General features: G+C 70.2%; 52 protein-coding genes (1 of these 52 running past the window's edge). 31 read left to right on the plus strand and 21 right to left on the minus strand.

Features of this window, described 5'->3' with window-relative positions; translation table 11 throughout:
- The 3 genes from K7W41_RS14695 to K7W41_RS14705 form a co-directional block, all read right to left on the minus strand.
- Positions 1-879: DMT family transporter (locus K7W41_RS14695; protein WP_224609998.1), on the minus strand; the 879-nt coding region annotated here is incomplete at its 3' end.
- Positions 876-1,496: a pyridoxamine 5'-phosphate oxidase family protein gene (locus K7W41_RS14700; protein WP_224610000.1), complete on the minus strand. Its 621-nt coding sequence runs from the start codon at positions 1,494-1,496 to the stop codon at positions 876-878. The genes K7W41_RS14700 and K7W41_RS14695, both read right to left, overlap by 4 nt.
- Positions 1,493-1,945 (minus strand): GNAT family N-acetyltransferase, encoded by a 453-nt coding sequence (locus tag K7W41_RS14705; RefSeq protein WP_224610002.1) that lies wholly within the window; start codon positions 1,943-1,945, stop codon positions 1,493-1,495. The genes K7W41_RS14700 and K7W41_RS14705 overlap by 4 nt, the downstream gene beginning before the upstream one ends.
- Positions 1,946-1,963: 18 nt before the next feature.
- Here K7W41_RS14705 and pdxR point away from each other — a divergent pair, with 18 nt between their 5' ends.
- From pdxR to K7W41_RS14730, 5 genes are all read left to right on the plus strand, one after another.
- On the plus strand, positions 1,964-3,466 hold the full coding sequence (gene pdxR, locus K7W41_RS14710; protein ID WP_224610004.1) for a MocR-like pyridoxine biosynthesis transcription factor PdxR: 1,503 nt from the start codon (positions 1,964-1,966) through the stop codon (positions 3,464-3,466).
- 294 nt (positions 3,467-3,760) lie between these two features.
- Positions 3,761-4,141: a hypothetical protein gene (locus K7W41_RS14715; RefSeq protein ID WP_224610006.1), complete on the plus strand. Its 381-nt coding sequence runs from the start codon at positions 3,761-3,763 to the stop codon at positions 4,139-4,141.
- 127 nt (positions 4,142-4,268) lie between these two features.
- Complete coding sequence (locus K7W41_RS14720; protein ID WP_224610008.1) at positions 4,269-4,655, plus strand: hypothetical protein; 387 nt, start codon at positions 4,269-4,271, stop codon at positions 4,653-4,655.
- Positions 4,652-5,809, plus strand: a complete 1,158-nt coding sequence (locus K7W41_RS14725) for a glutathionylspermidine synthase family protein (protein ID WP_224610010.1) — start codon at positions 4,652-4,654, stop codon at positions 5,807-5,809. Before K7W41_RS14720 ends, K7W41_RS14725 begins: the two co-directional genes overlap by 4 nt.
- A gap of 71 nt (positions 5,810-5,880) precedes the next feature.
- Positions 5,881-6,708 (plus strand): ion transporter, encoded by an 828-nt coding sequence (locus K7W41_RS14730; protein ID WP_224610012.1) that lies wholly within the window; start codon positions 5,881-5,883, stop codon positions 6,706-6,708.
- 214 nt (positions 6,709-6,922) lie between these two features.
- On the opposite strand, the gene K7W41_RS14735 is transcribed toward K7W41_RS14730, so the two are convergent.
- The 3 genes from K7W41_RS14735 to K7W41_RS14745 form a co-directional block, all read right to left on the minus strand.
- Positions 6,923-7,510 (minus strand): cob(I)yrinic acid a,c-diamide adenosyltransferase, encoded by a 588-nt coding sequence (locus tag K7W41_RS14735; protein WP_224610014.1) that lies wholly within the window; start codon positions 7,508-7,510, stop codon positions 6,923-6,925.
- A gap of 116 nt (positions 7,511-7,626) precedes the next feature.
- Positions 7,627-9,132: a 4-alpha-glucanotransferase gene (gene malQ, locus K7W41_RS14740; protein WP_224610016.1), complete on the minus strand. Its 1,506-nt coding sequence runs from the start codon at positions 9,130-9,132 to the stop codon at positions 7,627-7,629.
- Between the two features lie 295 nt (positions 9,133-9,427).
- Positions 9,428-10,555 (minus strand): N-acetylmuramoyl-L-alanine amidase family protein, encoded by a 1,128-nt coding sequence (locus tag K7W41_RS14745; RefSeq protein ID WP_318010912.1) that lies wholly within the window; start codon positions 10,553-10,555, stop codon positions 9,428-9,430.
- A gap of 111 nt (positions 10,556-10,666) precedes the next feature.
- On the opposite strand from K7W41_RS14745, the gene K7W41_RS14750 reads away from it, so the two are divergent.
- On the plus strand, positions 10,667-11,296 hold the full coding sequence (locus tag K7W41_RS14750; RefSeq protein WP_224610019.1) for a hypothetical protein: 630 nt from the start codon (positions 10,667-10,669) through the stop codon (positions 11,294-11,296).
- Positions 11,297-11,732: 436 nt separating this feature from the next.
- Here K7W41_RS14750 and K7W41_RS14755 read toward each other — a convergent pair whose 3' ends face one another.
- From K7W41_RS14755 to K7W41_RS14765, 3 genes are all read right to left on the minus strand, one after another.
- Positions 11,733-13,847, minus strand: a complete 2,115-nt coding sequence (locus tag K7W41_RS14755; RefSeq protein ID WP_224610021.1) for an MDR family MFS transporter — start codon at positions 13,845-13,847, stop codon at positions 11,733-11,735.
- Positions 13,844-14,359: a MarR family winged helix-turn-helix transcriptional regulator gene (locus K7W41_RS14760; RefSeq protein ID WP_224610023.1), complete on the minus strand. Its 516-nt coding sequence runs from the start codon at positions 14,357-14,359 to the stop codon at positions 13,844-13,846. Before K7W41_RS14760 ends, K7W41_RS14755 begins: the two co-directional genes overlap by 4 nt.
- Positions 14,360-14,748: 389 nt before the next feature.
- Positions 14,749-15,822, minus strand: a complete 1,074-nt coding sequence (locus tag K7W41_RS14765; RefSeq protein WP_224610224.1) for an aminotransferase class V-fold PLP-dependent enzyme — start codon at positions 15,820-15,822, stop codon at positions 14,749-14,751.
- A gap of 203 nt (positions 15,823-16,025) precedes the next feature.
- Between K7W41_RS14765 and K7W41_RS14770 the strand changes: the two genes are divergently transcribed.
- From K7W41_RS14770 to K7W41_RS14795, 6 genes are all read left to right on the plus strand, one after another.
- Complete coding sequence (locus tag K7W41_RS14770) at positions 16,026-16,481, plus strand: GbsR/MarR family transcriptional regulator (protein WP_224610025.1); 456 nt, start codon at positions 16,026-16,028, stop codon at positions 16,479-16,481.
- Positions 16,478-17,377 carry an ABC transporter ATP-binding protein gene (locus K7W41_RS14775; RefSeq protein WP_224610026.1) on the plus strand — a complete coding sequence of 300 codons (900 nt, stop codon included), beginning with the start codon at positions 16,478-16,480 and terminating at the stop codon, positions 17,375-17,377. Before K7W41_RS14770 ends, K7W41_RS14775 begins: the two co-directional genes overlap by 4 nt.
- Entirely contained in the window at positions 17,367-18,155 is a 789-nt protein-coding gene (locus K7W41_RS14780) for an ABC transporter permease subunit (RefSeq protein ID WP_224610028.1), read from the plus strand. Before K7W41_RS14775 ends, K7W41_RS14780 begins: the two co-directional genes overlap by 11 nt.
- 89 nt (positions 18,156-18,244) lie before the next feature.
- Positions 18,245-19,123 carry a CAP domain-containing protein gene (locus K7W41_RS14785; RefSeq protein WP_224610030.1) on the plus strand — a complete coding sequence of 293 codons (879 nt, stop codon included), beginning with the start codon at positions 18,245-18,247 and terminating at the stop codon, positions 19,121-19,123.
- A 104-nt stretch (positions 19,124-19,227) separates the two neighbouring features.
- Positions 19,228-19,893 carry a hypothetical protein gene (locus K7W41_RS14790; RefSeq protein ID WP_224610032.1) on the plus strand — a complete coding sequence of 222 codons (666 nt, stop codon included), beginning with the start codon at positions 19,228-19,230 and terminating at the stop codon, positions 19,891-19,893.
- A gap of 161 nt (positions 19,894-20,054) precedes the next feature.
- A complete protein-coding gene (locus K7W41_RS14795) occupies positions 20,055-21,395 on the plus strand; it encodes an FAD-dependent oxidoreductase (RefSeq protein WP_224610034.1) in 1,341 nt (446 codons plus the stop codon).
- Positions 21,396-21,609: 214 nt separating this feature from the next.
- Here the strand turns inward: K7W41_RS14795 and serA are convergent, their stop codons facing one another.
- A complete protein-coding gene (gene serA, locus K7W41_RS14800; protein ID WP_224610036.1) occupies positions 21,610-23,238 on the minus strand; it encodes a phosphoglycerate dehydrogenase in 1,629 nt (542 codons plus the stop codon).
- Positions 23,239-23,454: 216 nt separating this feature from the next.
- On the opposite strand from serA, the gene K7W41_RS14805 reads away from it, so the two are divergent.
- The 4 genes from K7W41_RS14805 (at position 23,455) to K7W41_RS14820 (ending at position 29,117) form a co-directional block, all read left to right on the plus strand.
- Positions 23,455-24,708, plus strand: coding sequence for an Nramp family divalent metal transporter (locus K7W41_RS14805; RefSeq protein ID WP_224610226.1), 1,254 nt, complete (start codon positions 23,455-23,457; stop codon positions 24,706-24,708).
- The gene (locus tag K7W41_RS14810) at positions 24,705-25,040 is read left to right on the plus strand and encodes a hypothetical protein (RefSeq protein WP_224610038.1); all 336 of its coding nucleotides are present in this window, start codon (positions 24,705-24,707) and stop codon (positions 25,038-25,040) included. Before K7W41_RS14805 ends, K7W41_RS14810 begins: the two co-directional genes overlap by 4 nt.
- Before the next feature lie 303 nt (positions 25,041-25,343).
- Entirely contained in the window at positions 25,344-26,765 is a 1,422-nt protein-coding gene (locus tag K7W41_RS14815; RefSeq protein ID WP_224610039.1) for a GGDEF domain-containing response regulator, read from the plus strand.
- Positions 26,766-26,777: 12 nt separating this feature from the next.
- On the plus strand, positions 26,778-29,117 hold the full coding sequence (locus K7W41_RS14820; protein ID WP_224610042.1) for a PAS domain S-box protein: 2,340 nt from the start codon (positions 26,778-26,780) through the stop codon (positions 29,115-29,117).
- Between the two features lie 606 nt (positions 29,118-29,723).
- Here the strand turns inward: K7W41_RS14820 and aat are convergent.
- A complete protein-coding gene (aat, locus tag K7W41_RS14825; RefSeq protein ID WP_224610044.1) occupies positions 29,724-30,365 on the minus strand; it encodes a leucyl/phenylalanyl-tRNA--protein transferase in 642 nt (213 codons plus the stop codon).
- Between the two features lie 3 nt (positions 30,366-30,368).
- The gene (locus tag K7W41_RS14830) at positions 30,369-30,794 is read right to left on the minus strand and encodes a PaaI family thioesterase (protein ID WP_224610046.1); all 426 of its coding nucleotides are present in this window, start codon (positions 30,792-30,794) and stop codon (positions 30,369-30,371) included.
- 86 nt (positions 30,795-30,880) lie between these two features.
- Here K7W41_RS14830 and recF point away from each other — a divergent pair, with 86 nt between their 5' ends.
- The 11 genes from recF (at position 30,881) to K7W41_RS14885 (ending at position 42,327) form a co-directional block, all read left to right on the plus strand.
- Positions 30,881-31,993 carry a DNA replication/repair protein RecF gene (gene recF / locus K7W41_RS14835; protein ID WP_224610048.1) on the plus strand — a complete coding sequence of 371 codons (1,113 nt, stop codon included), beginning with the start codon at positions 30,881-30,883 and terminating at the stop codon, positions 31,991-31,993.
- Positions 31,990-32,856, plus strand: coding sequence for a DUF721 domain-containing protein (locus tag K7W41_RS14840; protein ID WP_224610050.1), 867 nt, complete (start codon positions 31,990-31,992; stop codon positions 32,854-32,856). The genes recF and K7W41_RS14840 overlap by 4 nt, the downstream gene beginning before the upstream one ends.
- A gap of 174 nt (positions 32,857-33,030) precedes the next feature.
- The gene (locus K7W41_RS14845; RefSeq protein ID WP_224610052.1) at positions 33,031-33,693 is read left to right on the plus strand and encodes a MogA/MoaB family molybdenum cofactor biosynthesis protein; all 663 of its coding nucleotides are present in this window, start codon (positions 33,031-33,033) and stop codon (positions 33,691-33,693) included.
- Positions 33,683-34,483, plus strand: a complete 801-nt coding sequence (locus K7W41_RS14850) for a hypothetical protein (protein ID WP_224610054.1) — start codon at positions 33,683-33,685, stop codon at positions 34,481-34,483. The genes K7W41_RS14845 and K7W41_RS14850 overlap by 11 nt, the downstream gene beginning before the upstream one ends.
- A gap of 164 nt (positions 34,484-34,647) precedes the next feature.
- A complete protein-coding gene (gene truD / locus K7W41_RS14855; RefSeq protein WP_224610057.1) occupies positions 34,648-35,739 on the plus strand; it encodes a tRNA pseudouridine(13) synthase TruD in 1,092 nt (363 codons plus the stop codon).
- The gene (locus K7W41_RS14860; protein ID WP_224610059.1) at positions 35,736-36,119 is read left to right on the plus strand and encodes a hypothetical protein; all 384 of its coding nucleotides are present in this window, start codon (positions 35,736-35,738) and stop codon (positions 36,117-36,119) included. The genes truD and K7W41_RS14860 overlap by 4 nt, the downstream gene beginning before the upstream one ends.
- Before the next feature lie 5 nt (positions 36,120-36,124).
- Positions 36,125-36,559, plus strand: coding sequence for a DUF3293 domain-containing protein (locus tag K7W41_RS14865; protein ID WP_224610060.1), 435 nt, complete (start codon positions 36,125-36,127; stop codon positions 36,557-36,559).
- A 372-nt stretch (positions 36,560-36,931) separates the two neighbouring features.
- Positions 36,932-38,689: an ATP-binding protein gene (locus tag K7W41_RS14870; RefSeq protein ID WP_224610063.1), complete on the plus strand. Its 1,758-nt coding sequence runs from the start codon at positions 36,932-36,934 to the stop codon at positions 38,687-38,689.
- A 376-nt stretch (positions 38,690-39,065) separates the two neighbouring features.
- Positions 39,066-40,325, plus strand: a complete 1,260-nt coding sequence (locus tag K7W41_RS14875; protein ID WP_224610065.1) for an ABC transporter substrate-binding protein — start codon at positions 39,066-39,068, stop codon at positions 40,323-40,325.
- A 138-nt stretch (positions 40,326-40,463) separates the two neighbouring features.
- Positions 40,464-41,393 carry a carbohydrate ABC transporter permease gene (locus tag K7W41_RS14880; RefSeq protein WP_224610067.1) on the plus strand — a complete coding sequence of 310 codons (930 nt, stop codon included), beginning with the start codon at positions 40,464-40,466 and terminating at the stop codon, positions 41,391-41,393.
- A 13-nt stretch (positions 41,394-41,406) separates the two neighbouring features.
- On the plus strand, positions 41,407-42,327 hold the full coding sequence (locus K7W41_RS14885) for a carbohydrate ABC transporter permease (RefSeq protein WP_224610069.1): 921 nt from the start codon (positions 41,407-41,409) through the stop codon (positions 42,325-42,327).
- A 63-nt stretch (positions 42,328-42,390) separates the two neighbouring features.
- Here the strand turns inward: K7W41_RS14885 and K7W41_RS14890 are convergent, their stop codons facing one another.
- The 7 genes from K7W41_RS14890 to K7W41_RS14920 all read right to left on the minus strand — a co-directional run bounded on the left by K7W41_RS14890 (position 42,391) and on the right by K7W41_RS14920 (position 50,182).
- Positions 42,391-42,807 carry a hypothetical protein gene (locus tag K7W41_RS14890; RefSeq protein WP_224610071.1) on the minus strand — a complete coding sequence of 139 codons (417 nt, stop codon included), beginning with the start codon at positions 42,805-42,807 and terminating at the stop codon, positions 42,391-42,393.
- A gap of 191 nt (positions 42,808-42,998) precedes the next feature.
- Complete coding sequence (locus K7W41_RS14895; protein ID WP_224610073.1) at positions 42,999-43,280, minus strand: M-like protein; 282 nt, start codon at positions 43,278-43,280, stop codon at positions 42,999-43,001.
- 89 nt (positions 43,281-43,369) lie between these two features.
- Positions 43,370-44,494, minus strand: coding sequence for a DUF58 domain-containing protein (locus K7W41_RS14900; RefSeq protein WP_224610074.1), 1,125 nt, complete (start codon positions 44,492-44,494; stop codon positions 43,370-43,372).
- Positions 44,495-44,537: 43 nt separating this feature from the next.
- Positions 44,538-45,539, minus strand: coding sequence for an AAA family ATPase (locus tag K7W41_RS14905; RefSeq protein ID WP_224610076.1), 1,002 nt, complete (start codon positions 45,537-45,539; stop codon positions 44,538-44,540).
- Positions 45,536-46,927 (minus strand): DUF4129 domain-containing protein, encoded by a 1,392-nt coding sequence (locus K7W41_RS23720; protein WP_224610079.1) that lies wholly within the window; start codon positions 46,925-46,927, stop codon positions 45,536-45,538. The genes K7W41_RS14905 and K7W41_RS23720 overlap by 4 nt, the downstream gene beginning before the upstream one ends.
- Before the next feature lie 168 nt (positions 46,928-47,095).
- Positions 47,096-48,739: an RNA polymerase sigma factor RpoD gene (rpoD, locus tag K7W41_RS14915; RefSeq protein WP_224610081.1), complete on the minus strand. Its 1,644-nt coding sequence runs from the start codon at positions 48,737-48,739 to the stop codon at positions 47,096-47,098.
- A gap of 228 nt (positions 48,740-48,967) precedes the next feature.
- Entirely contained in the window at positions 48,968-50,182 is a 1,215-nt protein-coding gene (locus tag K7W41_RS14920) for a methyltransferase (protein ID WP_224610083.1), read from the minus strand.
- Positions 50,183-50,287: 105 nt separating this feature from the next.
- Here K7W41_RS14920 and K7W41_RS14925 point away from each other — a divergent pair, with 105 nt between their 5' ends.
- The 4 genes from K7W41_RS14925 (at position 50,288) to K7W41_RS14940 (ending at position 54,640) form a co-directional block, all read left to right on the plus strand.
- Positions 50,288-52,093, plus strand: coding sequence for an HSP90 family protein (locus tag K7W41_RS14925; protein WP_224610084.1), 1,806 nt, complete (start codon positions 50,288-50,290; stop codon positions 52,091-52,093).
- A gap of 63 nt (positions 52,094-52,156) precedes the next feature.
- Positions 52,157-53,230, plus strand: coding sequence for a hypothetical protein (locus K7W41_RS14930; RefSeq protein ID WP_224610086.1), 1,074 nt, complete (start codon positions 52,157-52,159; stop codon positions 53,228-53,230).
- A 209-nt stretch (positions 53,231-53,439) separates the two neighbouring features.
- Complete coding sequence (locus tag K7W41_RS14935) at positions 53,440-54,090, plus strand: ribonuclease HII (protein ID WP_224610088.1); 651 nt, start codon at positions 53,440-53,442, stop codon at positions 54,088-54,090.
- A gap of 7 nt (positions 54,091-54,097) precedes the next feature.
- Positions 54,098-54,640: an MOSC domain-containing protein gene (locus tag K7W41_RS14940; RefSeq protein ID WP_224610089.1), complete on the plus strand. Its 543-nt coding sequence runs from the start codon at positions 54,098-54,100 to the stop codon at positions 54,638-54,640.
- Positions 54,641-54,881: 241 nt separating this feature from the next.
- Here the strand turns inward: K7W41_RS14940 and K7W41_RS14945 are convergent, their stop codons facing one another.
- Both K7W41_RS14945 and K7W41_RS14950 read right to left on the minus strand, forming a co-directional pair.
- Positions 54,882-55,700 carry a GNAT family N-acetyltransferase gene (locus K7W41_RS14945; protein ID WP_224610092.1) on the minus strand — a complete coding sequence of 273 codons (819 nt, stop codon included), beginning with the start codon at positions 55,698-55,700 and terminating at the stop codon, positions 54,882-54,884.
- Between the two features lie 263 nt (positions 55,701-55,963).
- Positions 55,964-56,210, minus strand: partial view of a hypothetical protein gene (locus K7W41_RS14950; RefSeq protein WP_224610094.1) — the final stretch only. Its footprint extends 428 nt past the window's final position; only the last 247 of its 675 coding nucleotides appear in the window; its start codon lies beyond the right edge, outside the window; its stop codon occupies positions 55,964-55,966.

Raw genomic sequence — 56,210 nt, forward strand, 5'->3', positions numbered from 1 at the left:
GGCACCGGCGGGCGCCGGTTTGGGCGCCCGGCGTGGGCTGTTCAGCAGCAGCAGCCCGGCCAGCACCACCGCCACGCCCAGCAGCGAGGTCACGCCCACCGCCTCACCCGCCAGCGCGCCCCAGAACAGACCCCAGACCGGCAGCAGGTACGTAACGGCCGTGAGCTGCGTGGCCGACAGGCGCGAAAGCAGGCCGTAGTACAGCAGGTACGCCAGCCCGCTGCCCACCACACCCAGCACCGCCAGCGCGCCTACCGCCGTCCAGGTCAGGGGCCCCGGCTGCGCGCCGCTCAGGGCCACGGGGGTCAGCATCAGCGCCGAGAGCCCCAGCTGCGACAGCGCCAGCCCCACCGGATTCAGGCCCGACAGGGTGCGTTTGGCCACCGCCGTGGCGCAGGCGTAGCCCAGGCTGGCCGCCAGCAGCAGCCCTACCCCGAACAGCGTGGCGTGCCCGCCCTGCACGCCGCCGCCCACCGTGAGCACCACGCCCCCCAGCCCCAGCAGCACGCCCAGCGCCACGCGGCCAGAGAGCTGGGCGTCGCGCAGGCCCAGGCCAATGAGCAGGCTGAACAGCGGCGTGGTGGCGTTCAGGATGGCGGCGATGTTAGAGCTGACCGTCTGCTCGCCCCAGGCGAAGAACGACCAGGGAATGACGTTGTTCAGCAGCGCCACCAGCAGCAGCGGTTTCCACAGCCGCAGCGGCGGCAGGCTGTGGCGGCCCAGCAGAAGCGCCGCGAGCAGCACCAGCGCCCCGAACACCGAGCGGCCCAGCGCCACCCAGGCGGGCGGAAAGACCTCCACACTCAGGCGGATCAGCAGAAACGAGATGCCCCAGAAGGCCGAGAGCAGCCCCATCTGCAGGGCGTCGGCGCGGGTCACAGCGCCCCTGCCAGCGGGCGGGGCGCGGCCAGTTCGGGCGGCAGGGGCGGCCAGCCGCCCTCCTGTACCGCCGCCTCGGCCCAGTTCTCCTTGCCGCTCCAGCGCTCAATGGCCAGCGAATAGACCGCTGTGCGCGCCAGGTCGCTGTCCAGAATGGGGCGGGTGTGCTGCCCAATGCGCAGCCCCGGAAACACCCGCTCGCTGAGCACGGTCAGGGCCTCGCGGGCTTCGGCAGGGTCGGTGAGCACGCGGGCGGTGCCGAACACGATCACCGAGCGGTACTGCACCCCCAGTTCCAGCGGCGAGGTGCTGGGCAGCAGACGCCCGATTTCCGAGGCCTCGAAGGCAGCCGGGTGGCCCTGCGCGGTGTTGGCGCGCAGGCGGCCCACAACATTGGTGTGGTACACGAGGTCGTGCCGCTCTGGGCGGTAGGCGAAGGCCAGCGGCGTCACGAATGGCCATGCGGGGCCGCCATCCTCTTGCCATAGGGTGGCCACCCGGCCCAGCGGCACGCGGGAGAGCAGCGCGGCGATCCAGGCGTCGTCGCGCCGGTTCTGTGGGCGGCGGCTGAGGCTGGGATCGCGCGCGGCCGGGTCGTAGAAAGCAGGGGTGGTCATGGCAGCTCCTTGGCAAAGTGGTGCGCGGTGAGGTTCAGGCCCGCGTTCAGGTACAGGCGGTGGGCGGCAAAGCGCGCTGGCCCCACGCCAGAATCCAGGTGCAGTTCGGTGCAGTTGAGGTTCCGGGCTTCACCTTCCAGCCACGCCAGCAGGGCGCCCGCATGGCCCCGGCCGCGCGCTTCGGGGCGGGTGACCAGATCGTCCACGTATAGCGTCCGGCCCGCGTGCAGCAGGTGCATCACGCGGGAGCCGGCCACAGCCACGGCGGCGGGCTGGTCCGCCTCAAAGGCCTCAACAAGGCGGTAGCCCTCGGGCTGGGTGAGGGCCAGGACGGCCTGCAGGGCTTCGGGGGACGCCGTGTGCGGCGACCCCGGCCGCAGTTCGCGCAGGGCGGGCAGGGCCAGGGCCGCCGCCTCTAGAGACAAAGAACGCAGGGTGCGGGCGGTCATGGGGGTACACTAGCGGGCATGGTGGCCCCCAGCACAGCTCCACTTTTGACGCAGACCGGGGGGCCACCTGCGGCCCGGACCGACGACCTGCCCTTTGCCCTGAGCCTGGACCGGCACAGCCCAGAGCCCCTGCACGCCCAGGTGGCGCGGCAGGTGCGCGCGGCGGTGCTGGGGGGCGTGCTGCCCGCAGGCGCGCCGCTGCCCGGCACCCGCACCCTGGCGCGGGCGCTGGGGGTCACGCGCGGGGTGGCCGAGGACGCCTACGCCGAACTGCTGGCCGACGGCACCGTGCAGGCCGAGGTGGGCCGGGGCACCCGCGTGCGCCCCGCCACCCCGGCCCTGCCCGCCCCGGTGGCCCCCGCCGCCCCGGTGCCCGCGTGGCTGCCCCCCACAGGCCCCCTGCCCGTGGACGCCAACCCACCCGCAACAGGCCTGCACTTCCGGCTGGGCGTGACCGGCACCCGCACGCTGGACACCCGCGCGTGGCGCCAGGCCTGGGCGGCGGCGGCGCGCGCCCCGGTGGGCGGCGACTACGGCGACCCCGCTGGCGAGCGCGACCTGCGCGCGGCCCTGGCGGCCTTTGTGGGGCGCCAGCGTGGCCTGGCTGCTACCGAACAGGAGGTGCTGGTGACCAGCGGCACCCTGCACGCCCTGAACCTGATCGTGCGGGCGCTGCTGCCACCGGGCTCGGCGGTGCTGATGGAGAACCCCGGTTACCGCGCCGCGCGGCAGGTGTTTCTGGACGCCGGGCACACCCTGATCCCGGGTCCCGTGGACGAGGACGGCCTGATCGTGGGCCCGCAGACGCCCCCGGCGCGGCTGGCGTACGTGACCCCCAGCCACCAGTTCCCGCTGGGCGGGCGCATGTGCCTGCCCCGGCGCCTCGCCCTGCTGGAATGGGCCAGAACCCACGACGCCCTGATTGTGGAAGACGACTTTGACGGCGAATTCCGCTACGACGCCCCGCCGCTGCCCACCCTGGCCAGTCTGGCGGCCCAGACGGGCGCGGCCGGGCGCGTGCTGTACCTGGGCACCCTGAGCAAGGTGCTGACCCCGGCGGTGCGCACCGGCTTTGTGGTGGCGCCCCCGGCGCTGCGCCCGGCCCTGGTGCGGGCGCGCACCCTGCTGGATTTCGGGCACCCCTTGCCGGTGCAGCAGGCCCTGTGCTGGCTGCTGGCCGGCGGACATGCCGACCGCCACATTCGCCGCGCCCGGCGCTGGCACGCCCAGGTGCGCGCTGCGCTGACCGGCGAACTGCAGGGGCTGGCCCCCCACGCCACCCTGGGCGGCATTGAGGCCGGGCTGCACCTGTGCCTGCACCTGCACGGTGGCCTGCAGGCCAGGGCCCTCGCCGCAGCCCTGGCAGCACGGGGCATCCACGTCAGCACCCTGGAGAGCTACACCTTCGCGGGCCCAGTCCCCGAGGCGCTGCTGCTGGGCTACGGCGGCCTGAGCGCCGCACAGGCGCAGGCCGGGGGGCGGGAACTGGCACGCCTGATTCGGGAACAGGTACAGGGCTAGAGAGGCAGGGCAAAACTGGACCACCCCGGGGGGCATCCAGCCTGGGCCTGCTTGGAGTGTCGGCGTCTGGACACGCCCAGGCACGGCCATTTTCTGAGCCGGATCAGGGCCAGCCGGTGAGGATGGCGCTCTCCCCCTTCCAGAGCCCCAAAAAGTCGCAAAATGCGCGCTGCCCACGAGCTCTTTTAAGCACCCTGACTTGCCTGGCAACCCGACCGAGCCGGGCCGCGACCCGCCAGTCACCGTCCTCTGTTCACCTGCAACTTTTGGATGATCGCCTTCGTACTGAGGAACATGAGAAAGCGCTTCACCCTCCCCCTTCTCGCCGCGCTGCCTGCGGTACTGGCGGCCTGCAATGACGATCTGGACCTCGACCGGTACAGCCGCGTGCGGTACAACTCCTACGCCGACTGCCTTGCGGCCAACCGCACCATGATCAACCGGGGCCTGTCGAATCCCTGCCAGAAAAGCAGCGGTGGATATTACGGCCCCTACGCGCGCATTGTGGGCAGCACCACACGCTATATCGGCTACAGCAGCAGCGGCGGCCTGTCGAGCTCGGGGCTGACCTACGACAGCAAAAAGGGCACCTACGGCAGTTTCAAGGCGCCCGTCAGCCGGGGCGGCTTCACCAGCAGTGCACGCGCGGGCAGCTCCAGCAGCGGCAGCAGCTAACACCGCCTTTCCGTCAAACGGACCGAGCACAAGAGCCGCATCTCGCCTCGGTTCCGCCAGGACGGCGCCGGGGGGCCGCCTTCCGCAGCCGGCCTCAAGCCCTCCCTTTTTTTCCCAGGACCCGATCATGACCAAACGATTTCACCTGACCCTGATGACCACTGTGCTGCCCGGCCTGCTGGCCTCGTGCATGGACAGCCCCGCGCAGACCTACCAGACGCAGCCGGCCCAGCTGGCCACCATCCCCGAAGGCTGCGAACTGGAGGCCGACGGCGAACTCGACTGCGACAACGACCACTCGGTCAAGCTGAAGTCCGGCAAGACCAGCAAGGCGGCCAAAGCTGTGGTGGGCGCTGTCGTGGCGGGGGCCGCCGTCCAGGCCAGCCGCCGCAGCGCTCCCCCGGCGGCCAGCACCCCCACGGGCAGCTCCGTCAACAGCGCCTCGACGGTCTCGCGCGGCGGCCTGACGAGCACCGCCCGCGCCAGCAGTACCAGCAGCGGGTACGGCGGATGAAGCGCCTGACCCTTCCCCCCCGCCCGGACTGGGAAGCGCGGCTGCGCGAGGTGGGCTTTACGTGGTACGCCGCCACCCCCGAACACCCGGTGCCCTACTGGAGCGAGGACGGCTTTTACGCCTTCAGCCCGGCAGAAATCGAGACGCTGAAGGCCACAACCCAGGACCTGACCGACATGGTGCTGGCCGTGACCGGGCACGCGATTGAGGGCGGGCGGCTGGCCGAACTGGGCATTCCCGCCTTTCTGCACTCGGCGGTGCGCGACTCCTGGGAGCGCGACGACCCCACGGTGTACATGCGCCTGGACGTGGCCTACGACGGCCAGGGGGGCGTGAAGCTGCTGGAGGTGAATGCCCAGACGCCCACCAGCCTGCTGGAAGCGGCGGTCAGCCAGTGGCAGTGGCTCGAAGACCGCCAGCGCCGAGGCGAACTGCCCGCCGGGGCCGCGCAGTGGAACACCATCCACGAGGGCCTGGGCGAGCAGTGGGCGCACCTGAACGCGGCGCGGGGACTGCATGAGGTGACCTTCAGTTCGGCGCGGGTGGACGAGGACATTGCCACCGTGACCTACCTGCGCGAACTGGCCGAGGCGGCGGGCATCCGGGGGGCCTTTCTGTTTGCCGACGAACTGGGCACCAGCCCCCAGGAAGGCTACCTGCTGGACACCTGGAGCCTGCCCATCCGGCAGCTGATGTGGCTGTGGCCCTACGAGTACGCCTGGGAATCGCGCGACGCCGCCTTCCTGGCCAGCACCGGCACCCGCTTTCTGGAGCCGCTGTGGAAGACAGCCACCGGCAGCAAGGGCCTGCTGGCGCTGCTGCACGAACACTATCCCGGCCACCCCGCGCTGCTGCCCGCCACCCTGACCCCCGGGGCGCTGGGCGAGAACGTGGTGAAAAAGCCGCTGTTTTCCCGCGAAGGGCAAAATGTGCAGCTGCCGGGGCAGGCCAGCACGCCGGGCGTGTACGGCGACCTGGCGGCCGTGGAACAGGCCTACACCGAACTGCCCACCTTTGAGGCCGAGGACGGCCCGCGTTACCCGGTGCTGGGCGTGTGGGTGGCCGGCGCCGAGGTCTGCGGCCTGGGCATCCGCGAGGGCCGCAGCCGCGTGACCGACAACCGCGCCACCTTCGCCCCCCACGTGGTGCTCTGAGCATGGGCCGGGCGAGCGATGAAAGCGAGGATCAGGGGCTAGCCCAGCCCCCTGGCCCCGGCGGCTCCCCCATGCCCCGCTCTGCCCACCCGGACCTGATGCACCGCCTGAGCGACTTTCTGGACCCCACCGACGGCGCGGGGCTGGCCGAGCGCCTCTTTAACGCGCTGCTGGTGGTGCTGATCCTACTGACCGTGACCCTGACCATCGTGGGCACGGTGCCCAGCGTGGAGCGGGAATATGGCGCGGCCATCCGGGCCTTTGACTACGTGTGCGCGGCGGTGTTCGGCGCCGAATATCTGGCGCGGCTGTACGTGACGCCGCTGCGGCCCGGCTACGGTTCACGCCCGGCCGATTACTGGCGCTACGCCACCGCGCCCCTGCCCCTCATTGACCTCGTGGTGCTGCTTTCGCTGCTGATTCCGGGCAGCGCGGCCCTGGCCAGCCTGCGTGGGCTGCGGCTCCTGAAACTGCTGTCGCTGCTGAAACTGGGCCGCTATTCGGATTCGCTGCTGCTGATCGGCCGGGTGATCGCCCAGCGCGCCGGCGAACTGCTGACCACCGTGCTGATCGTGATTGTGCTGGTGTTTATCGCTGCCAGTGTGCTGTATCAGGTGGAAGCGGAGGCCGGCACCAAGGGCTTTGAGAGCATTCCCCAGGCGCTGTGGTGGGCGGTGGTGACCCTGACCACCACCGGGTACGGCGACGTGTACCCGGCCACGCCGCTGGGCAAGGCAGCGGCCGGCTTGATCATGCTGTTCGGCGTGGGCATGGTGGCGCTGCCGGCCGGGATGGTGGCCAGCGGCTTTGCCGAGGAGTTGGCCCGGCTCCGTCAGGAAGAACAGGCCGCCGCCCGCTCCATGCGCTACTGCCCCCACTGCGGCGAACCGCTGGAATAGGACAGGGGCAGGAGGGGCGCATCCAGATGGCCATGCGCAACTTGGTGCCTTCTGGGCCGCAGTGCAGGTCCGCGCGACTTGAACGGTTGTGGCCGAGCCCGGCGCGCAGAAAGTGGCCCAGGACGAACCCACCCTGTCTGACCCACACCACCCACAAAAACGGCCCGGGGCTGATGCAGCCACCGGGCCGTTCTTGCGCCTCCTTCTGACCTGCTTATTCCAGCGTATGGGGACGGCGGCCCTTGACCAGCCACGCCTCTTCCGTCAGGCCCGCCCCCTGGTTGGCGGCGCGGGCCATGATGAACAGCAGGTCCGACAGGCGGTTCAGGTAGATCACGACCTGGGTATTGATCTCTTCTTCAGCCTGCAGGCGAATCACCTCGCGCTCGGCGCGGCGGGCCACCGCGCGGGCCACCTGCAGCGTGGCGGCGGCGGGCGTGCCCCCGGGGTGCACGAAGCCGGTAAAGGGCGGGGCCGCTTCCTGGTAGCGGTCAATCATGGCTTCCAGAAAGGTCACGTCCTGGCCGTCCATGCGCGACAGTTTGGCCTCGTAGCGCGAGCCGGACCGGGTGGCCAGATCGGCGCCAATGTCAAAGAGGGCGTTTTGCAGGTATTCCAGGTCCTGGTCCAGTGCGGGGTCCGGCTTGTGGCTGCGGGTGTTGTGTGCGCGCGCCAGCCCAATAAACGAATTCAGTTCGTCCACCGTGCCGTAGGCCTCCACGCGGGCGCTGGCCTTGCTGACCCGCTCGGCGCCGTACAGGCCCGTGGTGCCGCCGTCTCCTGTTTTGGTGTAGAGCTTCATGGGGATACTGTAGAGGGTTGATGGTGGAAGGTTGATGGACAGGAGAGCCATGGCAGAAAGCAGATGGCGAAGGTACCAACCCCCGCCATCTGCTTTCTGCCATCAGCCTCTTCCCGCTACAGGCGGCCGGTGTCCTCGGTCAGCTGCCGCAGGGCCACGGCCAGGTCCGCGCGCAGGGCTTCGGGGCGGTAGCGCCAGGTCCAGTTGTGGTCGCCGGTGGTGCCGGGGAGGTTCATACGGGCCTCGGTGCCCAGGTTAAAGATGTCCTGCAGGGGCACCACGGCCAGCTTGGCGCGGCTTTCAAAGGCCATGCGCGTCAGCAGGGCGGCGAACGTCTCCTCGCTGGGGTCGCTGCTGGTGTACACGCGGAAGTTGTGGCGCTCCAGTTCATCGGCCGCGCGCCACCAGCCGCGCGTGGTGTCGTTGTCGTGGGTGCCGGTGTAGACGACCTGATTCTCGCGCAGGTTGTGCGGCAGGAAGTCGTTCACGCTGAAATCGCCGCCGCCAAAGGCAAACTGCAGCACCGCCATGCCAGGAAACTGAAAATCGTCGCGCAGCTTTTCCACGTCGGGCGTCACCACACCCAGGTCCTCGGCAATGATAGGCAGTTCGCCCAGCGCACCCAGCACCGCCTCGAACATGGCGTGGCCGGGCGCGGGGACCCAGCGGCCATGAATGGCGGTCTCGGCCGGGAAGGGAATTTCCCAGTACGCCGCAAAACCCCGGAAGTGGTCAATACGGATCACGTCGTACAGCTTCAGGCTGCCCTGAAAGCGCTTGATCCACCACTGAAAGCCGTCGGCCTGCATGGCGTCCCAGCGGTAGAGGGGGTTGCCCCACAGCTGCCCGGTTTCACTGAAATAGTCCGGCGGCACGCCCGCCACCACCGTGGGCTGGCCCTGATCGTCGAAATAGAACTGATCGCGCCCGGCCCAGGCGTCACTGGAGTCCATCGCCACAAAAATCGGAATGTCCCCGATCACCTGAATGCCCTTCTCGGCGGCGTAGCGGCGCAGCACCGTCCACTGGCGGAAGAACAGGAACTGAATAAACTTCACCCGCTCGGTCACGTGCACCAGCCGCTCGCGGGCCTGGGCCAGCACCTGGGGGTCGCGGTCGCGGGCGCCCGCCTCCCAGGCATTCCACGGCAGGCCGCCGTGGGCTTCTTTCAGCGCCATGAACAGGGCGTAGTCATCCAGCCACTCGGCTTCGGCCGCCTTGAACGCCTCGAAATCCGGGGTCAGGTGAGGGCCGCCCCCCGAGGCGTACCGGGCGTGCGCCCGCTCCAGCATCTGGTTGCGCCACACGTACTGCAAGCCGAAATCCACCTTGTCGGCCGAAAATTCGGGCACGTCGGCAAAGTCGCGCTCGTCCAGCAGGCCGTGTTCACGCAGCGCCATCAGGTCAATCAGGTAGGGGTTGCCCGCAAAGGCCGAAAACGCCTGATAGGGACTGTCGCCGTAGCCGGTGGGCCCCAGGGGCATCACCTGCCAGTAGCGTTGGCCCGCACGGGCCAGCCAGTCGATAAAGGTGCGCGCAGACTGGCCCAGTTCGCCGATGCCGTAGGGCCCGGGGAGGCTGGTGGGGTGCAGCAGAATGCCGCTGGAACGTGTAATGGTCATGAGTGAACCTCCGAACAGACAAAAACGGGCCGCGTCACTTCACCAGACATGGAAGTGATTCCAGAACATGAGGATAGTACAGTGCCGCTCCCGGCTGGGATTCAACCCGGGCTGAGCAGGCGCTGAAGGCGTGCCCACTGACCGTGCGCAGGAGCGGTGGGCCGGCCCACCAAGGGGTCCTGTGCCCAGGGATTCAGGACGCCTCCCGTTGCGCTGGGTGGGGTCCTCTTCGCCACTGTCCCGGGGGTTCCTTCTCTGCGGCGCCCACCACGCGGCCACGCCTGACCCGTCCCCCTTACTTGGTGTTCAGGAAATCCAGAATGGCGCGGGCCAGGGCCTGGGCCACGCGTTCGCGGTAGGCGGCCTGGGCCAGCAGGGGGCCTTCCACCGGACTGCTGCCAAAGCCCACTTCGACCAGAATGGCAGGCGTGGTGGGGTTACGGATCACATAAAAGGCGTCGGTGCGCACGCCCCGGTTGACCGCGCCCGTGGCGGCGATCAGCTGACCCTGCACCTTGCTGGCCAGCTGACGGCTGAACGCCACCTTGGCCTGGGCCAGAAGGTCACCCAGCAGGTTCTGCGCGAGACTGGCGGCGGCGCGGGTCAGTTCTTCCCCCACGCTGCCGCCACCGTTTTCCTGCACCGCAAGGCTGCGCGTGCTGCCCGCCAGCGGCTGCCCGAAATAATAGGTCTCGATGCCCTGGGCACTGGGCCCGGCTGAGTTCACGTGAATGCTGACAAAGGCGCTCACCTGCCCGGTGTTCGCCAGCCGCGAGCGGGCCTCCAGGTCGGCGCGCTTGTTGGCACTCAGGTGCTGGTCGGCGGTGCGGGTCATCACCACGTCCACGCCGTGCTGCACCAGCACCGCGCGGGTGCGCAGGGCAATGTCCAGGGTCACGTCCTCTTCGCGCACCCAGCGGCTGACGGCGCCGCTGTCCACGCCGCCGTGCCCGGCGTCCAGCACCACACGGGGGCGGATGGCAGGGCTCGCGGTGCTGACCGGGCGGGCCACTGCCGCTGGCGGGGGGGTGGGCGTGGCTGGCATGCGGCTGGCGGCCACACTGGTAGGTACGTCAATGACCAGCCGCGCCGTCTGCCCGGCCGCGGGGGGCAACACGCTGACCTTGGCCTGCGCGTGGCCCCTGGCCAGGGTCACGCTGACGGTGCCGCCGGCCACCGCGTAGGCGGTCACGCCCGGGGCATTCAGGGGGCCCTGCTCGGTTTTCAGGGGCACATCGAGCTTTACGGTGACGCTCTGGCCCGCCACCTTGACTTGACTGGCGGCCACGCGCGGCAGGTCAAACACCAGACGGGTGTAGCCGTCGTGCTGGCCCACGCGGGGGGCAGCCAGGGCCGTGGACAGAACAGACAGCAGCGCCAGGGCGGCGCCACGCAGCGGAACAGAGACAGCGGCGGGCTTCACTGCGCCGAGCTTAGCGCCCCGGGCCCTGCGAGCGGATGACAGACCATGAGCTGAAGCCCAGCTGACGCGTTCCCTCACGCCCCACGGAGCGGCGCCGCGTAGGGTAACGGGATGCCCCGAGTTCTTTCCCTGATGCTGCTGGGCCTGCTAAGCGTAGGCGCCCAGGCCCTGACCTTTGGCGGCTTAAACGTCACCCCGCGCGGCGAGCAGCGCCTGAACCTGGAGACGGGCGCCACCGAACTGCCCCAGGGCGGCACCGCCACTGATGCCCGCAGCGGGCTGAAGCTCAGTGCCCAGCGCCTGACCCTGCTGCCCGGGCAGACCCTCAAAGCCCAGGGCGCTGCCGTAACCACCAAGCAGGGCGGCACCCTGAGCGCCCCGCAGCTGACCTACGACCTGAAGGCCGGCACGGTTACGGCCTCGGGCGGCGTGACCTACAGCGACGCGCGCCTGCAGGGCCTGAGCGCCCCCACGCTGACCGTGTACCTGAACACGGGTTTCGTGGTGGCCTCGGGCGGGGTGAAGGCCAAGACCCCGGCGCTGTCGGGCGCGGCCCTGATCTTCGACCCCGCCACGGTGCAGGCGGTGCTGACGGGGCCCTATCAGGTGAGCCAGGGCACCCTCAAGGTGCAGGCTTCAACTGGCCACCTGCTGATGGTCTTTGGCGGCAACCGGGTGGTGCGCGTCACCCAGACCCCCGACGCCGAGACCCTGGCGCGCTTTGGCCCGTATCTGAAGTAAAGGGGGCGCGGGGTGAGCCCACGCCGCCTTATACGCCTGCCGGATCATCCGTGACCGCCCCTCCCGACGGGTTCACCTGTGAGGGAAGAACAGATGAACCGGAATCGTCATCAGACGGGCTTAGAGCGGTTGACCAAAGCACCCCCTCACCCCTCGCTGCGGCGCCGCTCTTCGAGTCCCACGCGGGCAGAGGGTCGAGACCCAACATCCTCTTGATGTCAGCGGCTCTCAAATGACTGGCTTCTCGCCTGATCCCTTGCTGTGTTCCCCTCTCCCCTGGTGGGAGAGGGAGGGAGGAGCGCAGCGACGGAAGGGTGAGGGGGCCGCCGGGTGGCCCCAACGGGTCTGGAACCCCTTGAGTTCTGTATCACAGCCCAGGGCCCCTCCGGTCAAGGAAGGGCCCTGGGCGCAACTGTTCGCTGCCGTGAAGCGTGCTTTAGATCTCCACGTGGGCAGGGGCGGCTTTTTCACCCTTCTCGCGGCGGGGAATCTGAAGGTTGGGCATCATCAGCGTGGCCAGGAAGGCCAGCAGGGCCACCAGAATGGAGTAGCGGTAGATGCTGGAGATGGTGTCGGCAAAGGCCACCTTGGCGGCGCGCGCACTGGCCAGCGAGATCTTCTCGCCGTCGTTCACGCCGTTCAGCGCCGCCGTGAGGGCCTGCTGCGTGGCCTGCTGGGCCGCCGCCGCTTCACCCTGGGCCAGCCCCTGGCGAATGCCGGCCAGAATCTGCTCGCGGGCCTGGGGCGCGGCCAGTGCCTGGGCGGGGATGGTGCTCAGGCGCGCGCGCAGTTCCTGGGGCAGCTGGGGATTGGCGGCCACGGCCTGCAGCTGCTTGGGATCACCGCTGTTCACGGCCTGCTCGATGGCGGCCTGCGTCTGGGCAAAGCCGGCCTTCACCTGGGCGGGCACGCCGCCTTCGGGAATCGAGGTAAAGCGGGTGCGGGCTTCGGCGGGCAGGCTGGCAATGAACTTGTCGGTCTTCAGTGCCTGCAGGGCGGCGGGGTCGCCACTTTCGATGGCCTTGGTGACGTTCTGGCGCAGCGTCGCGAAGCGGGCCCCAATCTGCTCGGGGGTCTCGGGGGTGGCGTTACGGTCGCCCCCGTTCTTGTTGCCCCCGGCCTTGATGCTGTCCCCAATTTCCTGAAGACGGGTCGCCACCGTGCCCTGGTTGGCGGCGGCCTGCGCGGCAAACTGGGTGGCGAGGTTGCTGCTGACCCCGGCGGTCAGCACGGCGCCGAAAATGGCGGTGCCAATCGTGCTGCCCATCTGCTGGAAAAACTGCCCGGCGCTGGTGGCCACGCCGATTTCCCAGGGCTTGACCGCCAGTTGCAGGGCGGTGGTGTACAGCGGCAGGGCGGGCCCCAGGCCCAGGCCCAGCAGCACCATGCGAATGACCACGCTGCCATAGCTGGAATCGGCATTCAGGGTGGACAGGGCAAAAAAGCCCAGGGCAGCGGTGATCAGGCCGATCAGCATCAGGGGCTTGTAGCGGCCCATACGGCTGGCAATCTGCCCGGAGCCGACGGCCCCGATGATCAGGCCCACGGTCAGCGGAATGGTGGCGGTCCCGGCCTTGGTGGCCGACACCCCCTGCACCTGCACCAGATACAGGCTGAGGAACAGAATGGCGCCCAGGAACCCGGCCCCGATCATGAAGCGGGCAATGGCCCCCCAGGCAAACGTGGGGTTCTTGAACAGGGTCAGCGGCAGAATGGGGCTTTCGTGGCGGCTTTCGGCCACCAGAAAGGCGATCAGGGCGGCGGCGCTCAGGCCGAACAGGCCCAGGATGGTGGGGCTGGTCCAGGCGTAGTTGCCGTCCGCGCCCCAGGTGAGGGCCAGCAGCATCGGCACGGCAAACACCAGAATCAGGAAAGCACCCAGCCAGTCCACGCGCGCTTTCAGGCCGCTGGCCAGCCGGGGCATCTTGCTGGCAATAAAGGCCAGCGCCAGCAGCCCGATAGGCAGGTTCACGTAAAACACCCAGCGCCACGACACATGGTCAGTCAGGAAGCCGCCCAGCAGCGGCCCAATCACGCTGCTTAGGCCGAACACGGCGCCGAACAGCCCCTGGTAGCGTGGGCGGTCCACGGGCTCAAAGAGGTCGGCGATGATGGCAAAGGCCACCGAGCCCAGCGCGGCGGCGCCCACGCCCTGCAGGCCACGGAACACCACCAGCTGCATCATGCCGCCGCCGAACAGGTTGCCCAGAAAGGGCTCGCCGGCCAGCCCGCACAGCGCCGAGCCCAGCAGGAAAATCACGATCCCGATCATCAGGATCGGTTTGCGGCCGTACAGGTCCGAGAGTTTGCCGTAAATGGGCACCAGCGCGGTGTTGGTGAGCAGGTAGGCGGTGGTGACCCAGGAGTACAGCGACAGGCCGTTGAGTTCCTGGGTGATGCGGGGCATGGCGGTGGACACGATGGTCTGGTCCAGCCCGCTGAGAAACAGGCCCAGCAGCACGCCAAAGAGAATCAGGCGCTTGGTGGGCAGATCGAGCGTCTTGGCGTAATCAATGCGCCCGGCGGGCTCGGCAGTGGAAGGGGTGGTCATGGATGCTCCTGACAGGGGGGCGAAAGCGGTTCAAGTTCGTCCAGCAGGCTTTGCAGGTGGCGCTCGGCTGCCGTGATGGTGTCCAGGTTCAGCCCGGTGAAGGTCGTGACATAGGCGCGCACAAATTCAGCGTCCATGCGCCCCACCACGCTGCGCCCGGCGTCGGTCAGGTCCACCAGTTTCTCGCGGCGGTTGTCCGGGTTTTCCTGGCGGGCGGCCAGCCCCCGTTTCACCAGCCGCTCCACAAGGTGGCTGGCGGCGGGCAGGCTCAGGCGGGTGCGCTCGCTCAGCTGGGTCACGCTTAGGGGTGCGTGGGCGCGCAGCTGGTGCAGCGCCGTTACCTGCGAAAAGCTGAGGTCGTGGCCCTGCAGCTCGTCTTGCATGCCGCGCATCACCCGGCTGCTGATCAGGCGGTGCAGGCGTTTCATGGTGTGGCCCAGGCGCTGGGCGGCCTCCACATGCTCGGGAGTGGGCGGCGGTCGGTCGGGGGGTGACAGCTCAGGAGGAGTCATACTTCCAAGTTTGCAACAATCTCATAGGCTGCACAATATGACATATCAGACTTTTCCAACCATAGATCAATTGGCTGAGCAGTGGGCCTGTGGAGGCCATCGGAATGGGCAGCTTGGTTTCGATTGCAAGCCTAATGCCACGCTCCGGGTGATGGAGGCTTGGGCAGAGGAGGCTTGAGGGCCGCCGCCGCAGACATCGCCCCTGCCCGGCTCGACCTTCTGGCGCTGTCCCAATCGCGGCAGGCAAGGGGCGTGTAGGGCCAGACGACGGTTCTTCTCCCTGATGAGCCTTGTGAAGCCGGGAAGCGGCCAAACATCGGCCCTGGGACACACAACCAAGGGCGCCGGTCAGCCTTCAACCGGCGCCCCTCATTCCTTTAAGCCTGGGCTCAGCGCAGGGCGTTCCAGGCGGCCTGCACTGCTGCGCCCCGTTCAAACTTCACGCCCAGGGCGGCAAAGCAGTCTTCCAGAATGCCGGCAATCCCCAGGGCGTCGTAGCGGTCGGCGTAGCCCATGGTGCTGATGCGGAACACGGTGTCCTCGTGGGGGGCCTGCCCCGGCAGGGCGCGCTGGCCCATTGCGGCCAGCCCAGCGGCCACCTGCCGCCCGGTCAGGCCCTGGGGCGGAGTCAGCACCGCCACCGCCGGGCTGGTGCGCGCGGCCCAGGCGGGGGCCCCCAGGGCGGTGCCGGCGGCGATCAGGGCGTCGGTCTTGCGGCGCTGCTCGGCCCACAGCTCTTCCAGGGGCACGGCCAGCAGGCGGTCCAGGGCAGTGCTCAGCGCGTAGATCAGGTTAATGGCCGGGGTCTGGGGCGTGTTGCCAGCCTTTTGCCCGGCCAGTTCGCGGGTCAGGTCCAGGTAAAAGCCGCGCTCGGGGTTCTGAATCAGGCGGGCCTGCACCTCTGGGCTGAACAGCACGAAACCCAGCCCCGGCGGGGTGGCGGTGCCCTTCTGGCTGCCCGAGACGATCACGTCCACGCCCCACTCGGCCGGGCGCAGTTCGGCCACCCCGTACGAGGTAATGCTGTCGGCAATGATGATCAGGTCCGGGTTGTCAGCGCGGGCGGCGCGGGCAATGGCTTCGAGATCGTGCAGGGCGCCGGTGCTGGTTTCGCTGTGGGTGATCAGCAGGGTGTGGGCGTCCCGGGCCGCGCCCGCGACCTCCTGGGGGTCCAGCAGCTCGCCCCAGGGGCGGGCCACCAGTTCGGTGCGGTAGCCCAGTCGCCCGGCCATCTCGCCCCAGCGCTCGCTGAATTTGCCGGCCTGGGCATTGACCACCTTCGCGCCCACGGGCGTGGTGCTCACCAGCGCCCCCTCAAAAGCCCCGGTGCCGCTGCTGGTGGTGATCACCGCGTCGTACGGAGCCCCCAGCAGGCGCGAAAGCTTGGCGCGCGCTTCCATCAGCTTGTCAATGCCGGCCTGGGCGCGGTGGTGCATCTGGGGCTGGGCCAGTTGCGCCAGCACGTCGGGCGCCACCTCTACTGGGCCCGGGGCGATCAGGCGCTCGCGGTTGAGGGGCGCAAAGGGAAAAGCCGGGGAAGCGCTAGGGGTCACGGGTCCAGAGTAGTGGGGCGCCTCCAGTCGGCTTCACCGCCGTCTGCACGAGCCGGCCTATGACGGGTTTTTAACAACTTCCACAAATGACTGAAAAGTCTTACAGTGTTGGTATGAGCAACCACTTGCAGTTCGTGGAACGGGCGGGGGTGCTGCTGGAGATGATCGGCATGCCGCGCCTGTCGGGGCGGGTGCTGGGGACGCTGCTGTGCGCGCCGCCGGGCGGGCACACGGCGGCCGAGGTGGCGGCGCTGCTGCAGGCCAGCCGCGCGGGCGTGGGCAGCGCCCTGAAACACCTGACGATGATGGGCCTGATCGAACATGCCCCCAGCCCCGGCGAGCGCGCCGACCGCTTCCGGATGCGCCCCGGCGCCTGGGCCGAACTGACCGAGCAGGGCAACCGCAAACTGAACACCTTTGTGCAGCTGGCCGAGGAAGGGCTGCGCGCCCTGCCCCCGGGCGGCGACCCTGCGCCCCTGCAGGAGATGGGCGCCTTTTACCGTCTGTGGCTGGACCTGTTTCCCCAGGTGCTGGCCCAGTGGCACGCCCTGAACCGGAGGCCCGAATGAACGCGATCACGCTGGACGGCCTGAGCAAACAGTTTGCTGGGGGCGCTGGCCTGCAGCCCACCAGCCTCTCGGTGCCCACGGGGCAGGTGTTCGGCTTTCTGGGGCAGAACGGGGCCGGCAAAACCACCACCATCCGCACGCTGCTGGGGTTTCTGCGCCCCACGGCCGGGCAGGCGCAGATTCTGGGCCATGACGTGTGGCACAACCGCGCCGCCGTCCACGCCCGGGTGGGCTACCTGCCCGGCGAGGTGAAGTTGCGCCCCGGCCACACCGCCCGCGAGGTGCTGACCCGCGCCGCCGCGCTGCGCCGCGTCTCCCCGCAGGGCGCCCTGCAGACCGCCGAGCGCCTGGGCCTGGACGTCTCGCGCCGGGTGGGGACCCTCAGCAAGGGCAACCGCCAGAAGGTGGGCCTGTGCGCCGCGCTGCTGGGCGACCCCGAGGTGCTGATTCTGGATGAGCCCACCGACGGCCTGGACCCGCTGGCGCAGGCCACCGTGCTGGCGCTGCTGCGCGAGGCACGCGCCCAGGGCCGCACCGTGTTTCTGTCCAGCCATGTGCTGAGTGAGGTGGAGCATGTGGCCGATCAGGTGGCGATTCTGCGCGGCGGGCGCCTGGTGCGCCAGGAAACGCTGAGCACCCTGCGCGCCGGGTTGCCGCAGCGGCTATCGGTGCGTTTTGCCCGCCCCCCGGGCCGCGACCTGGGCACGCTGCCGGGCCTGAGCGAGGTGAGCAGGCACGACCTGGAGTGGCGCGGCGTCTGGCGCGGCCCGGCCGACACGCTGCTGCGCGCCCTGGCGGCCGAAGAGGTGGCTTCCTTCAGCCTGACCCCGTTCTCGCTGGAAGACGCCTTCTTTCTGGACTACGGCGCGCCCGGGGGGGAAAGCCATGTGGCCTGAGGTCTACCGGCAGGCCCTGCGCGACGCCCGGCGCGGCTGGCTGGTCTGGAGCGCGTCTCTGCTGGCCTACACGCTGCTGGTGCTGGCCTTTTACCCCAGCATCCGCAACGACCCGGCGGTGAACGAACTGATGCGCAACCTCCCGGAGGCGCTGCGGCAGCTGGTGGGCCAGGACCTCACCTCGCCCGCCGGCTATGTGGGCGGACGCCTGCTGAGCCTGATGCCCGCGCTGCTGAGCGTGTACGCCGCCCTGACGGGCGCGGCGCTGCTGGCCGGCGCCGAGGAACGCGGCTGGCTGGAACTGCCGCTGGCGCAGCCCGTCACGCGGCGCGACCTGCTGCTGGGCACCGGGGCAGCGCTGCTGACCCTGGTGCTGGGCCTGGGCGCGGTGCTGTTCGTGGCGGTCTGGGGACTGGGGGCGGTGTTCCAGGCGGCGCTGCCCGCCGGACTGGTGCTGCAGACCGCCGCGCTGCACACGCTGGGGGCCTGGGTGTTCGGGGCGCTGGCCCTGGCGGTGGGCGCCGCCACCGGGCGCGCTGGGCCCGCCGCCGCCGCCGGGGCGGGCCTGGGGGTGGCGCTGCTGGTGGCCCATACCCTCAGCAGTCAGGTGCCGGCGCTGCGCGACCTGGGCCACCTGAACCCCTGGACCCTGCCCCTGGGCGGCCAGACGCTGCGCGAGGCGGTCTCCCTGCGCGCCCTGCCGGCCGAGGTGGCGGTGGGCGCGGCCCTGCTGCTGCTGGCGTGGCCCCTGCTGGAGCGGCGCGACCTGGGGCGGTAGCCAGGCGGGCGGTGGGACGCGTGAAACACCTCACATCCACCCACCTCTTTGTGAGCGAAATGTGGGAGGACACCTGATGAACTGTGAAGGTGCCCCACCTTGCCGCCTGCCTCACGCTGCCCCTGTGGGGCGCCCTGACCCTGGCGGCCCTGGCCGGCGCGCAGACAACTGGGGCGGCAGCGCCCACCACAGAAGCCCGCTTGGCCCCGGACGCGCTGGTGGCCGACAGCGAGGTTTTTGCCCGGCTGGTGGCAGCAGATTTTGCCGACTGTGGGCAGGCCGCCGCGCGTGATGAGGCGCTGGACGCGGTGGCCGGGCGGGTGCTGCGCGGCTTTCCCCTGAAGGGCGAACTGCAGGCCAGCCACTACCCCGCCAAGCGCTTCAGTTCCTTTCTGCTGCCCAAGCTGGGCAAGGTCAAGGCGGTGGCCGGCGCGCTGGCCAATCAGTGCGGGCACCGCGTGGGCTTTACCCGCTACGGCGTCTCGGTGCAGGACGGGCGCGCGGCCCTGGTGTACGTGCAGCCCGCCCTGATCGAGACCGCCGATCCTCAGGGCTGGCTGGGCCGCTTTCTGGTGCTGACCAACGAGGCCCGGCGCCAGGGGCAGCGCTGCGGCCAGCAGCTGTTTGCCCCGGCCCCGCCTCTGGTGTGGAACGACGCTCTGGCCCGCGCCGCCCAGACCCAGGTGGACGACATGATCCGGCTGAACTTTCGCGGCCATGTGAACCCAGTAACCGGCAGCGAGCCGCCCCAGCGGGCCCAGGAAAGTGGCTTTGCCGGTCAGGCGGTGGGCGAGAACGCCGTCTACAACGTCCTGACCCCGGAAGAAGCCCTGCAGGCCCTGCTGGACAGCCCCGGCCACTGCACGGTCCTGATGAAGCCGGAGTGGCAGAGCTTTGGCGCCGGCATGGGCAACGGCACCCCGCAGACCACCTTCGCCACGTACTGGGTGCAGACCTTCGGGCGCTAACCACAGGCCCCCGGCCGGGTCTCGTGACCGGTGGGCAGCGCGGCAGACAGGCCTGGGCCACAGGTGCGGTTTTCCCCGCCCGGCCGGGTTGTTATGGTGAACCCATGATCCCCCGAACCCTGTTGCTCGGCGCCCTTCTACTGGGATGGACCGTGGCGGCCCCCAGTGCCTACACCGGCAAAGTCCAGGGCTGGACGGATGGCCCCCAGACCATTGGACTGGTCATGGGCAAAAATGACGTGCTCATCAGTGGCAAGATCAACGCCGCAGGCCAGTTCACGCTGACCTTCACGGCAAGCGCGGCCCAGATGCGCCCCTACCTGCGCGAAACGGCGCGGCTTCTGCCGACCAACGACCCTTGCGTCTACGACCGTTGCGCCCTTGTGGTCAGCGACCCCGAGGCCCGGTGGAACATCGTCAAGGCGCTGTATGTGCAGGGCAATCCCAAGCTGGCCAGCACCACGCTGCTCAGCGGCGATGATCTGGACGCCCAGATCGACATCATGGACCCGGACCCCTTCCGGCCCCTGAAAGCCTGGTATTTCGCCTACGCAGACCGGCCGGTCACCATCACAGGCAACGTGGTCACCGACGCCACCCCCACCACTGGGGCGTGGGAGCAGCGCTACGACCTGAAGCTCCCGGCGGGCTGGTCTATGGTCGAGGCTTACGAGGAAACCCATTTCGCCGAGGACCAGACCCTGATTGGCTCTCTGACCGGCATGCGCAGCGTTCCCCTGGCCAGCCACCCGTGGCAGGTCAAACGGTAACGCGGACAACCCACGGCAGAGGCCCAGCGTTCCCAGCGGCCTGACCCACCATGTCTTTCGCTGGCTCCGGGCCGCGGTGCTGGGCCCCGGAGCCGTGAGCCAGCCTTGAGCGTTCCCTGGGCTGCGGGCCCCCGGCGCGGGCGGCTGGGTAGGCTGCCCCTATGCGCATCGTGATCGTGGGCGGCGTGGCCGCCGGAATGAGTGCGGCCAGCCGCGCGCAGCGTCACAACCCCCGGGCCGAGGTGGTGGTCTTTGAGCGCGGCGAGGTGGTCAGTTACGGCGCCTGTGGCCTGCCCTACGTGCTGGGCGGCCAGGTGAACAGTTTTGATGACCTCGTGGCCCGCACCCCGGAGCAACTGCGCGCCCGGGGCATTGGCGTGCGCCTGCGCCACGACGTGACGGGGGTGGACGCGAAGGCCCGCACGGTCACTGTCACGGACCGCGCGACCGGGCGCAGCGCGGCCGAGCCCTACGACCGCCTCCTGATCGCCACCGGGGTCTCCCCTGTTCGCCCCGACTGGGCCCGGACCCCACTGAAAGGCGTACATGTGCTGCGCGACATTCCAGACGGGCAGGCGCTGGACGCCAGCCTGCAGGGGGCGCGGCGGGCCTGCATCGTGGGCGGCGGCTATATTGGCCTGGAACTGGCCGAGGCCCTGCGGGCCCGGGGCCTGAGCGTGGTGCTGCTGGAACAGGCGCCAGAGGTGGCCGGGCGCATGCTGGACCGGCCCCTGCAGCAGCAGGTGCGCGCCGAGGTGGAGCGCGGCGGCGTGGACGTGCGCTGCGGCGTGACGGTGCAGGGCCTGACCGGCCAGGGCCGCGTGAGTGGCGTGCAGACCGACCAGGGGCAGGTGCGCGCCGACGTGGTGGTGGTGGCTGTGGGCGTGCGCCCCAACGTGGAACTGGCCCGCGCGGCCGGGGCCCGGCTGGGCCGCACGGGCGCCGTGGCGGTCAACCTGCGCCAGGAAACCAGTGTGGCGGGCGTGTACGCCGCTGGCGACAATGCCGAAGCCCTGCACCGCGTCACCCGGCGCCGGGTGCACATTCCCCTGGGCCTGACTGCCAACCGCATGGGCCGGGTGGCCGGGGTGAACATGGCGGGCGGCGAAGCGCGCTTTCCCGGCGTGGTGGGCACCGGCATCTTCAAGACCTTCGAACTGGGCGTGGCCCGCACCGGCCTGACCCAGACCGAGGCCGAAGCCCTGGGCATCAAGGCCGTGAGCGTGGACGTGCAAAGCACCGATTACGCCGGCTACCACGAGGCCGCCCGGCCCATCCATGTGCGCCTGACCGGCGAGCGGGGCACCGGCCGCCTGCTGGGCGCGCAGTTGCTGGCCCAGAACCACGAGAGCGTGAAACGGGTGGATGTGGTGGCCGCGCTGCTGCACACGCGGGGCACCGTGCAGCAGCTTTTTGAAGCTGATCTGGCCTATGCCCCGCCCTTCAGTGGGGTGTGGGACGTGCTGCTGGTGGCGGCCGACCGGCTGGGGCGGGCGCTGTGAGGGGACATTGGGGAGGTCGAGAAGTCGAGTGGTCGAGACTTCAGCGTAGGGCCCTCTGCAGCTCCACGGTTCGCGCCAGGGCCGGCCTTACTGCCTGGACCCGATGCCCCGGCGGCCCGTCACATAGGAGGCCGCACTGGGCCGATTCGGGTGGCACACCCCTCGGCCCCCTGCCGTTTCTCGACCCCCCGACTTCTAGACCCCTCGACCCCTCCTACACCCGCACCAGATACGCGCTGTCAATCACATCCAGGGCGCGCACCTGCGCCAGTTGCTCTGGGCTCAGGCCGTCGTCCAGGGTGAGGGTAAAGAGGGCCTGCCCGCCCTTCTGCGCGCGGCCCAGGGCCATCCCGGCAATGTTCACGCCCCAGCCGCCCAGCAGCGCCGAGAGCTTGGCCACGGCGCCCGGCTTGTCCTGGTTGCTGGCGATCAGGATGTGACCCTCGGGTTCCAGTTCTACGCGGAAGTCGCGCAGGCGGGTCAGGCGGGGACTGCGGCCAAAGACCGTGCCGCCCACCGTGCGGGTGCGCTGCTTTTCACCGCCGCCGCCGCTCTTGACCTGCACAATCACTTCGGTCTGGTAGTCGGGGCTTTCGGTTTCCTCACGAACGGCGATATTCAGGCCGCGTTCCCGGGCCAGGGCGCGGGCGTTGATCATGTTCGGCGTTTCGTCGGTGTGGCCGGACAGGTAGCCCACCAGCACGCTGGTCACCACCGGGGCGGGGTCGGCGGGGAATTCACCCCGGAAGGTCACCTCCAGGTCGTGGGCGCCGGGCAGCAGCTGGGCCAGAATGCGCCCCAGTTTCTCGCCCAGCTTCAGGTAACCGCCCAGGGCCTCCAGGGTCTTGGCGTCCAGGGCCGGGGCGTTGACCGCCCCCTTGCTCACATCGCCCTGCAGGGCCGCCAGCACGCGCGAGACGATCTCGGCGCCCACCCGCTCCTGCGCCTCGGCGGTGTTGGCGCCCAGGTGCGCGGTGATGCCCAGATTGGGCGCGCCCAGGAACGGGTGGTCGGGGGCCGGGGGCTCGTCTTCAAACACGTCCACCCCGGCGGCGAACAGGTGGCCGGACCCCAGCGCGTCCACCAGGGCCTGCTCGTCAATGATCCCGCCGCGCGCCGCATTCACGGCGATGGCGCCGGGGCGCAGGCGCGCCAGCTCTGCGGCGCCGATCATGCCACGCGTTTCCTCGGTCAGGGGGGTGTGCACGGTCAGGGCGTCTACCTGCTCCAGCAGTTCGTCCAGCGTGGCGGCGCGCGTCACGCCCAGGCGCTCGAATTTGCTCTCGGGGACGTAGGGGTCGTAGGCCACCACCCGCATGCGCAGGCCCTGGGCGCGGTCCGCCACAATCGAGCCGATGCGGCCCAGGCCCACGATGCCCAGGGTTTTATCCTTCAGCTCCATGCCCAGGAACTTGCGGTCCCAGTCGCCCGCGCGGGTCTTGCGGTCCGAGCGGGTCAGGCCGCGCGCCGCCGCCATGAGGTGCATGACCGCCAGTTCCGCCGCCGAGACGTTGTTGCTTTCGGGCGCGTTCAGGATCAGCAGCCCGCGCAGGCTGGCGTAGTCCAGATCAATATTGTCCACGCCCACACCGCCGCGCCCGATCACCTTCAGGCGCGGGCCCGCCGCGTCAATGAGTTCGCGGTCCACGCGGGTGCGGCTGCGGGTGATCAGGGCGTCGTACTTCGGCAGGCGGCGCAGGGTCTCCTCGCGCGCCATGTTGCCCTCGTAGTCAATCTCAAAGCCCTCGTGCTGCAGCTCGCCGGGGTTCATCTCGTCGCAGATGAGCACGCGCAGCGGGGCCGGACGCGCCTCTTGGGCCGGGGCAGGGGCAGGAGCGGTCATGGGGTTCAGGGTACGGGCCCGGGGGCTGCCCGGCGGGGATTTGGCTAGGGGGAGAGGGGCCCAGGGCCGCCCCAACTTCAGGGGTTGCTCAAGCGGCGCCCCGGTAGACAGCCGCGTGGGCGCGGGCCTAGGGTAGGGCCCATGTCGCCTGCCCCGCCCGACGGCGCCCGCGCGCCCCAGGCGCCAGCAGCCCCCAGTGACCACCTCGACGCCCGCATGACCCGCCGCGCCCAGGCCGTGCTGTCCGGTCAGCACGGGCGGCGCGGGCTGGGGCGGGTGCTGCCGTTTCTGGGGCCAGCGGTGGTGGCCTCGGTGGCCTACATGGACCCGGGGAACTTCGCCACGAATATTCAGGGCGGCGCGCAGTTTGGCTACGCCCTGCTGTGGGTGATTCTGGCGGCCAACCTGATGGCCATGCTCATTCAGAACCTCAGCGCCAAGCTGGGCATTGCCAGTGGGCGCAACCTACCCGAAACCATCCGCGACCAGTGGCCCCGGCCGGTGGTGTGGTTTTACTGGGTGCAAGCCGAAATCGTGGCGATGGCAACCGATCTGGCCGAGTTTCTGGGCGCCGCGCTGGCCATTCACCTGCTCACGGGGCTGCCGCTGATCTGGGGCGCGGCCATTACCGGGGTGGTGACCTTCTGGCTGCTCACCCTGCAGCGGCGCGGCTTTCGCCCGCTGGAACTGGCCATCGGCGCGTTCGTGCTGGTAATCGGGGTGGCGTACCTGACGCAGTTCGTGCTGGCCCGGCCGGCGCTCTCGGCGCTGGGGCCAGGGTTTGTGCCCAGCTTTCCGGGGCCGGAAGGCGTGTATCTGGCGGTGGGGATCATCGGGGCCACCGTCATGCCCCACGTAATCTACCTGCATTCCGCCCTGACCCAGGGCCGCATTCCCACCCGCAACGACGAGGAAAAACGGCGCTTAAGCCGCCTGAACCGCATTGACGTGGTGGTCTCTATGGGGCTGGCCGGGCTGATCAACATGAGCATGCTGGCAGTGGCCGCTGCCACCTTTTACGGCAAGAACATTGAGGACGCGGGCAACCTGGAAACCGCCTACCAGACGCTGACCCCGCTGCTGGGCCCGGCAGCGGCGGTGGCGTTTGCCACGGCCCTGCTGGCCAGCGGCCTGAGCAGCAGCGCCGTGGGCACGATGGCCGGGCAGGTGATCATGCAGGGCTTCGTGCGCTTTACCATTCCGCTGTGGCTGCGCCGCACGGTGACCATGCTGCCCGCCTTTGTGGTCATTCTGCTGGGGCTGGACCCCACCCGCGTGCTGGTGCTCTCGCAGGTGGTCCTGAGTTTCGGGGTGCCGTTCGCCCTGGTGCCGCTCTTGCTGTTCACCGCGCGGCGCGACCTGATGGGCGTGCTGGTCAGCCGCCCCCTGGTGCGCGCGGCCGGCTGGCTGTGCGCGGCCGTGATCATCGGCCTGAACGCCTACCTGCTGTGGGAGACGTTTAGCGGATGACGGACGACCAGATGACCGCCGCCGACGCCACTCAACTGCTGAGCCTGCTGGCGCCTCTGCTGCCCCCAGGGATCACGTTGGAGATCACGCCCGGGGAAATGGGGGTGGGGTGCGGTGGGCTCTGGGCGTGGCAGGACTACGATTTCCTGACCTATCCACAAGACGCCGAACACTTGCTCAGCGGCCTTCAAGACATGATCATCTACTGCGTCCGGGACTGGTGGCCCCTGCTCGGCAACCAGCACGCGACGTTTGTGGTGCATGGAGACCAATTGACGCTGGAAGCCCCAGGGCTGCCGCCAACCGTGCTGGGACCGCTGCGCCCCGAATGAGCGTGGAATCCAGAGCGGCACCGAGCAGACTTGAGAATAGGGGATGAACAAGAAGTGTGCTCGTAAAAACAGCGGCCCAGGCAGCATTCACAGGCTGTTAGCCCTGGCGTGGAACGCGCCGCCGCTGCAACCGGGTGAGGGCTTGAGGGAACAGCCTGACCACGACACAGACCCCAGGGCCCATCTCTGGCGACCATCAACACTTCACCTTTCTCAACCGTTTCACGTTGCAAGAACCCTGCCAGAACCCCAACGTTAAAGTGCGCCCATGGTCAGAACAGCAGTGTCATGCCAGGGGTGCCTATGGCCCGCCTGAGCCAGCAGCAGGCCAGCAGTGGCCACACGGTCCTGGTGGTGGACGACGACGCCGAGCTGCGCGGCACGGTGGCGCGGCTGCTGCGCAGTTGCGGCCACACGGTCCTGACCGCCGACGGCGGCGAGGAAGCCCTGCGGCTGGTGAGGGAACACGACGTTCACCTGATGCTGCTGGACTACTTCATGGCCGGGATGACCGGCGAGGACGTGGTGCGCGAACTGCGCGCGCGTGGGCACGGCCTGCAGGTGGTGCTGCAGACCGGCTACGCCTCCGAGCGCCCGCCGCGCGACATGCTGCGCGACCTGGATATCCAGGGCTACCACGACAAATCCGAGGGCCCCGACAAACTGCTGGTGTGGGTGGACGCCGCCCTGAAGGCCCACCGCCACGTGACCGCCATTCTGGCCTCGCGCGACGGCCTGAACCACATTCTGCAGGCCGCGCCGCAGCTGCACCGCCTGCAATCGCTGGACGAACTGCTGCGCGGCATTCTGCTGCAGCTGCAGGGCATCCTGGGCTTTTCGGGAGCCTGCGTGGCGGTGGTGCCCGGCGCCCACCCCGGCAGCGGCCATCCCGGCAGCCTGCTGGCGGTGCCCAGCGATCAGGCCTTTGAGGTGCGCGTGGCCACCGGGCGCTTTGAGGGGCGGCAGTGGCACGACCTGGGCGACCCCGAACGGCAGGCCGTGGTGCAGGCCGCGCAGTGCGGGCGCCCCAGCCGCGAGCCGCTGACCACCCTGCCGCTGCAGGTGGGGGACCGCAACGTGGGCGTGGTGCTGGTGGACCTCGCCGCGCCCGCCGCCGTGCAGGCAGACCTGACACTGCTGGAAGTCTTTGCCGCGCAGGCGGCCGTGGCGATTCAGAACGTGCAGCTCTTTGAACTGGCAACCACCGACGACCTGACCGGCCTGATGAACCGCCGCGCCTGGGCCGGGCGGCTGGACGAGGCGCTGCGGCTGGGCGCCCGCCACGGCCACCCCACCAGCGTGATGCTCATTGACGTGGACCACTTCAAGCGGGTGAACGACACCTACGGGCATCTGGCCGGCGACGCCCTGCTGCGCCGCCTGGGCGCGGCGCTGCGCGAGCAGGTGCGCGGCACCGATCTGGCGGCGCGCTACGGCGGCGAGGAACTGGCGGTGCTGCTGCCCCACACCAGCCTGGACGGCGCGCGGGTGCTGGCCGAGCGCCTGCGCGAGCACATCGCCGCGCTGCGGCTGGACTGGGACGGCCAGACGGTGCAGGTCACCGCCAGCATTGGGGTGGCCACCGATCCGGGCGGCGCCGGGGCCGTGGCCGGCGCCGCCGCGCTGCTCGCCCAGGCCGACGAGGCGCTGTACGCCGCCAAGGCCGGCGGGCGCAACCGCGTGCAGGTGGCCAGCGCCCTGGCCCTGGCCGGCGAGGGGGGCTAAGGCGCCATGCCCATGTCCCAGCTCAGTGAACACAGCCCGGTGGCGCGGCTGGCGGCGCTGGTGCAGGGCGTGGTCTGGGAGGCCGATCCCCAGACCCAGCGCGCCACCTTTGTCTCCAGCTGGGTTGAGCCCCTGCTGGGCTTTACCCCACACGAGTGGATGAGTACCCCCCACCTCTGGGTCAGCCGCCTGCACCCCGAGGACCGCGACCGGGTGCTGGCCTCGCACGCGCGCAGCCTGGAGACGGGCGAACCCACCTCGGTGGAATACCGCTTTCTGGCCGCGGGTGGCCGCACCGTGTGGGTGCGCGACCTGGTCACGCCGCTGCTGGAGGGCGGCCGGGTGGTGGCGCTGGGTGGGGTGATGCTGGACATCACCGCCGAGCGGGCGCAGCAAGACGCCCTGGCCGCTGCCCTGGGGCGGTTTGAGAAGGTCTTTGAAGCCAGTCCCATGGGCATGGCCCTGGTCGGCACCAGCGGCGAGATGCAGCATGCCAACGCGGCCTTCGGCGCCGTGGTGGGCGCGACGCTGGAGACGGTGTTTCCGGCCGGTGACCCGGCGCACGCTGGCCTGTGGACCGTGCCCGCACAGCTGGGCATCCTGCAGGCCGCCCTGAACGCGGGCGCGGCCGTGCACGATCTCCATGCCCAGTGGCGCCGGACCGACGGCGAGGTGCGCGACGTGCTGCTCTCAGCCGAGTCGCTGGACCCAGAGGCGGGCGTGGCGCTGCTGATGGTGCGCGATGTCACGGCCCGCTTTCAGGCCGAGGCGCGCCTGCGGGCCAGTGAGCGGCGTTTCCGGGCCCTGGTACAGCGCAGCAGCGATCTGCTGACGGTGATCAGCCCCAGCGGCAAGGTGCGCTACGCCAGCCCAGCCATGCAGGCGGTGCTGGGCCACGATGAGGAAGAGGCCCTGGGGGAGCAGGTGCTGAATTACATGCACCCCGACGAACACGCGGCCATCCGCGCCGAGTTCGCCAAGGCGGTGTTTGGCGGCCCCGGCGCGACCTCGCGCCTGACCAGCCGCTTTCGCCGCCGCGACGGGCAGTACCGCTGGCTGGAGTGGGTGGCGACCAACCTGCTGGACGACCCCGATGTGCAGGGCATGGTGATGAACTCGCGCGACGTCACCGACTGGGTTCTGTCGGAGCAGGCCCTGAAAGAAAGCCGGCGCACCTTCGAGGTGCTGTTTGAGGCCTCGCCCGACGGCGTGATGCTGGTGGATTTTGCCGGCGAGATGCCCATCCTGAAGTGCAACGAGGTGGCGGCGCGCATGAAGGGGTATGCCCCCGAAGAACTGATTGGGAAAAGTACCTATGTGGCCCTGCCCAACGGTGAGGCGCTGCTGGCAGACCCCGCAGCGAACGAGGCCTTCCGCACGCGCGTGCGCGAGGCAGGGACCCTGCGCTTCGAAGCCGAGCACCTGCGCCGCGACGGCTCCATTTACCCGGTCGAGATCAACCTCGCGCTGGTGACGTTGCAGGGGCGCGAGATGCTGCTGAGTGTAGAGCGCGACATCAGCGAGCGCCGGGCCGCCGAAGCCGCGCTGCAGGCCAGCCAGGCGCGGCTGCTGTCCAGCGAGAAACTGGCCGGGCTGGGGCGCCTGACCGCCGGCCTGGCCCACGAGATCAACACGCCGCTGGCCGCCACCCTGAACGAACTGCACGAAGCCACGCGCCTGGCCCAGGAGTACCGGGATTCGGTGGGCCACCCCGAGGTCACCGACGACGACCACCGCGAGATTGCCCGGGAACTGGCCACCAGCCTTGACGCCGCGCAGCGCAACCTGAGCCGAATTGGCGACTTTATCCGCAAGATTCGTGGCCACACCCGCGACACCGTCTCTGAGCGCCGCACCTTCGACGCGGTGGCGGGCGTGGAAGACACGCTGACCATGCTGGCCCACGAGGCCCGCGCCGCCAAGGTCAATCTGCTGTTCGAGCGCCCCCGGGAGGGCGTGACCTTGCAGGGCGAGCCGGGCCGCCTGACCCAAGTGGTGACCAACCTGGTGGTCAATGCCATCCACGCCTGCCCGCCCGGGGCCAATGTCACGGTGCGTTTTGGGCAGCAGGCCGGCGCGCGCACCCTGGAAGTCGAAGACACCGGCAGCGGCATCCCCGAAGACGTGCTGCCGCGCATTTTCGAGCCCATGTTCACCACCAAGGAAGTGGGCAAGGGCACGGGTCTGGGCCTGTCCATCATCCACGACATCGTGACTGGGCACTTTGGCGGCGAGATTCTGGTGGACACCCGGCTGGGCCAGGGCACCACCTTCACGGTGACCTTTCCCGGCCTCGCCCCTTTCACCGGAAAGGCGGCCGTGCAGGTCGCGCCGGGCGTTGAAAGCGGGTAGGGGGGCTGCCCCTCTCCCTGGGCAAACCTCCGGGGAGAAAAACCCACTCACCCCGTGAGTACGGCCTGCCGTCCATGTCCGGGACATCCAGACAAGAGTCAGATGGTCCTCTCCTGCGGCGCCTTCCAGGCGCAACTCCCAGAAATCCGTCTTTTTTTCCTCTGCTGCGCAGCCCGGCCGGGAACCTGCTGGCAGGTTTCAGAAGCCGTATGACACGCCGCAGGCCGCCTCCACATAGAGGCGGCCTGTGACGGTCACTCGGTGCATGGCGCGGTCTGGGCGCCGCCCCCAGGGGATGTGGGGGTTATTTCAGCTGGCAGGGGGGCCAGCCGGGCTCGCCGCAAATCGGGGGGGTTTGGGGCGGAAAGGGACCAGAGGTGGCCCCAGCACTGCTGCCCAGCACCAGCGCCGCCACCAGTACAAACACCGCTTTCTTGACCATAAGCCTCCTTACGGGCAGGAGCGTGCCCTCCTGCCGCTGCGCCTCGTTTGTGCTGAATTGTCGAGGTGCTTTTACCCTAGGCGCGGCCCCGGCCAGGAAACAGGCTTGCTTTTGGATGAGTGTTGTGAATTATGGGCAAAGGCCCCCAATCCCCCAGCCGGGCTTCAGGGCACGGCTTCCTCGTCCTCCAACGTCACATCCAGCGCCAGGGCCGCCTTCAGCTGGGCGCGGTAGGCGCGGCCCCCCACCTCCTTCACCCCCAGGGTCTCCAGGTGGGGGGTCAGAATCTGGGCGTCCAGCAGGGCAAAGCCACGGGCGTGCAGACGGCGCGCCAGGCCAATCAGCGCCGCCTTGCTGCCGTTCGTCTGGCGGTGAAACTTGCTCTCGGCGATAAAGGCGCCGCCCAGCACCAGCCCCAGCACGCCGCCGGCCAGTTCGCCGCCGCGCCACGCCTCGAAGGAATGGGCGAGGCCCGTAGCGTGCAGGTGCTGGTAGATGGCGGCCAGTTCCTCGCTGATCCACTGCCCGTCGCGCGGGGGGCTGCCCGGCAACTCGCCCCGGCAGCCGGCCAGCACCTCGGGGAACGCGGTGTTCACCTTCAGCTCAAAGTGCTTCAGCTCGCGCCCCAGGCGCCGGGGAATGTGCAGGCCGTCGTCTTCGGTCAGGGGCACCAGGGCGCGGTTTTCTACCGTGTAAAACTGCAGCCCGTCGCCGTTGTCCATTAAAAAAGCGCCCTCGGCGTAGGCGCGCGCCACCTCGCGCGTCAGGGGGTCGGGGCTGCGCAGCCAGGGCTCGGCGGTGGGCACAGCCTAGCGGGGGTACAGCACGGCCTGCGTGCAGCGGAAGAGCGCCATCAACTTGCCGGCCTCATCGTGCACCTCGGCGTCCCAGACCTGGGTGGTGCGCCCAGCGTGGACATTGCGCGCCTCGCAGGTCACCCGGCCCGCGCGTGCGGTGCCCAGGTGGTTGCTTTTCAGTTCAATGGTGGTAAAGCCGCTCGCCCCTTCTGGCAGCAGCAGGCGCGTGCCGTAGCCGCAGGTGGTGTCGGCCAGGGCCACCACGCTGGCGGCGTGCAGAAAGCCGTTGGGGGCCAGCAGTTCGGGGCGCACCGTCAGTTCGCTGCGCAGGCGCTCGCGCTCCACCTGGGTAAAGCGAATGCCGATCAGGCCGGGCAGGTGGCCTTCGCCCAGGGCGTTCAGGGCCTCGGGGGTGGGCAGGGGGGCAGGCTGAGCCATGCCGCCCAGCCTACCGCGCGGAGCGGCATGGCCAATGGCGGCCCCCGCCGCTGAAGAGGGGCGGGGCCGGCGCCTAGAATGGGCGGGTGCGTCTGGACTCGCTCTCCACCCTGAACTACCGGAACCTCGCCCCCTGTACCCTCCGCTTTCCGGCCGGGGTCACGGGCGTGTTCGGGGAAAATGGCGCGGGCAAGACCAACCTGCTGGAAGCCGCCTACCTCGCCCTGACCGGCCAGACCGATGTGAGCCGCCTGGAACAGCTGGTGCAGTCCGGCGAAACCGAGGCCTACGTGCGCGCCGACCTGGAATCGGGGGGCAGCCTGAGCGTGCAGGAGGTGGGCCTGGGGCGCGGGCGGCGGCAACTCAAGCAGGACGGGGTGCGGGTGCGCACCGGCGACCTGCCCCGGGGCAGCGCGGTGTGGATTCGCCCCGAGGACAGCGAACTGGTGTTTGGGCCCCCGGCGGGGCGCCGCGCCTATCTGGATTCGCTGCTGTCGCGCCTGAGCGCGCGCTACGCCGAGCACCTGGCCCGTTACGAGCGCACGGTCTCGCAGCGCAACGCCGCGCTGCGCGGCGGCGAGGCCTGGGCCATGCATGTGTGGGACGACGCGCTGGTGCGCCTGGGCACCGAGATCATGCGGGTGCGCCGCCGCGCCCTGGTGCGCCTGAACGAACTGGCCGCCGAGGCCAACGCGGGCCTGGGCAGCCACAAACCCCTGACCCTGAGCCTGCAGGAATCCACCACCCCCGAGACCTACGCCGCCGACCTGGCCGCCCGCCAGAGCGAGGAACTGGCGCGCGGCTCCACCGTCACCGGGCCCCACCGCGACGACCTGCTGCTAACCCTGGGCGACTTTCCGGCCAGCGAATATGCCAGCCGGGGCGAGGGCCGCACCGTGGCCCTGGCGCTGCGCCGGGCCGAACTGGAACTGCTGGCCGAGCGCTACGGCGAGCGTCCGGTGCTGCTGATTGACGACTTTTCGGCCGAACTGGACCCCGGGCGGCGGGCCTTTTTGCTGGACCTGGCCTCCAGCGTGCCGCAGGCCATCGTGACCGGCACCGAGCGGGCCCCGGGCGCGGCGCTGACCCTGCGCGCCCACGCCGGGCGCTTTACCCCCGAGGGCGAGGGGGCCGGGGGCGGGGCGACAGAGGCCGACGCCGTGCCCACCGAAGCACCCGTGGCCGAGGTGGGCACATGACCCGGGGCCGCCGCCTGAGCGGCCCGCTGCGCCTGGGCGACCTGATGGGCGCCACCCTGGGCACCGCCCGATTGACCCGGGGCATTCAGCGCGCGCGCGCCATCCTGCTGTGGCCGCAGGCGGTGGGGCCGGAGATCGCCCGCCTGACCCGCCCGCGTACCCAGCAGGGGAGCACCCTGTTCATAGAGGTGCGAGACAGCGCCACCGCCCACCACCTCAGCATGCAGCGCCACCATTTTCTGCGGGCGCTGAACGCCCTGCTGGGCGAGGGCAGCACCCCACTGACCGAGATCCGCTTCAGCGTGGGCACCGTGCGCGAGGCCCCCGCGCCGGTCACGCCGCCGCCGCTGCCCGCCCCGGACCGCGCGCGGGCCCGCCAACTGGCCCAGGGCGTCAGCGACGATCTGAAACCTGCGGTGCTGCGGGCCGCCGAGGCCATCACCCGGGCCCGCAAGTGGCGCGAGGAGCAGGGCTGGCGCCCCTGCCCGGTGTGCGGCGAGGCCAGCAAGGAGCAGCCCTGCCGCGCCTGCACCCTCACCCTGGCCGACCCCAACGTGAAGCGCGCCGCCCGCACGCTGCTGCGCGCCCCGGAGCGCCTGGACAGCATGCGCGAGGTGCTGGGCAACAGCGGCGTTCATGCGGCGCGGCATCTGGCCCTGGAGCAGCTGAGCAGCCAGCTGGACCTGCTGGCCCTGGAATGCGTGCGCAGCGGCCAGGACAACGGCTACCGCGATTTTCTGGAGCAGCAGGCGCAGGTGTATCTGGCCCTGCTGCTGCGCCGTCCCCGGGGTGCGCTGCGCCGCAGCGACCGCGCCGCCCTGCCCGAAGCCGCACGCAACGTGCTGAACGCCGGACCCGGCTGAGGGCGGCGCACGCGGCGGGCGAAACCCCACGCCCTTCGTTCCGGGTGCCGCTGCAAGGGCGGCAATACCCCCTCCCCCGCTGTGCAGCACCCCCTCCCCCGCTGTCCAGCCCAGCGCGCCGCCTGGGCCCCAAAGCTCTGCCAGAGGCAGCGGCCCGCACTCTATGCTGGGGGCATGACCCAGCCTCGCGGCCCGCAAGCGCCCACCCCCGACACCGGCGCCGCCAGCCACCGCCAGCGCGCCCCCCGGGCCGTGCGGGTGGCGGTGCTGACGATCAGCGACACCCGCACCCCGGAGACCGATGAAAGCGGCGCCTACCTGCGCGCCGAACTGCAGGCCGCCGGGCACGAACTGGTGGCCTACCGCGTGGTGCGCGACGACGCCGTGGACATCCGCTCGGCGCTGGTGCCCTTTACCCGCGAGGCCACGGTGGTGCTGTGCTCTGGCGGCACCGGCATCACCGGGCGCGACGTGACGGTGCCGGTGGTCGAGAGCCTGATCACCAAACCGATCCCTGGGTTCGGGGAACTGTTCCGTATGCTCAGCTACCAGCAGGTGGGCGGCGCGGCCATGCTGTCGCGGGCGGTGGCGGGGCTGGTGCGCGGCGCGGTGGTGTTTGCCATGCCCGGCAGCTTGAATGCCGTGAAAACCGCCTGGGAGGGCATCCTGAAAACCGAGATCGGGCACCTCGCCTACGAGATCGAGCGGCAGGCCCAGCCCGGGGTGCTGCCGGGCGCCCCGCTGGCCACCCCGGCCAGCGTGCCCCCGGCGCCGGGGGCGGGCGGCGGGGTGGCCACCGGCATCGGGCGGCACCGCAAGGGTGGCCGTGACGAGTGACGGCTGGGCGGCGTGGCCGCTGCAGGGCGCGCCGGGCGAACTGGGCGCGGCGCTGGCGGTCATGGGCACCGTGCTGGCCGCGTACTGGCTGATCCGGGTGGGGCAGGCGGCCCGGCGGCAACTGCGCCCGGCGGCGGCGTGGTGGGCCGCCCCCGGCCTGGGGCTGCTGCTGCTGGCCCCCGTGCTGGACGTGCCCGCGCTGTTTGGCCTGGGCGCGGCGCTGCTGCTGCTGGCCGAATACTGGCCGCGCGCCTTTCGGCCGGCGGCGGGGCGTCCTGGGGTGGGCTGGCCGCTGGTGGGGCTGGTGATGGGCGCGGCACTGGCGGCAGGGCTGCTGCGCCGTGGCCTGGAACCCGGCACGTTTTTTGCCGCGCTGGTCCTGCTGCTCTGGAGCGCCGGGGCGTTTGTCAGCGCCGCCCTGTTCCGGCGCACCGCCGCGCCCACACCGCTGGGGTTCTCGGCCCGCTGGAAAACGCCGGTCACCCCGGCGTGGCCGGAACTCAGCGTCACACTCTCGGCGCGGGGCGCCCACCTGCGCAACGTCTCCGGCACGCGGCTGTGGCTGGCTGGGTGGTCGCCGGCCGGGGTCAATGCGTGGTACCGCGTGCGCACCGAGCGCGGCGAGGCCGTGGTCGAACTGGCCGCGGGCCAGGAGGCGGTGCTGCCGGTGTCGGCCTACGATTCTGGGGTGAGGGTGTGGTACGCCCCCGCGCGCACCCCGAGCAACACCCACCTCTTCCGCGCCGACTGGACGCCGCCAGCCCACGCCGAGCACCGGGTTCTGAATTAAAACCCCAGCGCGCCCCTGTTCATGTCTGGCTGGCACTGGGCGGCCACTGCGCACTGGGGCCTTATGGGCACTGGACCTTTGCCCCCCACCTCCCCCACTGCCGGGCACCGTCCAGGGGCCTTTCTCACGCCACTCTAGAACGTGCGGGCTATGGTGGGCGAATCGTGAGTCTGGTGTTTGACTGGTCGGCGCTGCGCGCCCTGACAACCGAGGCGGGCACAGGCGGGACCCTGCGCCAGCACCCGCAGGACTTCCGGGTGGAAGAGCTGCCTGCCTACCCGCTGTCGGGCGAGGGCGACCACCTGTTTGTTCAGCTGGAAAAGATCGGCCACACCACCGCGCACGTGCTGCGCGAACTGGGCACGCAGCTGGGGGTCAAGGACCGCGATATCGGCGTGGCGGGGCTCAAGGACCGCCACGCGGTCACCACCCAGTGGCTGAGCCTCCCGGCGCGCTATGAAGCCCGGCTGGAGCAGTTCGCCTTCAGCGGCGTGCGGGTGCTGCAGGTCACGCGGCACACCAACAAGCTGGGCTTGGGCCACCTGCGGGGCAACCGCTTTGTGGTGCGGGTGCGCGGCGCCCCGGGGCAGGCGGAGCAGGCCGCGCGCCTGCTGGCGCACCTGCAGAGCAGCGGCGTGCCCAACTACTTTGGCCCGCAGCGGTTTGGCCTGGGCGGGCTGAACGCCGAAGAGGGCCTGCGCGTGGTGCGTGGCGAGTCGCGCGTGCGCGACCCCCGGGTGCGGCGCTTTCTGACCACGGCCCTGCAGAGTGTGGTGTTTAACGCCTTTGTCAGTCTGCGCCTGGAACGCGGGGTCTTTGACGCCCTGCTGGCCGGCGACATGGCCAAGAAACACGACACCGGCGGTGTGTTTCAGGTCGAGGACGCTGCCGCCGAGTCGCCCCGCGCCGCCCGGGGCGAGGTCAGCGCCACCGGCACCCTGTTTGGCAAGAAGGTGCGCCCCCTGAGCGCCGAAGCCGGGGAACTGGAGCGCGAAGCCCTGGGCACCCTGGGCCTGAGTCCCGAGATGTTTCACTCGCGCAAGGGCGACCGCCGCCTGACGCGGGTGTTTCTGGAAGAAGCCAGCGTGGAGCCTGCGGACGACGGTTATGTCCTGGCCTTCGCCCTGCCGCGCGGCAGTTTCGCCACCAGCGTGCTGCGCGAGATCATGAAGACCCCCGTGGACGCCCCAGATACCGACAGTCCGGACACCGAGGGCGGGGCCACCGAATCCGAGGACGAAGGAGTCAGCGCATGAATGCCCGTTTTCTCTGGCCGCGTGCCGCTCTGGCCGCGCTGCTGTGCGTGGGCACAGCGCCCTCTGCCCAGGCCCTCTCCCCCACCCTGACCCTGAAGCTCACGCACGGCGGCGCCCTGCTGAGCGGCGCGCTGCGGGTGGCCCGCGCCGACGAACTGACCGGGGTCTGGAGCAGCGTGGGGCGCGCGCGCATGCTGCGCTGCACCCCGCGCTGCGAAGTCGTGGAGATGCTGCCCGTGCCGGGTGTCCTGAACCTGGGCACCGGCAGCAGCTACCGGGTGGTGCTGGGCGGCACCTTCAAGGTGGGCCAGAAGGTCAGCCTGGTGCTGCGCTACCGCAACACCCAGATCACCAACCTGATGGCCACGGTGGCCCGCTGACCCCCGTGCCGGACCCCGCCCTGCGCGCCGCCTTTCTGGGCGCACATTACGGCCTGAGCGGCACCCGCGTGTCCCTGCAGGGCACCGCGCCCGGTTTCCGGCCCGCGTGGGCGCCCCCAGGGGGCCGCTGGGCCATGATCACCGCCTACAACCCCGGCGCGCAGCCCCAGAGCCACGCCGACAACGTGGCGGCCCATGCCCGGCTGCGTGAACAGGCCGCCCCCTGGGCCCCGCTGGAGACGGTCAATGGCAGTGGGCCCCACGCCGAACCCAGCCTGCTGCTGCGCGGCGTGCCCCTGCGCGAGGCCGCCGCATTGGGCCGGGCCGCCGGGCAGGTCGCCATCGTGTGGGGCGTGGGCCACCGCGCTGCCCTGGTGTGGCTGCCGGGGGACAGGGTGCAGGTTGAGCGGCACTGGCTAAGCCCTGTGACCGAGGAATAGAAGAGTCGAAAAGGGTCGTGGCGCCAACAGGGTGGGGTGCTGATCGGCAGGGAACGAGGGACGGGCATGGGCAGAACGCCCTGTACGAGGGGGCGCTGCCCACTGCGGTTCTGCTGCTTCCCTCTGCCTTGGCTTCAATGAGATTCGCACCGGATGCCCGGGACGAGCGCCCGGCACAGCGTTTTCTACGTTTTGACCGCGGCCTTTGCCCGCGACCAGCCTTGCCAAGCCGAGCCGCCGAGCAGGCTTCGTCGAGAGGGCCCCCACGCCAGCCCCGCCCAGGTCGAGCTGAGCGCCTTACCCCTTCTACCCCTCTCCCCCAACGGGGTCCCCGGCCCCTGTTGACCCGGCCCGGCGGTATACTGCCCGCTTGTGACGCTGGACGCGACGGACGCCATCTCGCCGCTGGGGGTGCTGCCCCCACCGGGGCCGACGTGCATTCACCTGCCGCTGAACGTGACCCCCCAGGAGCTTGCCCGCTACGCCGTGGGGCTGGCCAACGCACGCGGCGGCACCGTGCTGGTGGGCGTGGATGTGGTGGAGCAGCCCCAGCCCCCTGAACGCGACGCCGGCGAACTGCATCCCCTGATGGTCACCCACGCCATCTTTGAGCTGTCGGGCGGGCGGCTGACGGTGAATGTGCAGCACCACCGCCTGCCGGGCGGCCTGAAGGTGCTGGCGGTGTTCGTGCCGCACGCGCCCTATGTGCTGGCGGCGCCCGACGGCTCGGTGATCGCCTGGGACGGGGCGCATCTGGTGCCGGTCACGCCCTCGGCGGCCGAGCCGGTGGCGGCGCCCGACTACACGGCCACCGTTCCCCCCGACGCCTCGCTGGCCGACCTGGACCCCGCCGAGGTGGCGCGCCTGCGCAGCCTGGGGCGACGCCTGAGCGCCTCGGCGCTGCCGGACCTGGACTTTCTGCGCGAACTGGGCCTGCTGCTGCCCAGTGGCGGGGCGCTGCGGCCCACGCTGGCGGCCATTCTGCTGGCCGGCACCCCGGCGGCCCTGCGCGCGCACGTCCCCCAGGCCGAGGTGTGCTTTTACCACCACGCCACCCTGGACCCCGAGTTTCAGTTCCGCGAGGACCTGCTGCGCCCCATTCCGGCGCTGCTCACCCGGCTGGCCGAACTCATTCAGGCCCGTAACCGCTTTACCCCGGTGCAGGTGGGCCTTTTCCGCATTGAGGTCTGGGACCAGGACGAGGTGGTGTACCGCGAGGCGCTGCTCAACGCCCTGACCCACCGCGATTACACCCTGCGCGACGCCGTGCATGTGCATTACTTCCCCGACCGCCTGGAAATTATGAACCCGGGGGGGCTGCCCGGCGGGATTACCCCGGGGAACATCCTGCGCCACCAGCCCAAGCGGCGCAATCCGCTGCTGGCCGAGGTGCTGTCGCGCCTGGGGCTGGTGGAGCGCGCGGGCGTGGGCGTGGACAAGATGTACTCGCTGATGCTGCGCCACGGCAAGGAACCGCCAGAGTTCACCCCCTACCCCGACGCGGTCACCCTGGCGCTGCACAGCCCCGGCTTTGACGCCGAGTTCGTGCGCTTTGTGGCGAAGAAGCAAGAGGAGATGCAGACCCTCTCGCTGGACATGCTGATCGTGCTGTCGCTGCTGGCACGCGAGGGCGAGGCCACCCGCGCCCACCTGGCCCGCGCGCTGCAACTGCCCGAAGACCGCACGCCCCGGCTGCTGCGCGGCATGGAGGACCACGGCCTGATTGCCCGCGCGGGCGTGGGGCGCGGCATCGCCTACGTGCTGGGCGAGGAAGTGCGCGTGGCCCTGGGCCGCGAACGCGCCGTGCTGCCGGCCGCCCAGCCAGAGCTGCCCGCGCCTGTGGCCTCCGCACCAGCCCGGCCAGCACCAGCCCCCACCCCCGCCCGCCCCCGCCCCGAGCGCGACCCCGGCGCCCCCACCTCGGCCGAGGTGCGCGCCGCCGCCCTGACCCTGGCACGCGAACAGGGCCGGGTGCGCAACGTGGACCTGCGCGCCGCGTGTGGCCTGAACACCCAGCAGGCGTGGCGGGTGCTGCGCCGCCTCGTCCAGGACGGCCTGCTGCGCAAACTGGGCACCGGCACGCGCGACGCTGCCTATGAATTAACCCAAGGCGCCGGCCAACCGGCCTAACGATCACCCCGCCTTCTGAACCCAGCGCACTGGAGCGCCCCTCATGCATGGTGCGGGCAGCTTCAACATTCTGCATAGCATTGCCCAGTAAATCCGCTGTCCCTATGCGTTTTTCTTCCAATCGGCGCTCGGATTGGCAACTCCCGATCCAAGCACACCTCTTCCAACCACGGTTTCGTTCTTCCGCGCGCTGCTCAGGTTGAACAGGTTTTGTCGCTGCTCGGCCGCAATCCGTATCAGACAGCTTGGAACTGTTTCCATTGACAGGCTGGGGGCCGGCGTGTACGCTGAACGCTATCTGAAGTTCAGCAAGTGGAACCGCTTCATACCGGAAGCGGGCTGACCACCGGGTCGGCCGTCCACCCAAGGGGGATGCATGAAGAAAGCTGTTGCGCTGTTCAGCCTGTCCGCCGCCATTCTGGCCAGCTCTCACGCGGGCGCCGTGACCGTGACCCTGGCCTGCGGCGACGTGGGCCTTGAGCTGAAGATGTGTAAGGAGGGTGCCGCGCGCTGGGCCAAGAAGACGGGCAACACCGTCAAGGTCTTCGAGAGCCCCAAGCTGACCAACGACCGCCTGGGCCTGTACCAGCAGCAGCTGGCGGCCAAGAGCAGCGACATTGACGTCTACCAGCTGGACGTGGTGTGGCCGGGCCTGCTGGCCCAGCACTTCGTGGACCTGACCGGCAAGGTGCCGGCCAGCGAAGTGAACGCCCACTTCAAGGGCATCATTGACGCCAACACCGTGAACGGCAAACTGGTGGCCCTGCCCTGGTTCACCGACGCCGGGCTGCTGTACTACCGCACCGACCTGCTGAAGAAGTACGGCTTCAAGGCCGCCCCCAAAACCTGGACCGAACTGGCCCTGATGGCCAAGAAGATTCAGGACGGCGAGCGCAAGACCAACAGCGCCTTTAGCGGCTTTGTGTGGCAGGGCAAGAACTACGAGGGCCTCACCTGCGACGCCATGGAGTGGCTGGTGTCGTTCGGCGGCGGCACCATCGTGGACAGCACCGGCAAAATCACCATCAACAACGCCCAGGCCGCCAAGGCGCTGGACACCGCCGCCAGCTGGGTCAAGAGCATCAGCCCGGCCGGCGTCACCACCTACGACGAGGAAGCCGCGCGCGGCATCTTCCAGGCGGGCAACGCCGCGTTCATGCGCAACTGGCCCTATGCGTGGGCGCTGGGCCAAGGTAAGGACAGCAAGGTGGCCGGCAAGATCGGCGTGGCGCCGCTGCCCAGCGGGGGCGCGCGCAACGCCGCGACCCTGGGCGGCTGGCAGTTGGGCGTGAGCAGCTACTCCAAGAACCAGGACGCGGCCATCAGCCTCGTGCGCTACCTGACCAGCCCCGAGGAGCAGAAGATCCGCGCCATCCAGGGCACGTACAACCCCACCCTCCCGGCCCTGTACAAGGACAAGGACATTCTGGCGAAGAACCCCTTCTTCGGCAGCCTGTACAGCGTCTTTACCAGCGCGGTGGCTCGCCCGTCGGCCCCCACCAAGCTGAAGTACAACCAGGTGTCGCAGGCCTTCTCCACCGCCGTCAGCGACGTGCTGAACGGCAAGATGAAGGGGCAGCAGGCCGTGGCCAAGCTGGCCACCGACCTCGCCCGCATCAAGGGCCGGGGCTGGTAAACGGCGCGGGCCAGACCTGACGCGCACATGCGGGGGACACGCCCAGATCCGGGCTGTCCCCCCACGCTTATGCAGCCCCGCGCAGGGGCCCCCTGATGGCCCCACCCCCACACGCCCGTTTCAGGAGGTCCACGACCCATGACTGTCAACGCCACTGCCCCGGCGCGGCCCCGCCGCACGCGCGGCATTGAAGCGGCCCGCGCCCGGCAAGCCCTCTGGCTGCTGCTGCCCACCCTGATCGCTATTGCGCTGGTGGCGGGCTACCCGCTGTACCGCACCTTCTACTTCTCGCTGTTTGACGCCAACCTCACCAGCCCCGATCAGCGCACCTTTATTGGCCTGGACAATTTCTGGTTCACCACCGAAGACGGCGTGGCCGTGGGCTTCCTACAGGACCCCAAGTGGTGGGGGGCGGTGAAGAACACCCTCCTCTTTACGGTGGTCTCCGTGTTTCTGGAAACCGTGTTCGGCATGATTATCGCGCTGGTGGTCAACAGTGCCTTCAAGGGCCGGGGCCTGCTGCGGACCGCCATGCTGGTGCCCTGGGCGATTCCCACCGTGGTCTCGGCGCAGATGTGGGCATACCTCTACAACGATTCGTTCGGCCTGATCGGGCGCGGGCTGCTGGGTGGCCAGGCGGTGCTGGCGAACACCGACACCGCCATCTGGGCGCTGATCGCGGTGGACGTGTGGAAAACCACCTCGTTCATGGCCCTGCTGATTCTGGCTGGCCTGCAAAGCCTGCCGGGCGACATGTACGAGGCCGCCGATGTGGACGGTGCCAGCAAGTGGACCCAGTTCTGGCGCCTGACGCTGCCGCTGCTGCGCCCGGCCCTGCTGGTGGCGCTGGTGTTCCGCAGCCTGGACGCGCTGCGCGTGTTCGATGTGATGTCGGTGATGCTGGGCAACGTGAACGCGGCCAGCACCTCCATGACCGGCTACGCCCGGCAGGCCCTGATTGACAACCAGCTGCTGGGCATGGGCAGCGCGGTCAGCGTGGCGGTGTTCCTGATCATCATGGTGATCGTGGTGATCTACGTGACCGCCTTCCGCGTGAAGTTCGACTGAGGAGGGGCATGTCATGAACCTGAAAACCGCCAACCCCGCCCTGTACTACCTGCAGCGGACTGCCTTTTACCTGCTGGTGCTGCTGATCGCGGTCTATCTGCTGGCGCCCTTTGTGTGGGCCGTGCTGACCAGTTTGCGCTCGCCCGGCGACCTGTTCCTGACGCCCCGCGAATTCATTGCGGCGCCCACCACCCTGCAGAATTACGCGCAGGTCTTTTCCTACCCCAACTTTCAGCGTGGCCTGTTCTACAGCCTAATCGTGGCGGTGGGGTCAGTGCTGGTGAGCCTGCTCATCGGCTCCTTTGCCGCCTATGCTCTCGGCCGCTTCCGGTTCAAGGGCAAATCAGTCATCCTGTACATCATTCTGGGCGTGAGCGTCTTTCCGCAGATTGCCGTGCTGGGGGGGCTGTACTCTTTTCTTCAAGGCGCGGACAGCGCCCTGAATGCCGCGATTGAAGCCAGCTCGTCAGGCGTGCTTGACCGTGTGCTTGACGCTTTCAGGCTCTACAACCGTCCTCTGGGCCTGATCCTGTCGTATCTGATTTTCACCATTCCCTTCACGGTGTGGGTGCTGACCAGCTTTGTGCGGGACATCCCCGGCGAACTCGAAGAGGCCGCGCTGGTGGACGGTGCCTCGCCGCTGCAAACCCTGTTCCTGGTGCTGTTCCCGGTCATGATGCCCGCGCTGGTGACCACGGGGCTGCTGGCCTTTATTAACGCCTGGAACGAATACCTCTTCGCCCTGACCTTCACCAGCACCAACCGCACGGTGCCGGTGGTGATCGCCAACTACTCCGGCGCCACCCAGTTTGACCAGCCCTGGGGGCCCATCATGGCCGCCAGCATTGTGGTGACGGTGCCGCTCATCATTCTGGTGCTGGTGTTCCAGCGCAACATCGTCTCGGGCCTGACGGCCGGGGCGGTAAAGGGCTGAACCACCACAGGTCAACACGCGGCGGCGGCTTCCTGGATTGGAAGCCGCCGCCGCATTTCTCCTTCAGTTCAGGTGGCTCTCGGCCGCAGGCAGGCCACCGTAGGCCACCGCCACATCCCGCAGCAGCTGGCGGGCGAGGCTCAGCAGGGCGTCTTCGGTGTCCTGCTCCACGCGGAACACGCCGCTCTGGCCGTATTCGCCCTGAAAGGCCCCCGCCACCCAGCGCACCCGCACCAGCACCTCGCACAGCCCCAGCCGCAGCCACGCGGCATGAAAACTGCCGCTGGGCGGGGGCCGCAGGCGCACGGTGGGGTCGGTGGTGAAGTCTAGGGTGACGTTGTTCAGGGGCAAGCCCGGCCCACTGGCGGTGCGCAGGGCGTGGTACAGCGCGTTCAGGAACGCCTCGCACGCCCGCTGCTCCGACTGCCGCTGGCCCGCGCAGCGGCGGATCACCGCCTGCAGTTCGTCAAACTCGCTCATGGCACAGGGGGCTGGGCGAAGAGAGGCTCCACCCAGCCGGAAGGGCCCGTGGCTCATACGGATTCCGTCCATTTCCGTAACATCCAGAAAAGAGCTGGATGTTCCTCCAATTCCCGGAAATCCGTACCCTTTCCCTCTCCATCCGGTCGGAAAAATTCCATAACCCGTTACGGAATTTTTCGGAATCCGTATCAGTCCTCGCGGCCACTGGTGGCGTCGCCCATGTTGGTGCTGGGCGGGTCGCTGGCGTCCATGCTCTGGTGGCTGGCGATGTCCTGCTTGTCCAGCCCCTCGCGGCGGTACTGGCCGGGCGACTTGTTCTCCTGGTCCACCGCCGCCTCAATCTCGGCCTCGGCGCTGGGGCGGCCCATGAACTGCAGGTCCACATTGCTGATCTCGTTCTCGTGGCGCACGGTGCCCTCGGCCTGGGGCTGCGCGGACGGCGTGGGGGTGTGGTCCTCGTGCTTGGTCATGGCTGTACGCTACCGCTGGGCCGCGCGCCGCACCTGAACAGCTTCTTCATGCACCTTCACCGGGCAGGCCACCTGCGGGCGCCCCCGCCCTAGGGGTTCAGGTGCAGCACACTCTGGTTGCCGCGCAGCACGTACACCAGCACGCCCAGGCCAGAGAGCGCCGCCGCGCGCTGCTCCAGGGCGCGCACCGTGTCAGGGGGAGCACTCCACTGGCGCCGGGGCTGCTCGCCGGGTTCCAGGTAAAAACCCTCGGGGATGGCCACAATGCTCACGCGACTGGCGGTGGCGCGGGCGCGCAGGGCCTGCTCCACCAGTTCGGGGCCGGCACCCGCACTCAGGATGATCAAATTGCCCCCGGCGCGCACGGGCGGCAACTGGGGCGTGCCCCGGGTGGGGGCCAGGCGGGCCAGCACGCCCAGGGCGGCGCGCAGGGCCTGGGGCCCGCGCCCGCTGGGGGTCGCTTCGGGGCCGCTGGCTGCCGCCACAGGCAGGTTCAACTCCAGCGCCGCCTGCACCAGGCTGGCCCCCAGCCGCGCGGCGCTGTCGGCAAAGACCTCGCCGCCCCCGGTGGTGTCCACAAACACGGTGAGGCTGCTGGCGGCGGTGCGCTCCAGTTCGCGCACGGTCAGCGTGCCGGTGCGGGCCGACAGCCGCCAGTGCACCCGCCCCGGCGGATCGCCGGGCACGTACTCGCGCGCCCCACGCAGGCTGATGGGATCGTCCAGGCCCAGGCTGCGGCTGAGTTCCCCTTCGCTCAGCAGTGGGCGCAGCACCTCGGGCAGGCGCAGGCCGTGGGTGCCGGGAAAGACCTCCAGGGTGGTGGGTGGGGCCGGCAGCGGGGCGCTGCGCCAGAACAGCCCCAGCGGATCGGCCCACTGCAGGGTGGCCCCGGGCCACACGAACAGTCCCCGGCGGTTCAGCTGCAGCTCGGTGCGCCACTCGTGCGTGGTGTCCCCCTGGTGCAGCGCCCCCACCTCCAGCGGCTCGGCGGGCACCACCGCGCGCGGCGTGGGATCGCCGACCCGAACCCGCAGCAGGCGGCGACTGCGCACCCGCAGGGCCACGGTCAGGGGCACACTCTGGCCCTCGAACGCCGCTTCGGGCAGCGTGCGCGTGAGGGTGGCGGCGGGCGGGCGGCGCGACAGGGCCCACAGGCCCAGCGTGACCAGCCCCACCAGCCCCAGGTACAGCAGGGCGGCCAGCAGCGGGTTCATGGGGTCCCTGCAGAAGGGCCGCTGGCCTCAGCCACCGGGCCGGTCACCGGGCACCTGCCCCCACCGCCGCCGGGGCAGCGCCCGCTCCGGCAGACGCCGTTTCAGCCGGCACCGGCTCGCGGGCCAGCACCTCCTGCACGATGGCTTCGGCGGGCTGGCCCTGCAACCGGGCTTCAATCTTCAGGCTCAGGCGGTGGGCCAGCACTGCGCCGGCCACGCGCTGCACGTCATCGGGGGTCACAAAGGACCGCCCAGAGAGCCATGCCAGTGCCTGGGCCGACCCCTGCAGGGCGAGGCTGGCGCGGGGACCGCCGCCCAGCGCCACATGGGGGTGGGCGCGGGTGGCCGCACTGAGGCGGGCGATGTACGCCTGCACGGCCTCCGAGACGTACACGCCGCGCACCGCCCGCTGCGCGGCCAAGAGGTCGGCTGGGGCCACCACCGCCCCCAGCGCCGCGATGGGATGCTCGCCCTGCAGGCGCCCCAGCATCTGCACCTCTTCGTCCAGCGTGGGATAGCCCACCGAGAGCCGCAGCAGAAAACGGTCCAGCTGCGCTTCGGGCAGGCGGTAGGTGCCCTCGTGTTCCACTGGGTTCTGGGTGGCAATCACCACGAAGGGCCGGGCCAGCGGGTGGGTCACGCCGGACTCGGTGACCTGCCCCTCGCCCATGGCCTCCAGCAGCGCGGCCTGGGTTTTGGGGGTGGCGCGGTTGATCTCGTCGGCCAGCAGCAGGCCAGTAAAGATGGGACCCGGCACAAACTCGAATTCACCTGTGGCGGGCCGGTAGACACTTACGCCGGTCACGTCGCTGGGCAGCAGGTCCGGGGTGAACTGCACGCGGCGAAAGCCCAGCCCCAGGCTGAGGGCCAGGGCGCGCGCCAGCATGGTCTTGCCGGTGCCGGGGGCGTCTTCAAGCAGCACGTGGCCGCCAGCCAGAATGCCGGCCAGGGCCAGCCGGGTCACGTCTTCTTTGCCCACCAGCACCTGGGCGACATTGTGCAGAACGAGGCGGGCAAAGTCTGGGGTGGCTGCGGTCTGGGTCATGGGATGTCCTCGGGGGGGCTCAGGGTGGGGGCCAGGGTCTGGATGGTGCGGGCGGCCGCCTCGGCGGCGCTGGCGTCGTCGCCGGTCAGGTGTCCGCCGTAGCGCACGGGCTCGTAGGCGGCGGTCAGGGTCTGCAGGGGGGCGGCAAGCACCGGGTGCGCGGCGCCCAGGCGCGCGGCGTACCCAGCGGGGGTTTCGGCCGGGGCGCGGCCCAGTCCGGCGGCGGCCAGGGCGGCGCCCGCCTCGCGGTAGGCGCGGCGCACGCGGTGCAGGGCGGCGGCGCTGTCGGGGTGGGCGGCAGGGACTGTCTCCTCGGGCACTGTAGGCAGAGGGGCGCGGCCTGGCCCCTTCAGGCGCAGCAAGAGGGCGGCCAGGGCCAGAAACATAGCGGCCGTCACCCAAGGCAGCACCTGCAGCAGGGTGCCCAGCAGCGCGGCGCGGCCCCCCGGGGGCCCGGCCTCGGCGGCGCGGCGGCCCAGCCCCTCGGCCGCGGCCTGGTCCGGCAGGGCGGCGGGGCCGCCTGCCCCGCCCCAGTACAGCAGGGCGCCCGCCACCAGCCACGCCGCGCCCAGCACCAGCAGTCCGGCGGTCATCAGCCAGTCGGCCGGGTGGGGCCGGCCCTGGCGCTGCACCCGGCCCCACAGCAGCCGCGCGGCGGCCACCAGACACAGCAGCCCGGCCAGCAGCGTGAGTTCAGCGGGGAATCCCAGCTGCAAGGGCTTCAGGGGCGGGGTCTCTGGGGCGCTAAGGGTGGGCTGCTCCCCTGCTGGTCGCTTGGCCGGCACCGGCTGGGGGCGGGCGCCAGCAGCGGGGCGGGCGCTGGGGCCCGTGCCCACCGGCAGCGCGGTCCACAGCGGCGGCGCCGGGGGCAGCGCGGCCGCCAGCAGCGCGGTGACCAGCACGGCGGCGCCCACCCCCCACCACCACGCGCGGGGCTCAGGCAATTCGGGCGCGGCCGTGTGGTGGCTCTGGCGGGCCAGGGCGCCCCCCAGCAGGGCCAGCAGCGCCAGGGGGTGCGGCAGCAGCAGGCCCACCAGCAGCGGCGTCAGCAGGCCGCGCCGCTGCCCGTCTTCCAGGGCGCCCACCGCCCAGATCAGCGCGAACCCCAGCAGGCTGACCAGCACATACTGCGCGCTGAGGGCCAGCAGGGCGCCCGTGTGCCCCAGGGCGGCGGGCAGCGCCGTCAGAAAGCCCAGGCCCAGCACCAGCTGCGCAACCAGCACCCGCGCCGGTGCCCAGGCGGGCCAGCGCACGCTGAGGGCCAGCAGGGCCACCAATGCGGCCACCGTCCAGGCAGGCAGAACGCTAGCCAGGCACAGAGGCAGCAGCGCCACGCCGTAGGGCGTCAGGCGCTGGCCGGGTGAAAGAGGGACGGCGGCGCTTACCACGGCCGGTCCAGCGAGGCATTTGGCATGTCGGCGCAAGCATACGGCCTTGCGCGCCCGTCCGTGGCCAAATGTGGGCAGTCCAGGGCCAGGGCAGCCCCCACAGCCGCCCGCCCCGCTGGCCACAGGGGCGAGCGGGGCGGGCCAGAGGTCCGGACGGGGGGGCTGGGGTTAATCCAGGAAGTCGCGCAGCTTGCGGGTGCGGGATTCGTGGTACTTGAGCTTGCGCAGCGCCTTGTTTTCAATCTGGCGAATGCGCTCGCGGGTCACGCTGAAGCGCTGGCCCACCTCTTCCAGGGTATGCTCGCGGCCGTCCACCAGCCCCTTGCGGAACTTCAGGACCATCGCCTCGCGCTCGGTGAGCTTGGACAGGGCCTTTTCCAGTTCCTCGGAGAGCAGGGTCTTGGCGGCGTTCTCCACCGGGCTGTCCAGGTTCTCGTCGGGGATGAAGTCGCCGTAGAAGGAATCCTTTTCGTCACCGATGGGGGTTTCCAGGGACACCGGCTCCTGGCTGACCTTCTGCACTTCTTCCACCTTGGCGGCGTCCCAGCCGGGACCCATCGCCTCGGCGATTTCCTCGTAGGTCGCCTCGCGCGAGAGTTCCTGCTGCAGCTGCCGCGCGGTGCGGGTGAGCTTGTTGATGGTCTCGACCATGTGCACCGGAATGCGGATGGTGCGCGCCTGGTCGGCAATGGCGCGGTTGATGGCCTGACGAATCCACCACGTCGCGTAGGTCGAGAACTTGTAGCGGCGGCGGTACTCGAACTTTTCCACCGCGCGGATCAGGCCCTGGTTGCCCTCCTGAATCAGGTCCAGAAAGCCCAGACCGCGCCCGGTGTACTTCTTGGCAATCGAGACCACAAGGCGCAGGTTGGCCTCGATCAGGCCCTGGCGAGCGGCGGCGCCGTCCTCGGTCTGGCGCATCAGGCGGCGCCGGGCACGGTCGTCGAGGTCCAGGTCCTCTTCCAGCACCTTGCGCGCTTCCTCGCCTTCTTCAATGCGGCGGGCCAGCGCAATTTCCTCTTCGAGGGTCAGCAGCGGCACCCGGCCGATCTCGTGCAGGTACTGGCGCACCGGGTCGTTGGACACGGCGCGGGGCATGTCGTCGAAGTATTTCTCCTCGTCGTCATCCTGCGCGGCGGCCGCCACGGTGCCTTCTTCAGCGTCCACATCGTCGGCGTCGTCCTCGTCCTCGTCGAGGTCCTGCACCTCAATGTTCTGGCCAGCCAGGAACAGCTGCATGTCCTCGAAAGCGTCGGGGCTTTCGGGGTCCAGGCCCGCCGCTTCCAGGGCCGAGGCCAGCGCCGTGGCGATGTCCTCGCTGGAGAGCACGCCCGCCGCGCGGCCGGCTTTCAGCAGTTCCTGAATGCTGGGGTGGGCGTAGTACGGCTTCTCGGCCGGGCCGCCGCCCTTGGGGGCCGGGGCCGGCTTGGCGGCCTTGGCAGCTTTGGGGGCCGCCTTGCCGGCCTTCGCGGCGGGCTCGGGCAGGGCCGGACCTTCTTCGCCCCCTTCAGGGAGGTCGGCGGGGGCGGGGGCCGCTTTCTTGGCGGCTTTCGGCTTGTCGGCTTTGGGGGCCTTGGGCGCCGCGTCCTTGGGCTTGGGCGCGCTGGCCTTGGCGGCTTTCTTGGCGGGGGCCGGGGCAGCGCCGGCGCCCGGGGGGACCGGGGCGGCTTCGGGGGCGCTGGCTTCGGCGGGTGCGGGGGCGGCGCTGGCGGCGGGCACGCGGGCGCGGGCGCGCGCCGTGGTCTTGGGCGCCGCGCTGCCGGCCTCGGGGGCCTCAACTTTCTTGCGGGTGCGAACGGGAGAATCTGCCATGCGGCCTCCTGCAGGTGCGGGGATAGAAAACAGTTCGGTGGGAGTGCGCGGCTCCCCCCTGGGCCCGGCAAAGGGCGGCTGGGGGGGGCCAGCAGCGGAAAGCGCGTCAGTCTAGCAAACGGGCCGGGCGCGGCTGGAGAGCGGAAGCACGAAACGGACTGAGGGGGAGGCCAACAGACAGGATACGGGGCCGGGGGCGCAAAGGTTCCCGGGCCCCCGGGGGCACCCTCAGGCGGGGCGGGTCACTTTGAGCACCTTGAAGCCGCCCTCGCGCCGGGTCTGCTCCACTGGGCCCAGGCGCGCCAGCTCGGCCTCGTAGGGCAGCGGCTCGTTGGCGACCACGTAGAGGGTGCCCCCGGGCCGCAGGCGCCGCCCGGCCGCCGCCATGAATTCGCGCGCCACGTCCAGCACCACGCCGCGCCCCACATGAAAGGGCGGGTTGGTCAGGATCAGGTCGAAGGTCTGCTCGCCCAGCCCGGCGTCCACGTCCGAGTGAAGCACCTCGCCGCCTAAGCCGCTGGCCTGCAGGGTGGCCTGGGCGCTGCGCACGCTCTGCAGGTCGCCGTCCACCAGCACAGCCCGCGCGCCGCGCCGCGCAGCCCAGGCGCCGATCAGGCCCGCGCCGCAGCCCAGGTCCAGCGCGCCTTGGCCAGTCAGGTCAGGCTCGCCCAGGCTGTCCAGCAGCAGCGCCGTGGCCTTGTCCGGCCTGGCGGCGCTGAACACGCCGGGCAGGCCCACCACGGTCACGCCATACGCCTCGTAGCCTTCGGGCTCGGGGAGGGGGGGGGTGGGGCCGGGGCGGCGCACCAGCTTCGCCACGCGCATGCCGCCGTCGCGCGCCACGGTTTCGCCTGCACCGAAGGCGGCGCCCGCCAGACGCACGTAGCGGTCAAAGCCCTTGTCGCGGTCCCCGGCGAGGTACAGCGTGCCGCCCGGGGGCGTGCAGGCGTGGGCCCAGGCCACCTGCGCGGCGGCGTAGGCGTTGCCCCGGTCCCCGGCCAGCACCAGGGCCACGGTGCGGGCGCGCTCTGGCCAGTGCCCGCGCAGATCGTCGCCCGGCGCGGCGGCCTGGGCGTCCAGCCCCGCCGCGCGCAAGACTGTCAGGGCCGCCGCCGACCCTTCCACTGCCCGCAGCGTCACGCCGGTCAGGGCGCCCAGCAGCCCGCCCATCGCGGTCAGGTCCAGCACCTCGCCCCGCACCCGGTCCTTGCGCATCGTCTCCATCAGCAGGGCCTGGGCGGCGTCCACACCCGGAAAGCCGCGCACCCCGGGCTTGGTCAGCACCTGCAGCCGGTCCAGCCGGGGGCCCAACACGGCGGGCCGCACCTCGGGATACGGCGCTGCCTCGGCTGGCGCGGGCCGCGCCCCCGCCGGGCGTTCCGCCGCCGATCTGTTCAGTCGAATCTTCTGCCCACTCTTGCCGGTCTTGCCCTTGCCAGTCACGCCCCCAGAGTGGCACATGGGCGCGGGGGTGCGCCGTTTGACCTTGCCCGGGGTGCGCCAAAACCGGTATGCCAGCCCCCGGGGCCCGTCTTTAGAATGCCCGGCATGGAACACGCCTTCAAAGTGGATCTGCGGGGCATCATTGACCTGCTGTCAAACCACCTGTATTCGGACCCTAGCGTGTTCGTGCGCGAACTGCTGCAAAACGGGGTGGACGCGATCACCGCGCGGCGGGTCCGCCACGGCGACTTCGAGCCGCTGATCGAGGCCCGGCTGCTGCGCGGGGACGGCGAGCTGCCCCGGCTGGAATTCCGTGACAACGGGGTGGGGCTGTCGGAGAGCGAGGTCCACGAGTTCCTCGCCACCATCGGGCGCTCGTCCAAGCGCATCGACGAGGCGCGCGACACCTTTCTGGGGCAGTTCGGCATCGGCCTGCTGTCGTGCTTCATGGTGAGCGGCGAGATTGAACTGGTGACGAAAAGCGCCTCGGGTGGCCCCGCCGTGCGCTGGCTGGCCCAGGCCGACGGCACGTACACGCTGGAGGTGCTGCCAGGCGACCACGCCACCGACATTGGCACCACCGTTCGCCTGCGGGCGCGCGAGGACACCGACTTCTACTTCGAGTACGACGAACTGCGCGGGGCGCTGGAGAATTACGGGCGCATCCTGCCCTACCCCATTCACGTCACGGACGGCGAGCAGTACGCCCATGTGAACGCCGTGATGCCGCCGTGGCTGGCCTACGCGGCGGGCGACACGAGCAAGCGCGACGAGGTGCTGGCCTATGCCCGCGAGGAACTGGGGGTGCAGGCGCTGGACGCCGTGCCGCTGCGCAGCGAAGCGGGCGGGCTGCTGGGCGTGGCCCTGGTGCTGCCCCACGCCACCCAGCGCTCTTCGCGGCAGTGGCACTCGGTGTACCTCAAGCGGATGCTGCTGGGCCACAACCTCCAGAACCTGCTGCCCGAGTGGGCCTTTTTCGTGCGCTGCCTGCTGAACGTGGATGGGCTGCACCCCACCGCCTCGCGCGAATCGTTCTATGAAGACGACGCCCTGAAGGCCGCCCGCGAGGCCCTGAACGCCGGTCTGCGCGGCTACATCGAGGAACTGGCCCAGCAGGACCCCAAGCGGCTGGACGCCCTGATCTCGCTGCACCACCTGCCGCTCAAGGCCCTCGCCACCGAAGACGACGACTTTTTCCGGCTGCTGGCCCCCGAGTTCAGTCTGGAGACCTCCACCGGGCGCATGAAGCTGGGCGAGTACGCGCGGCGCGCCCCCACCCTGCGGATGGTCACGGACCTCGACCAGTTCCGCCAGATCGCGCAGGTGGCGAGCGCCTACGGGCACAGCGTCGTGAACGCGGTGTACACCTACGACGTGCCGCTGCTGCGGCAGTACGCCCGCCTGTTCGGGCGCGAACTGGAAGAGGTGGACGCCCAGACCTACGCCCTGTCTTTGGAAGACGTGGCGGCGGGCGGCCTGGAGGGCGTGCTGGCGCGGGCCAACGCGGCCCTCGAAGGCCTGGGCTGCGAGGTCAGCGTGAAGCGCTTTGAGCCCGCCGAGCTGCCCGCCCTGCTGATCGTGACGAGCGAGCGCCGCCTGCTGGACGACATTGAAGCCGCACAGGAAGTTTCGGACGAGGTGTTCTCTGAGTTTCTGGCCGATTACGCCGCCGAGTACGAGGAGGTGCGCGTCTCGCGCCTGCACCTCAACCTGGGCCACAGCCTTGTTCAGGAGCTGCTGCATGTGGACGACGACGCCGTCTTTGCCCGCCTGGTGCAGATGCTGTACGTCCAGGCGCACCTGCTGGGCCACCACCCCCTGCGCGCCGAGGAACTCGCGCTGCTGACGGGCGGCCTGTCGGACATGATGCGCTGGGGCCTGCGGGCGACGCGGCTGGACACCCTGAACTGAGGCGGATGGCAGAAGGCTGAAGGCGGATAGCCCAAACCGCCTTCTGCCCCGCAGAGGAACACCATGAACACTGTAGACGAACTGATGGCACTGGCCGGAGCGCAGGATTCAGAAGAAGGCGCGCTGGGCTTTCTGACGCAGGCCGCGCGGCTGGCGGACAGCCAGCGGGACCGCGAGGCGGGGTTTCGCGCCCGCACGGCCCTGGTGCGCGCCGCGACCTTCAGCGGCTTTCCAGACCGGGCGCTGATTCATTTCGCGTGGCTGCTGGGCACCTTTGACCGCCACCCCGCCGAGTTCGGCCACCACGGCTACCAGATGATGTGGATGTACAAGTGGATTCTGAACGGCAGCCTGGACAACCCGGAATTTTCCCTGTCGCAGCTGGCCAAACTGCAGGCCGACTTCGAGCGGCGCGCGCAGGCCTTCGGTTCGGGCGCGCACTACGCCGCCTATCACCGCCTGAACGTGGCGACCCATGTGGGCGACCGCGCTGGGGCGCAGCGGGCCTTTCTGGCGTGGCGGGCCCTGCCCCGCGACCCCCTGAGCGACTGCCCCGCCTGCGAGCAGAACAAGCTGATGGACTACTACACCGAACGCGGCAACCCCGCCGCCGCCGTGAAGCTGGGCCGCGAGATCATTGAGCAGGGCATGAGCTGCCACGACGTGCCCACCGTGACGCACGCCAACCTCCTGCAGCCCCTGTTGCGGCTCGGCCAGGATGACGACGCCAGGGCCGCCCACGACGAGGGCCTGCGGCTGGCCCGCCTGGACCGCAACTTCATTCAGACCATCGCCCAGCACATCGCCTACCTCGTGGCGGTGGGGGAACTGGACAGCGCCCTGACCGTCTGGGCCGAACACCTTGACCTGGCGCTGGGCATCCGCTCGCCGCTGGACCTGCTGGATTTTCTGGGGGCGAGCGCGGCCCTGTGGCGGGCGCTCGAACGCCGTGGCCCCCAGACCCTGCTTCTGCCGCGCACCTTCGCCCTCTTCCGCGAGGACCGGACCTATCAACCCGAGGGGCTGGCCCGCCATTTCACCCGTGAGGCAGAGGTCCTGGCCGCCCGCTTTGACGCCAGAAACGGCACCGACCGCTTTGCACGGCGGCTGGACGAGCAGCTGGGGCTGGTGGGGTAAGGGCTGGGGGCGGCATACACCGCTCCGCGGGTTTCTTCAGGGACAGGCCACCTACGCCACCGCACCAAGTCCGCTGGGGGCGAGCGCACGGGCCCCTCCAGCGATTCGAGACAGGCCACGCCCCTTCTGCTTCCTCCCTCTGAGATCAGACACAAACCGCCGCACGACGCCCCGCCCCCAGACCTTCCCTTCCCCGCTACCCTACGCCCATGCCCGTTTCCGTTACCCCCGACTGGTCCTTCGAGCGTGAGCACTGGCGGCGCGGCTATTTCCGGGTGGCCGGGGTGGACGAGGCCGGGCGCGGCGCCTGGGCGGGCCCGGTGACCGTGGCGGCCGTCATTCTGCCCGGCCTGGCCACCGAGTATCCCTTCCGCGACAGCAAGCAGCTGTCGGCGGCGCAGCGCGAGGCCCTGGCGGGGCAGGTGCGCGAGGTGGCCCTCAGCTACGCCGTGGAGCACGCGTGGCCGGCCGAGATTGACGAGCTGAATATTCTGGGGGCCACCCACGCCGCCGCCCTGCGCGCCCTGGCGCGCCTGGACCCACCCCCGCAGGCCCTGGTCACCGACTACCTGAAGCTGCGGGCCGGGCTGCCCATCAGCGCCCCGCCGCGCGCCGACGCCCTGAGCTATTCGGTGGCGGCGGCCAGCCTGCTGGCCAAGACCGAGCGTGACCGCCTGATGGGCGAACTGGACAGCCAGTACCCCGGCTACGGCTTTGCTGGGCACAAGGGCTACGGCGCCCCAGCCCACCGCGCAGCCCTGCAGGCGCTGGGGGTCAGCCCGGTGCACCGCCGCTCGTTTGCTCCCATTCGCGCCCTGCTGGGCAACCCCGAACCCCTGCTGCGCTCAGGCGGGGCATGATGACCCCATGACTGGCACAGTGATCAGGGTGGCCCGCGACGACGAACACCGCTTCAGCAAGGCCCCGCAGCCTGCCATTACGCTGCTGGCCGGCCTGGGCGTGCAGGGCGACGCCCACGCGGGCGTGACCGTTAAACACCGCTCGCGCGTGCGGGCCGACCCCACGCAGCCCAACCTGCGCCAAGTACACCTGATCCACGCCGAATTGTTTGATGACCTGGCCGCCCGGGGCTTCCACGTGCAGCCCGCCGACCTGGGCGAGAACGTGACGACCCGGGGCCTGAACCTGCTGGCCCTGCCGCGCGGCACCCGGCTGGCCCTGGGCACGGACGCAGTGGTGGAACTGACCGGCCTGCGCAACCCCTGCGCGCAGATCGACGCCTTTCAGCCGGGGCTGTTAAAAGAACTGGTGGGTCAGGATGAGGCCGGGCAACCCGTCTTTCGCGCGGGGGTGATGGCCGTGGTGTGCCAGGGCGGCGAGGTGTGCCCCGGCGACCCGGTGGAGGTAACCCTGCCTCCCGAACCACACGAGCGGCTGGTGCGGGTGTAGGGGGAAGGCGCGGGGCCATGAGCCATGGGCTATGGGCCATGAGCCAAGGGCGCTGGACCATACAGCCGGGGGCAGAGCAGGGATGTCCTACGCACGCCCGACATCGTCGGTGCAGCTGGCACGCCCAAAACACAGCATCCAGGCGCCAGCCCACGCTGCACCATCGCCCCAGTCTTCCCCACTGCCCACTCCCCACTGCCTTTCCCTCATGGCCCATGGCCCAGAGCCCATGGCCTTTCCCTCATGCCCCAGCGCCAGCCCCGGGTCGCCGCTCAATGGCCAGTTGCCCTTCTGCCGGGCGAAAGCCCACGCGCTCGTAGAGGGCCTGGGCGTGGTACTCGGGGTCGGCCACAATCACCAGGGTCCGGGTGCCCAGCGCCCCGCGCGCCCACTCGCCCGCCACATGCACCAGGGTGCCGGCCAGGCCCCGCGAGCGGGCCTCGGGGTGCGTCTCGACGCTCTGGTAGCGGGCCACGCCCTCACCGGCATCGAAAATGCCCAGACCGCTGAGCATGTTCCCCTTCTCATCAAAGGCCCCGAACATGGCGCCCTGGCCGGCCGCCTGCACCGCCCGGTAAGCGGCCAGCTTGCGCGCGGCGAAGGCGCGGTAGCTTTCGGGCTCGTGGGGGTGGGCCTCGGCGGCGTTCACGGCGAGGCGCAGGGCCAGGGCGGCGGCCCAATCAGCGTCGCCTTGCAGGGGCCGCAGCACGGCGTCGCGGTTCAGCCGCGAGGGGGGCACCGTCTGGTCGGTGGTCAGCACCGTGTCGCGCCGCACGTCGTACCCGGCGGCCCGGAATTCGTCGGCCGCGCCCTCATCGTGGCCGGGGGTGTCAATGCCGAAGCTGCGGTGCGCGGCCTGGGGGTGCGCGGCCACGAACTGCGCGTCCCAGCGCGCCGCGTCGCCAGGCCGCGGGGGGGCCGGCATCAGCAAGAAGTTGCCCCACCAGAAGGTGGGATTCTGGGGTGAACGCACCACCACGGCGCCGGGACCGTTTTCAATCAGGCTGCCTTCCTGACGGCGCAGCGCAAGGTCGGTGAAATAGGCCAGAGAGCGGGACATACCCCGCAGCCTACGGGCGGCGCGGCGCGGGACGCATCCGCCGCATGGCCTGGGGCACGCAGGGCGAGCAGTCCGCCACTGGCCAAGCCAGGACACCCGTAGGCTGCGGGTGACCGAGGACAGCCCACACTGCCTGGGCTGCTGAACCGGCGCTCCCTTCTGTGGCGTAGGGCGGCGCGGGCCCCAAGGGGAAACGGTTAGCCTCTGCTCACGGAGGTGTCAATCTGCTCGGCCGCCGGCCTGCAGTGGTTTCGGTCCTTTTCTCAGCGGGTCAGGGGCAGGTAGTGCCAGTCCACGCCGTGCAAGGCGGCGTTGGCACTGAGCGTGATGGTCAGGCCTGCGTCCGTCTGCTCGGTGCGGGTGATCAGGGTGTTCCAGCCGCGCGCCAGGGTCAGGGTGCCCTGGACAGTGCCGGGCTGCACCTGCCCGCCCACCAGCGTAAAGGTGCAGGTCTGCGCCGCACGGAGAGTAGCGGCGCGGTCGGCATACACGAACTGCCGCACCGTCAGC

The organism is Deinococcus multiflagellatus (assembly GCF_020166415.1).
Taxonomy (GTDB): domain Bacteria; phylum Deinococcota; class Deinococci; order Deinococcales; family Deinococcaceae; genus Deinococcus; species Deinococcus multiflagellatus.

Bases quoted from the DNA above. Each gene is read 5' to 3' on its own strand.
- K7W41_RS14720 (WP_224610008.1), top strand. From the start codon at position 4,269: ATGACCAAACGATTTCACCTGACCCTGATGACCACTGTGCTGCCCGGC.
- K7W41_RS14945 (WP_224610092.1), bottom strand. From the start codon at position 55,700: ATGTCCCGCTCTCTGGCCTATTTCACCGACCTTGCGCTGCGCCGTCAG.
- malQ (WP_224610016.1), bottom strand. From the start codon at position 9,132: ATGACCATTACACGTTCCAGCGGCATTCTGCTGCACCCCACCAGCCTC.
- serA (WP_224610036.1), bottom strand. From the start codon at position 23,238: ATGACCGCTCCTGCCCCTGCCCCGGCCCAAGAGGCGCGTCCGGCCCCG.
- K7W41_RS14930 (WP_224610086.1), top strand. From the start codon at position 52,157: ATGAACACTGTAGACGAACTGATGGCACTGGCCGGAGCGCAGGATTCA.
- K7W41_RS14895 (WP_224610073.1), bottom strand. From the start codon at position 43,280: ATGACCAAGCACGAGGACCACACCCCCACGCCGTCCGCGCAGCCCCAG.
- K7W41_RS14715 (WP_224610006.1), top strand. From the start codon at position 3,761: ATGAGAAAGCGCTTCACCCTCCCCCTTCTCGCCGCGCTGCCTGCGGTA.
- K7W41_RS14940 (WP_224610089.1), top strand. From the start codon at position 54,098: ATGACTGGCACAGTGATCAGGGTGGCCCGCGACGACGAACACCGCTTC.
- K7W41_RS14770 (WP_224610025.1), top strand. From the start codon at position 16,026: ATGAGCAACCACTTGCAGTTCGTGGAACGGGCGGGGGTGCTGCTGGAG.
- pdxR (WP_224610004.1), top strand. From the start codon at position 1,964: ATGGTGGCCCCCAGCACAGCTCCACTTTTGACGCAGACCGGGGGGCCA.
- K7W41_RS14760 (WP_224610023.1), bottom strand. From the start codon at position 14,359: ATGACTCCTCCTGAGCTGTCACCCCCCGACCGACCGCCGCCCACTCCC.
- K7W41_RS14860 (WP_224610059.1), top strand. From the start codon at position 35,736: ATGAATGCCCGTTTTCTCTGGCCGCGTGCCGCTCTGGCCGCGCTGCTG.
- K7W41_RS14885 (WP_224610069.1), top strand. From the start codon at position 41,407: ATGAACCTGAAAACCGCCAACCCCGCCCTGTACTACCTGCAGCGGACT.
- K7W41_RS14925 (WP_224610084.1), top strand. From the start codon at position 50,288: ATGGAACACGCCTTCAAAGTGGATCTGCGGGGCATCATTGACCTGCTG.
- K7W41_RS14820 (WP_224610042.1), top strand. From the start codon at position 26,778: ATGTCCCAGCTCAGTGAACACAGCCCGGTGGCGCGGCTGGCGGCGCTG.
- K7W41_RS14790 (WP_224610032.1), top strand. From the start codon at position 19,228: ATGATCCCCCGAACCCTGTTGCTCGGCGCCCTTCTACTGGGATGGACC.
- K7W41_RS14805 (WP_224610226.1), top strand. From the start codon at position 23,455: ATGACCCGCCGCGCCCAGGCCGTGCTGTCCGGTCAGCACGGGCGGCGC.
- K7W41_RS14905 (WP_224610076.1), bottom strand. From the start codon at position 45,539: ATGACCCAGACCGCAGCCACCCCAGACTTTGCCCGCCTCGTTCTGCAC.
- K7W41_RS14880 (WP_224610067.1), top strand. From the start codon at position 40,464: ATGACTGTCAACGCCACTGCCCCGGCGCGGCCCCGCCGCACGCGCGGC.
- K7W41_RS14830 (WP_224610046.1), bottom strand. From the start codon at position 30,794: ATGGCTCAGCCTGCCCCCCTGCCCACCCCCGAGGCCCTGAACGCCCTG.
- K7W41_RS14735 (WP_224610014.1), bottom strand. From the start codon at position 7,510: ATGAAGCTCTACACCAAAACAGGAGACGGCGGCACCACGGGCCTGTAC.
- K7W41_RS14750 (WP_224610019.1), top strand. From the start codon at position 10,667: ATGCCCCGAGTTCTTTCCCTGATGCTGCTGGGCCTGCTAAGCGTAGGC.
- K7W41_RS14840 (WP_224610050.1), top strand. From the start codon at position 31,990: ATGACCCGGGGCCGCCGCCTGAGCGGCCCGCTGCGCCTGGGCGACCTG.
- K7W41_RS14780 (WP_224610028.1), top strand. From the start codon at position 17,367: ATGTGGCCTGAGGTCTACCGGCAGGCCCTGCGCGACGCCCGGCGCGGC.
- K7W41_RS14845 (WP_224610052.1), top strand. From the start codon at position 33,031: ATGACCCAGCCTCGCGGCCCGCAAGCGCCCACCCCCGACACCGGCGCC.
- K7W41_RS14730 (WP_224610012.1), top strand. From the start codon at position 5,881: ATGCCCCGCTCTGCCCACCCGGACCTGATGCACCGCCTGAGCGACTTT.
- K7W41_RS14935 (WP_224610088.1), top strand. From the start codon at position 53,440: ATGCCCGTTTCCGTTACCCCCGACTGGTCCTTCGAGCGTGAGCACTGG.
- K7W41_RS14900 (WP_224610074.1), bottom strand. From the start codon at position 44,494: ATGAACCCGCTGCTGGCCGCCCTGCTGTACCTGGGGCTGGTGGGGCTG.
- K7W41_RS14705 (WP_224610002.1), bottom strand. From the start codon at position 1,945: ATGACCGCCCGCACCCTGCGTTCTTTGTCTCTAGAGGCGGCGGCCCTG.
- K7W41_RS14775 (WP_224610026.1), top strand. From the start codon at position 16,478: ATGAACGCGATCACGCTGGACGGCCTGAGCAAACAGTTTGCTGGGGGC.
- K7W41_RS14725 (WP_224610010.1), top strand. From the start codon at position 4,652: ATGAAGCGCCTGACCCTTCCCCCCCGCCCGGACTGGGAAGCGCGGCTG.
- K7W41_RS14700 (WP_224610000.1), bottom strand. From the start codon at position 1,496: ATGACCACCCCTGCTTTCTACGACCCGGCCGCGCGCGATCCCAGCCTC.
- K7W41_RS14755 (WP_224610021.1), bottom strand. From the start codon at position 13,847: ATGACCACCCCTTCCACTGCCGAGCCCGCCGGGCGCATTGATTACGCC.
- K7W41_RS14815 (WP_224610039.1), top strand. From the start codon at position 25,344: ATGGCCCGCCTGAGCCAGCAGCAGGCCAGCAGTGGCCACACGGTCCTG.
- K7W41_RS14810 (WP_224610038.1), top strand. From the start codon at position 24,705: ATGACGGACGACCAGATGACCGCCGCCGACGCCACTCAACTGCTGAGC.
- K7W41_RS14890 (WP_224610071.1), bottom strand. From the start codon at position 42,807: ATGAGCGAGTTTGACGAACTGCAGGCGGTGATCCGCCGCTGCGCGGGC.
- K7W41_RS14875 (WP_224610065.1), top strand. From the start codon at position 39,066: ATGAAGAAAGCTGTTGCGCTGTTCAGCCTGTCCGCCGCCATTCTGGCC.
- rpoD (WP_224610081.1), bottom strand. From the start codon at position 48,739: ATGGCAGATTCTCCCGTTCGCACCCGCAAGAAAGTTGAGGCCCCCGAG.
- K7W41_RS14795 (WP_224610034.1), top strand. From the start codon at position 20,055: ATGCGCATCGTGATCGTGGGCGGCGTGGCCGCCGGAATGAGTGCGGCC.